51 protein-coding genes, 1 tRNA gene and 5 pseudogenes (2 of these 57 cut by a window edge) are annotated in these 54,282 nt (G+C 71.6%); 33 read left to right on the top strand and 24 right to left on the bottom strand.

Annotated features, from left to right (window positions below):
• The 4 genes from ACIQ7D_RS20845 to ACIQ7D_RS20830 form a co-directional block, all read left to right on the top strand.
• Nucleotides 1-463, top strand: the final stretch of a protein-coding gene (locus tag ACIQ7D_RS20845; protein WP_403939558.1) for a class I adenylate-forming enzyme family protein. The gene continues 1,193 nt to the left of window position 1, outside the view; only the last 463 of its 1,656 coding nucleotides appear in the window; its start codon lies off the left edge, out of view; it ends in the stop codon at nucleotides 461-463.
• An 86-nt stretch (nucleotides 464-549) separates the two neighbouring features.
• Nucleotides 550-1,143 carry a TetR/AcrR family transcriptional regulator gene (locus tag ACIQ7D_RS20840; protein WP_403939556.1) on the top strand — a complete coding sequence of 198 codons (594 nt, stop codon included), beginning with the start codon at nucleotides 550-552 and terminating at the stop codon, nucleotides 1,141-1,143.
• Nucleotides 1,144-1,291: 148 nt separating this feature from the next.
• Nucleotides 1,292-1,861: a hypothetical protein gene (locus tag ACIQ7D_RS20835; RefSeq protein WP_403939553.1), complete on the top strand. Its 570-nt coding sequence runs from the start codon at nucleotides 1,292-1,294 to the stop codon at nucleotides 1,859-1,861.
• 115 nt (nucleotides 1,862-1,976) lie between these two features.
• Entirely contained in the window at nucleotides 1,977-2,930 is a 954-nt protein-coding gene (locus tag ACIQ7D_RS20830) for a response regulator transcription factor (RefSeq protein WP_403939551.1), read from the top strand.
• A gap of 8 nt (nucleotides 2,931-2,938) precedes the next feature.
• Here ACIQ7D_RS20830 and ACIQ7D_RS20825 read toward each other — a convergent pair whose 3' ends face one another.
• From ACIQ7D_RS20825 to ACIQ7D_RS20815, 3 genes are all read right to left on the bottom strand, one after another.
• A complete protein-coding gene (locus ACIQ7D_RS20825) occupies nucleotides 2,939-4,153 on the bottom strand; it encodes an acyl-CoA dehydrogenase family protein (RefSeq protein ID WP_403939549.1) in 1,215 nt (404 codons plus the stop codon).
• A gap of 9 nt (nucleotides 4,154-4,162) precedes the next feature.
• A complete protein-coding gene (locus ACIQ7D_RS20820; protein ID WP_403939547.1) occupies nucleotides 4,163-5,185 on the bottom strand; it encodes a phosphotransferase family protein in 1,023 nt (340 codons plus the stop codon).
• Between the two features lie 127 nt (nucleotides 5,186-5,312).
• Nucleotides 5,313-6,224: an MBL fold metallo-hydrolase gene (locus ACIQ7D_RS20815; protein WP_403939546.1), complete on the bottom strand. Its 912-nt coding sequence runs from the start codon at nucleotides 6,222-6,224 to the stop codon at nucleotides 5,313-5,315.
• 448 nt (nucleotides 6,225-6,672) lie between these two features.
• On the opposite strand from ACIQ7D_RS20815, the gene ACIQ7D_RS20810 reads away from it, so the two are divergent.
• A complete protein-coding gene (locus tag ACIQ7D_RS20810) occupies nucleotides 6,673-7,599 on the top strand; it encodes an NADP-dependent oxidoreductase (protein WP_403939544.1) in 927 nt (308 codons plus the stop codon).
• A gap of 24 nt (nucleotides 7,600-7,623) precedes the next feature.
• Here the strand turns inward: ACIQ7D_RS20810 and ACIQ7D_RS20805 are convergent, their stop codons facing one another.
• From ACIQ7D_RS20805 to ACIQ7D_RS20795, 3 genes are read right to left on the bottom strand one after another with little or no spacing between them, the layout of a single operon-like run.
• A complete protein-coding gene (locus tag ACIQ7D_RS20805; RefSeq protein ID WP_403939542.1) occupies nucleotides 7,624-7,944 on the bottom strand; it encodes a DUF202 domain-containing protein in 321 nt (106 codons plus the stop codon).
• The gene (locus ACIQ7D_RS20800; protein WP_403939540.1) at nucleotides 7,941-8,333 is read right to left on the bottom strand and encodes a YidH family protein; all 393 of its coding nucleotides are present in this window, start codon (nucleotides 8,331-8,333) and stop codon (nucleotides 7,941-7,943) included. The genes ACIQ7D_RS20805 and ACIQ7D_RS20800 overlap by 4 nt, the downstream gene beginning before the upstream one ends.
• Nucleotides 8,334-8,343: 10 nt before the next feature.
• On the bottom strand, nucleotides 8,344-8,889 hold the full coding sequence (locus ACIQ7D_RS20795) for an NUDIX domain-containing protein (protein WP_403939708.1): 546 nt from the start codon (nucleotides 8,887-8,889) through the stop codon (nucleotides 8,344-8,346).
• Nucleotides 8,890-8,974: 85 nt separating this feature from the next.
• Here ACIQ7D_RS20795 and ACIQ7D_RS20790 point away from each other — a divergent pair, with 85 nt between their 5' ends.
• The 3 genes from ACIQ7D_RS20790 to ACIQ7D_RS20780 all read left to right on the top strand — a co-directional run bounded on the left by ACIQ7D_RS20790 (nucleotide 8,975) and on the right by ACIQ7D_RS20780 (nucleotide 13,609).
• Nucleotides 8,975-10,630: an FAD-binding dehydrogenase gene (locus ACIQ7D_RS20790; protein WP_403939538.1), complete on the top strand. Its 1,656-nt coding sequence runs from the start codon at nucleotides 8,975-8,977 to the stop codon at nucleotides 10,628-10,630.
• 248 nt (nucleotides 10,631-10,878) lie between these two features.
• Nucleotides 10,879-11,952 (top strand): hypothetical protein, encoded by a 1,074-nt coding sequence (locus tag ACIQ7D_RS20785; RefSeq protein ID WP_403939536.1) that lies wholly within the window; start codon nucleotides 10,879-10,881, stop codon nucleotides 11,950-11,952.
• 118 nt (nucleotides 11,953-12,070) lie between these two features.
• Entirely contained in the window at nucleotides 12,071-13,609 is a 1,539-nt protein-coding gene (locus ACIQ7D_RS20780; protein ID WP_403939533.1) for an APC family permease, read from the top strand.
• Between the two features lie 71 nt (nucleotides 13,610-13,680).
• Here ACIQ7D_RS20780 and ACIQ7D_RS20775 read toward each other — a convergent pair whose 3' ends face one another.
• Together ACIQ7D_RS20775 and ACIQ7D_RS20770 are read right to left on the bottom strand one after the other, a co-directional pair.
• Entirely contained in the window at nucleotides 13,681-15,078 is a 1,398-nt protein-coding gene (locus ACIQ7D_RS20775) for a gluconate:H+ symporter (RefSeq protein WP_403939706.1), read from the bottom strand.
• A gap of 20 nt (nucleotides 15,079-15,098) precedes the next feature.
• Nucleotides 15,099-15,608: a gluconokinase gene (locus ACIQ7D_RS20770; RefSeq protein ID WP_403939531.1), complete on the bottom strand. Its 510-nt coding sequence runs from the start codon at nucleotides 15,606-15,608 to the stop codon at nucleotides 15,099-15,101.
• Nucleotides 15,609-15,769: 161 nt separating this feature from the next.
• Between ACIQ7D_RS20770 and ACIQ7D_RS20765 the strand changes: the two genes are divergently transcribed.
• The 3 genes from ACIQ7D_RS20765 to ACIQ7D_RS20755 all read left to right on the top strand — a co-directional run bounded on the left by ACIQ7D_RS20765 (nucleotide 15,770) and on the right by ACIQ7D_RS20755 (nucleotide 18,319).
• Entirely contained in the window at nucleotides 15,770-16,471 is a 702-nt protein-coding gene (locus ACIQ7D_RS20765; protein ID WP_403939529.1) for a FadR/GntR family transcriptional regulator, read from the top strand.
• Between the two features lie 133 nt (nucleotides 16,472-16,604).
• Nucleotides 16,605-17,690 (top strand): S-(hydroxymethyl)mycothiol dehydrogenase, encoded by a 1,086-nt coding sequence (locus ACIQ7D_RS20760; RefSeq protein ID WP_403939527.1) that lies wholly within the window; start codon nucleotides 16,605-16,607, stop codon nucleotides 17,688-17,690.
• Nucleotides 17,690-18,319: an MBL fold metallo-hydrolase gene (locus ACIQ7D_RS20755; protein ID WP_403939525.1), complete on the top strand. Its 630-nt coding sequence runs from the start codon at nucleotides 17,690-17,692 to the stop codon at nucleotides 18,317-18,319. The genes ACIQ7D_RS20760 and ACIQ7D_RS20755 overlap by 1 nt, the downstream gene beginning before the upstream one ends.
• 75 nt (nucleotides 18,320-18,394) lie before the next feature.
• Here ACIQ7D_RS20755 and ACIQ7D_RS20750 read toward each other — a convergent pair whose 3' ends face one another.
• Nucleotides 18,395-19,321 carry a pseudouridine synthase gene (locus ACIQ7D_RS20750; protein ID WP_403939523.1) on the bottom strand — a complete coding sequence of 309 codons (927 nt, stop codon included), beginning with the start codon at nucleotides 19,319-19,321 and terminating at the stop codon, nucleotides 18,395-18,397.
• Nucleotides 19,322-19,435: 114 nt separating this feature from the next.
• Between ACIQ7D_RS20750 and ACIQ7D_RS20745 the strand changes: the two genes are divergently transcribed.
• A complete protein-coding gene (locus tag ACIQ7D_RS20745) occupies nucleotides 19,436-20,305 on the top strand; it encodes a DMT family transporter (RefSeq protein ID WP_403939521.1) in 870 nt (289 codons plus the stop codon).
• 156 nt (nucleotides 20,306-20,461) lie between these two features.
• On the opposite strand, the pseudogene ribA reads toward ACIQ7D_RS20745, so the two are convergent.
• A pseudogene (gene ribA, locus ACIQ7D_RS20740) lies at nucleotides 20,462-21,109 on the bottom strand (GTP cyclohydrolase II); the annotation flags it as partial.
• Between the two features lie 156 nt (nucleotides 21,110-21,265).
• On the opposite strand from ribA, the gene ACIQ7D_RS20735 reads away from it, so the two are divergent.
• Together ACIQ7D_RS20735 and ACIQ7D_RS20730 are read left to right on the top strand one after the other, a co-directional pair.
• On the top strand, nucleotides 21,266-22,015 hold the full coding sequence (locus ACIQ7D_RS20735) for a creatininase family protein (protein ID WP_403939520.1): 750 nt from the start codon (nucleotides 21,266-21,268) through the stop codon (nucleotides 22,013-22,015).
• Nucleotides 22,012-23,052 (top strand): RibD family protein, encoded by a 1,041-nt coding sequence (locus ACIQ7D_RS20730; RefSeq protein WP_403939704.1) that lies wholly within the window; start codon nucleotides 22,012-22,014, stop codon nucleotides 23,050-23,052. The genes ACIQ7D_RS20735 and ACIQ7D_RS20730 overlap by 4 nt, the downstream gene beginning before the upstream one ends.
• Here ACIQ7D_RS20730 and ACIQ7D_RS20725 read toward each other — a convergent pair.
• From ACIQ7D_RS20725 to ACIQ7D_RS20705, 5 genes and pseudogenes are all read right to left on the bottom strand, one after another.
• Nucleotides 22,978-23,796: pseudogene (locus tag ACIQ7D_RS20725) on the bottom strand (lysylphosphatidylglycerol synthase transmembrane domain-containing protein); the annotation flags it as partial. The gene ACIQ7D_RS20730 and the pseudogene ACIQ7D_RS20725 overlap by 75 nt on opposite strands.
• 71 nt (nucleotides 23,797-23,867) lie before the next feature.
• On the bottom strand, nucleotides 23,868-24,740 hold the full coding sequence (locus tag ACIQ7D_RS20720) for a methyltransferase domain-containing protein (protein WP_403939518.1): 873 nt from the start codon (nucleotides 24,738-24,740) through the stop codon (nucleotides 23,868-23,870).
• Nucleotides 24,737-25,807, bottom strand: coding sequence for a glycosyltransferase family 4 protein (locus ACIQ7D_RS20715; RefSeq protein WP_403939702.1), 1,071 nt, complete (start codon nucleotides 25,805-25,807; stop codon nucleotides 24,737-24,739). The genes ACIQ7D_RS20720 and ACIQ7D_RS20715 overlap by 4 nt, the downstream gene beginning before the upstream one ends.
• Nucleotides 25,808-25,881: 74 nt before the next feature.
• Nucleotides 25,882-26,280, bottom strand: coding sequence for a 6-pyruvoyl trahydropterin synthase family protein (locus ACIQ7D_RS20710; protein WP_403939516.1), 399 nt, complete (start codon nucleotides 26,278-26,280; stop codon nucleotides 25,882-25,884).
• A gap of 148 nt (nucleotides 26,281-26,428) precedes the next feature.
• Nucleotides 26,429-27,427, bottom strand: a complete 999-nt coding sequence (locus ACIQ7D_RS20705; protein ID WP_403939514.1) for a zinc-binding alcohol dehydrogenase — start codon at nucleotides 27,425-27,427, stop codon at nucleotides 26,429-26,431.
• A 154-nt stretch (nucleotides 27,428-27,581) separates the two neighbouring features.
• Here ACIQ7D_RS20705 and ACIQ7D_RS20700 point away from each other — a divergent pair, with 154 nt between their 5' ends.
• Entirely contained in the window at nucleotides 27,582-28,418 is an 837-nt protein-coding gene (locus tag ACIQ7D_RS20700; protein WP_403939700.1) for a CDP-alcohol phosphatidyltransferase family protein, read from the top strand.
• Here ACIQ7D_RS20700 and ACIQ7D_RS20695 read toward each other — a convergent pair.
• Nucleotides 28,406-29,425: a DUF5954 family protein gene (locus tag ACIQ7D_RS20695; RefSeq protein WP_403939512.1), complete on the bottom strand. Its 1,020-nt coding sequence runs from the start codon at nucleotides 29,423-29,425 to the stop codon at nucleotides 28,406-28,408. The two genes, ACIQ7D_RS20700 and ACIQ7D_RS20695, sit on opposite strands and share 13 nt — an antisense overlap.
• Before the next feature lie 1,747 nt (nucleotides 29,426-31,172).
• On the opposite strand from ACIQ7D_RS20695, the gene ACIQ7D_RS20690 reads away from it, so the two are divergent.
• Both ACIQ7D_RS20690 and ACIQ7D_RS20685 read left to right on the top strand, forming a co-directional pair.
• The gene (locus tag ACIQ7D_RS20690; RefSeq protein WP_403939510.1) at nucleotides 31,173-32,567 is read left to right on the top strand and encodes an MFS transporter; all 1,395 of its coding nucleotides are present in this window, start codon (nucleotides 31,173-31,175) and stop codon (nucleotides 32,565-32,567) included.
• A gap of 108 nt (nucleotides 32,568-32,675) precedes the next feature.
• Nucleotides 32,676-33,539 carry a fumarylacetoacetate hydrolase family protein gene (locus ACIQ7D_RS20685; RefSeq protein ID WP_403939508.1) on the top strand — a complete coding sequence of 288 codons (864 nt, stop codon included), beginning with the start codon at nucleotides 32,676-32,678 and terminating at the stop codon, nucleotides 33,537-33,539.
• Between the two features lie 91 nt (nucleotides 33,540-33,630).
• Here ACIQ7D_RS20685 and ACIQ7D_RS20680 read toward each other — a convergent pair whose 3' ends face one another.
• Entirely contained in the window at nucleotides 33,631-34,443 is an 813-nt protein-coding gene (locus ACIQ7D_RS20680) for an IclR family transcriptional regulator (RefSeq protein ID WP_403939506.1), read from the bottom strand.
• 190 nt (nucleotides 34,444-34,633) lie between these two features.
• On the opposite strand from ACIQ7D_RS20680, the pseudogene ACIQ7D_RS20675 reads away from it, so the two are divergent.
• The 4 genes and pseudogenes from ACIQ7D_RS20675 (at nucleotide 34,634) to ACIQ7D_RS20660 (ending at nucleotide 38,463) form a co-directional block, all read left to right on the top strand.
• Nucleotides 34,634-35,867, top strand: a pseudogene (locus tag ACIQ7D_RS20675) (enolase C-terminal domain-like protein).
• A 13-nt stretch (nucleotides 35,868-35,880) separates the two neighbouring features.
• The gene (locus ACIQ7D_RS20670) at nucleotides 35,881-36,615 is read left to right on the top strand and encodes a ribonuclease activity regulator RraA (RefSeq protein ID WP_403939504.1); all 735 of its coding nucleotides are present in this window, start codon (nucleotides 35,881-35,883) and stop codon (nucleotides 36,613-36,615) included.
• Entirely contained in the window at nucleotides 36,612-37,115 is a 504-nt protein-coding gene (locus tag ACIQ7D_RS20665) for a nuclear transport factor 2 family protein (protein WP_403939502.1), read from the top strand. The genes ACIQ7D_RS20670 and ACIQ7D_RS20665 overlap by 4 nt, the downstream gene beginning before the upstream one ends.
• A gap of 166 nt (nucleotides 37,116-37,281) precedes the next feature.
• Entirely contained in the window at nucleotides 37,282-38,463 is a 1,182-nt protein-coding gene (locus ACIQ7D_RS20660) for a mandelate racemase/muconate lactonizing enzyme family protein (protein WP_403939500.1), read from the top strand.
• Between the two features lie 223 nt (nucleotides 38,464-38,686).
• On the opposite strand, the pseudogene ACIQ7D_RS20655 reads toward ACIQ7D_RS20660, so the two are convergent.
• Together ACIQ7D_RS20655 and ACIQ7D_RS20650 are read right to left on the bottom strand one after the other, a co-directional pair.
• Nucleotides 38,687-39,284: pseudogene (locus tag ACIQ7D_RS20655) on the bottom strand (enolase C-terminal domain-like protein).
• Between the two features lie 266 nt (nucleotides 39,285-39,550).
• Nucleotides 39,551-40,006, bottom strand: a pseudogene (locus ACIQ7D_RS20650) (SDR family NAD(P)-dependent oxidoreductase); the annotation flags it as partial.
• A 17-nt stretch (nucleotides 40,007-40,023) separates the two neighbouring features.
• Here ACIQ7D_RS20650 and ACIQ7D_RS20645 point away from each other — a divergent pair.
• The 3 genes from ACIQ7D_RS20645 to ACIQ7D_RS20635 all read left to right on the top strand — a co-directional run bounded on the left by ACIQ7D_RS20645 (nucleotide 40,024) and on the right by ACIQ7D_RS20635 (nucleotide 41,529).
• Nucleotides 40,024-40,197 (top strand): hypothetical protein, encoded by a 174-nt coding sequence (locus ACIQ7D_RS20645; RefSeq protein ID WP_403939498.1) that lies wholly within the window; start codon nucleotides 40,024-40,026, stop codon nucleotides 40,195-40,197.
• Nucleotides 40,194-40,424 carry a hypothetical protein gene (locus ACIQ7D_RS20640; protein ID WP_403939496.1) on the top strand — a complete coding sequence of 77 codons (231 nt, stop codon included), beginning with the start codon at nucleotides 40,194-40,196 and terminating at the stop codon, nucleotides 40,422-40,424. The genes ACIQ7D_RS20645 and ACIQ7D_RS20640 overlap by 4 nt, the downstream gene beginning before the upstream one ends.
• A gap of 700 nt (nucleotides 40,425-41,124) precedes the next feature.
• A complete protein-coding gene (locus ACIQ7D_RS20635) occupies nucleotides 41,125-41,529 on the top strand; it encodes a hypothetical protein (protein WP_403939494.1) in 405 nt (134 codons plus the stop codon).
• Between the two features lie 123 nt (nucleotides 41,530-41,652).
• Here ACIQ7D_RS20635 and ACIQ7D_RS20630 read toward each other — a convergent pair.
• Nucleotides 41,653-41,740, bottom strand: a tRNA-Leu gene (locus ACIQ7D_RS20630).
• Nucleotides 41,741-41,952: 212 nt separating this feature from the next.
• Between ACIQ7D_RS20630 and ACIQ7D_RS20625 the strand changes: the two genes are divergently transcribed.
• From ACIQ7D_RS20625 to ACIQ7D_RS20615, 3 genes are all read left to right on the top strand, one after another.
• Entirely contained in the window at nucleotides 41,953-43,278 is a 1,326-nt protein-coding gene (locus tag ACIQ7D_RS20625; protein WP_403939492.1) for a M20/M25/M40 family metallo-hydrolase, read from the top strand.
• A gap of 142 nt (nucleotides 43,279-43,420) precedes the next feature.
• Nucleotides 43,421-43,654, top strand: coding sequence for a chaplin ChpH (gene chpH, locus ACIQ7D_RS20620; RefSeq protein WP_403939490.1), 234 nt, complete (start codon nucleotides 43,421-43,423; stop codon nucleotides 43,652-43,654).
• Nucleotides 43,655-43,792: 138 nt separating this feature from the next.
• Nucleotides 43,793-44,611, top strand: a complete 819-nt coding sequence (locus tag ACIQ7D_RS20615) for a chaplin family protein (RefSeq protein ID WP_403939487.1) — start codon at nucleotides 43,793-43,795, stop codon at nucleotides 44,609-44,611.
• Nucleotides 44,612-44,714: 103 nt separating this feature from the next.
• On the opposite strand, the gene ACIQ7D_RS20610 is transcribed toward ACIQ7D_RS20615, so the two are convergent.
• Nucleotides 44,715-44,903: a DUF5703 family protein gene (locus ACIQ7D_RS20610; protein ID WP_114625034.1), complete on the bottom strand. Its 189-nt coding sequence runs from the start codon at nucleotides 44,901-44,903 to the stop codon at nucleotides 44,715-44,717.
• Nucleotides 44,904-44,950: 47 nt separating this feature from the next.
• Between ACIQ7D_RS20610 and ACIQ7D_RS20605 the strand changes: the two genes are divergently transcribed.
• Nucleotides 44,951-45,601 (top strand): hypothetical protein, encoded by a 651-nt coding sequence (locus ACIQ7D_RS20605; protein WP_403939483.1) that lies wholly within the window; start codon nucleotides 44,951-44,953, stop codon nucleotides 45,599-45,601.
• Nucleotides 45,602-45,672: 71 nt separating this feature from the next.
• Here ACIQ7D_RS20605 and ACIQ7D_RS20600 read toward each other — a convergent pair whose 3' ends face one another.
• The gene (locus ACIQ7D_RS20600; RefSeq protein WP_403939698.1) at nucleotides 45,673-47,886 is read right to left on the bottom strand and encodes a helix-hairpin-helix domain-containing protein; all 2,214 of its coding nucleotides are present in this window, start codon (nucleotides 47,884-47,886) and stop codon (nucleotides 45,673-45,675) included.
• Nucleotides 47,871-48,854 (bottom strand): aldo/keto reductase, encoded by a 984-nt coding sequence (locus tag ACIQ7D_RS20595; RefSeq protein WP_403939481.1) that lies wholly within the window; start codon nucleotides 48,852-48,854, stop codon nucleotides 47,871-47,873. Before ACIQ7D_RS20595 ends, ACIQ7D_RS20600 begins: the two co-directional genes overlap by 16 nt.
• A 204-nt stretch (nucleotides 48,855-49,058) precedes the next feature.
• Here ACIQ7D_RS20595 and ACIQ7D_RS20590 point away from each other — a divergent pair, with 204 nt between their 5' ends.
• Nucleotides 49,059-50,111 carry an LLM class F420-dependent oxidoreductase gene (locus ACIQ7D_RS20590; protein WP_403939479.1) on the top strand — a complete coding sequence of 351 codons (1,053 nt, stop codon included), beginning with the start codon at nucleotides 49,059-49,061 and terminating at the stop codon, nucleotides 50,109-50,111.
• 230 nt (nucleotides 50,112-50,341) lie between these two features.
• Nucleotides 50,342-51,127, top strand: coding sequence for a ferritin-like domain-containing protein (locus ACIQ7D_RS20585; protein ID WP_403939476.1), 786 nt, complete (start codon nucleotides 50,342-50,344; stop codon nucleotides 51,125-51,127).
• Nucleotides 51,128-51,375: 248 nt separating this feature from the next.
• Here ACIQ7D_RS20585 and ACIQ7D_RS20580 read toward each other — a convergent pair whose 3' ends face one another.
• Nucleotides 51,376-52,368 (bottom strand): magnesium and cobalt transport protein CorA, encoded by a 993-nt coding sequence (locus ACIQ7D_RS20580; protein ID WP_403939474.1) that lies wholly within the window; start codon nucleotides 52,366-52,368, stop codon nucleotides 51,376-51,378.
• A gap of 98 nt (nucleotides 52,369-52,466) precedes the next feature.
• On the opposite strand from ACIQ7D_RS20580, the gene ACIQ7D_RS20575 reads away from it, so the two are divergent.
• The 3 genes from ACIQ7D_RS20575 to ACIQ7D_RS20565 form a co-directional block, all read left to right on the top strand.
• Nucleotides 52,467-53,153, top strand: a complete 687-nt coding sequence (locus ACIQ7D_RS20575) for a histidine phosphatase family protein (RefSeq protein ID WP_403939472.1) — start codon at nucleotides 52,467-52,469, stop codon at nucleotides 53,151-53,153.
• A 121-nt stretch (nucleotides 53,154-53,274) separates the two neighbouring features.
• A complete protein-coding gene (locus tag ACIQ7D_RS20570; protein WP_403939470.1) occupies nucleotides 53,275-53,865 on the top strand; it encodes a DUF3090 domain-containing protein in 591 nt (196 codons plus the stop codon).
• Nucleotides 53,829-54,282 carry the 5' end (the start) of an SCO1664 family protein gene (locus ACIQ7D_RS20565; RefSeq protein ID WP_403939468.1) on the top strand. The gene runs 503 nt beyond the window's last position, so 454 of the gene's 957 nt are visible here — the first part of the coding sequence; it begins with the start codon at nucleotides 53,829-53,831; the stop codon falls past the right edge of the window. Before ACIQ7D_RS20570 ends, ACIQ7D_RS20565 begins: the two co-directional genes overlap by 37 nt.

Raw genomic sequence — 54,282 nt, 5'->3', positions numbered from 1 at the left:
GTTCGGGGAGCCGGGGGAGATCGCGGTACGCGGCCCCCAGGTCGTCACCGGCTACTGGAACGCCCCGGCGGCCACCGCCGAGGCGTTCCCGGACGGCGAACTGCGCACCGGCGACATCGGCTTCATGGACCCGGACGGCTGGCTCTACGTCGTCGACCGCAAGAAGGACATGATCAACGCGTCGGGCTTCAAGGTCTGGCCGCGCGAGGTCGAGGACGTGCTCTACACCCATCCGGCGGTGCGCGAGGCCGCGGTGATCGGTGTCCCCGACGCCTATCGGGGCGAGAGCGTCAAGGCGTACGTCAGCACCCGGCCCGGTGCCACGGTGGAGCCCGCCGAACTGACCGCGTACTGCCGGGAGCGGCTCGCCGCGTACAAGTACCCGCGGGAGGTCGAGATACTGCCCGAGCTGCCCAAGACCACGAGTGGGAAGATCCTCAGGCGGGAACTGCGTTTCCGTTGATGAGCGTCCCAGGCGGGGACAGTCCCTCACCGGTCCCGTAGGGGGCCGCCCGGGGGTGACACGGAGCGGAAGGCGGGTGGTGGCAGATGGCCAGGACGACGGACGGACACGGCGAGCCCGTCCCGCGGCGGCTGCTGGCCGCCGCCACCCGGCTCTTCGCCGAGCGCGGCTACGACCGGACGTCCGTCCAGGAGATCGTCGAGGCCGCCGGCGTCACCAAGGGCGCGCTCTACCACTACTTCGGCTCCAAGGAGGACCTTCTCCAGGAGGTCTACGCCCGGGTGCTCCGCCTCCAGCAGGAGCGGCTCGACGGGTTCGCGAACGCGGAGGGGCCGGTGGAGCGGCGACTGCGGGACGCCGCCGCCGATGTCGTCGTGACGACCATCGACAACCTGGACGACGCCGCGATCTTCTTCCGCTCCATGCACCACCTCAGCCCGGAGAAGAACAAGCAGGTACGGACGGAACGGCGCCGCTATCACGAGCGGTTCCGCGCGCTGATCGAGGAGGGTCAGCGCGCCGGGGTCTTCTCCACCGCCACGCCGGCCGACCTCGTCGTCGACTACCACTTCGGCTCGGTCCACCACCTCTCCACCTGGTACCGGCCGGACGGCCCGCTCACCCCGGCCGAGGTCGCGGACCACCTCGCGGACCTGCTGCTGCGCGCGCTGCGCCCCTGACGCACTCTGCATCCCCGGCCACTTCCGCGCCATACGTACTTGTACGCATTGCGACCCGCCGAGCGCGTTCGTCACGATAAGTGGTGTTGGCGCTACGGAATGTCAGAGTTCCGGGCGGGAAGAGCAAGAGGAAGACCCAGGGGGATCGATGAACAGGATCCGTGCGTTCATGCTGAAGGCCGCGGTCGGGGCGGTCGCCGCGGGGGCGCTCGCCGCGAGTGTGATGACGGCGCCGGCGGGGGCGCAGGCTACTCCGGACCAGGCTCCGCAGACCTATGCGGCCCAGACCGACCGGGCCGGCCTGACCCGTGATCAGGCGGCCGACCTCCAGGAACGGGTCGACGGCTATCTGGGCAGACTGGCGGGGAGCAAGCAGGTCTCCGCCAACAGGATCACCATGCCGGGCGGTGATGTCACGGTCGCGGCCCCCGGTCAGCGGTCCGCGCGTGACCTGGCGCTGCCGCCGGTGAGCAATCGTCTGCCCGCCGCCTGCGGATCCGGACACCTCTGTCTGTACCGGGGCGGCAACACGCTCGATTACTACCGGTGCGGCACCTACAGCCTGTCGTGGACCGGCGACGGAACCTTCAACAACAACCAGACCAGGGGCACCAGGGCGCGCTTCCTGAACTCCGACCGCTCGGAGCGCTGGAGCCATGTGGCGCCGGGCACCGGCACGGCGAGCTGGACCCCGGTCTACTACGTGGTGCCCTGCTGACCGCCGACGGCTGAGGGGCCGGATCGGGGCGCGAGTGCGGGTGGGTGTGGGCGCGGAGAGTGATGGAAAGGGTACGTACGGTCAATGACGGTCGTGCGGGCACGGGGGGATATCGATGGGCACCGTCCTGTGGCATGAGTACGCGCAGATGCTCGGCCTGGCCGTCGCCGTGCTGGAGCGAGCCGATCCTGAGCCGCCGTGGCCCCTGGTCCTGGCGGAGCTGACCCGGGGGCTGCACTCCCCGGCGGCCTCCCTCGCCCAGGCCCGGTACGCGGAGCGGACGGGGCGGGTGGAGGCATGGAGGACGGCGTTCCCGGTCTCCCCGGGGCTGCTCGACTCCCTGTTGGCCCGCCAGGTCCGGGCCGGCAACCCGCTGGTGGCGCACTACGCGTCCACACCCGACCGCACTCCGCGTACGGCGAGCGAGCTCATGGGCGAGGGGTCGTGGCTGCGCAGCAGGAGCCACCGGCTGGCGCGGGGGACGCTGGGCGCCCATATGCTCGCCATCCCGCTGCCGGCCCCCGCCGGGGTCGCCCGGGGCTTCGTCCTCCACCACGAGCGCGACGACTTCACCGCCGAGGAACGCGCGTACGCGGGCCGTGTGCAGCCTCTTCTTGTCGGTATCGACTGCCACTACCGCGCGCTGGCACGCTGGCGGGCGGCTCCGGACGGGAGGGCTCCGGACGGGGCTGCTCATGGCCGGGCGGCTACCGGCCAGGCATCGGAGCCGGTTCCGGTCCCGGCCCGGGTCTCCGCCGGTGTCGGAGCCGGGGCGGGTGCGTGCATCGGTACGGGTGCCGCTGCCGGGGCCCGTACCGGTTACGGAGCCGCGTCGGCCGAGCGGGCGGTGGAGGCGGGGCTCACGCCGCGTCAGCACGCCGTACTGACGCTGCTCGCCAAGGCCCTGCCCGCCACGGCGATCGCCCACCGGCTCCACATCTCACCGCGCACCGCCCACAAGCACATCGAGGGCATCTACCGCAGGCTGGGCACCTGCGACCGGCTCTCCACCGTCATGCGCGCCCAGTCCCTGGGCCTGCTGCCCCTTCCGCGAACCGTCGACCACTGAACGGAGGCTCACCGGTACTTCTTCAACTCCCGCCGGGCCAGCGAGCGCTGGTGGACCTCGTCGGGGCCGTCCGCCAGCCGGAGCGTCCGTGCCGAGGCCCACAGCTCCGCCAGCGGGAAGTCCTGGCTGACGCCGCCCGCGCCGTGCAACTGGACGGCCGAGTCGATGATGTCCACGACCGCTCGCGGCGTCGCGATCTTGATGGCCTGGATCTCCGCGTGCGCCCCGCGATTGCCGACGGTGTCCATCAGCCAGGCCGTCTTGAGCACGAGCAGCCGGAGCTGTTCGACCGTCACCCGGGCGTCCGCGATCCAGTTCTGGACGACCCCCTGCTCGGCGATCGGCTTCCCGAACGCCGTCCGGGACAGGGCCCGGCGGCACATCAGCTCGATCGCCCGCTCCGCCATGCCGATCAGCCGCATGCAATGGTGGATACGGCCGGGCCCCAGCCTGGCCTGCGCGATGGCGAATCCGCCACCTTCCTCACCGACCAGATGCGAGGCGGGCACCCGTACGTTCTCGAAGAAGACCTCGGCGTGGCCCCCGTGCGAGTGGTCCTCGTAGCCGTACACCCGCATCCCCCGGCGCACCTCGACACCCGGGGTGTCACGGGGGACAAGGATCATCGACTGCTGGCGGCGCGGGTCGGCGCCGTCCGGATCGGTCTTGCCCATCACGATGAAGACCGCGCAGGCCGGGTTCATCGCCCCGGAGATGTACCACTTGCGGCCGTTGACGACATACTCGTCGCCGTCCCGCCGGACGCTGGTGCGGACATTGGTCGCATCGGACGAGGCGACCTCCGGCTCCGTCATCGCGAACGCCGACCGGATCTCCCCGGCGAGCAGCGGCTCCAGCCACTGCTTGCGCTGCTCCTCCGAGCCGAACTGGGCGAGCACCTCCATGTTTCCGGTGTCGGGGGCCGCGCAGTTCAGCGCGGTGGGGGCCAGTTCGGGGGAGCGGCCGGTGATCTCGGCGAGCGGCGCGTACTGGAGATTGGTCAGCCCGGCCCCGTACTCGCCGTCCGGAAGGAAGAGGTTCCACAGTCCCTGCCCGCGCGCCTCGGCCTTCAGCTCCTCGACCACCGCCGGGGTGCCCCACGGGTCGGCCAGCCGGGACCGCTGCTCCCGCGCGACCTCCTCGGCGGGGTGGATGTGCTCGTCCATGAAGGTGAGCAGCCTGGCCCGCAGCTCTTCGGTGCGGGCGTCGAATGCGAAGTCCATCAGGGGTACTCAGCCTTCCTGGAGGGTGGTGAGACCGTGCTCGATGAAGACGGGGACGAGGGCGCCGATCCGGTCGAAGCCCGGTCCCACGGTCTGGTGGAGGGTGTAGCGGTAGTGGATGCCCTCCAGGATCACGGCGAGCTTGAACCAGGCGAAAGCCGTGTACCAGGAGATGCCGGCCGTGTCCCGCCCCGAGCCCGCCGCGTACCGCTCGATCAGTTCACCCGGGGTGGGATGGCCCGCGGCCCCGGCCGTCGTACTGATCGGGGAGCCCGTCACCTCCAGGGGCGCGCTGTACATCACCAGCAGTCCGAGATCGGTGAGCGGGTCTCCGAGCGTGGACATCTCCCAGTCCAGTACGGCGTTGATCCGGTCGTCCGCGCCGAGCAGGACGTTGTCGAGCCGGTAGTCGCCATGGATCACGGTGGGTGCGGGGGAGAGGGGCAGGGACCGGCCGAGCGCCGCCTGGAGTTCGTCGATGCCGGGCAGTTCGCGGTTGCGGGACGCGTCGAGCTGCTTGCCCCAGCGGCGGAGCTGCCGGTCGAGAAAGCCCTCCGGCCGGCCGAAGTCCCCGAGCCCGACGGCGGCGGGGGCGACGGCGTGCAGCTCGACCAGGGTGTCGACCAGGGCGAGCACGGCGGCGTGGGTGCGCTCGGGACCGAGCGGGGCGAGCTGTTCGGCCGTACGGTACGGCGTGCCTGTCACATGCTCCATGACGTAGAACGGAGCCCCGAGCACCGACTCGTCCTCGCAGAGCAGCAGCGGTTCGGGGACGGGCACGGCGGTCGGGTGCAGCGCCTCGATCACCCGGTGCTCACGCTTCATGTCGTGCGCGGTGGCCAGCACATGGCCCAGCGGGGGCCTGCGGACCACCCAGCGGCCGGTCCCGTCCGTGACGGCGTACGTCAGGTTCGACCGGCCGCCCTCGATCAGCCGCGCGTCGAGCGGGCCGCCCACCAGGCCGGGTAGCACTCGGTCGAGATGGCCGCGGAGCCGCTCGGGATCGAGTCCTGGCGTGGGGGCTGGGCTCATCGGGCGTACCTCCGTGGACGGGCGGACAGGCGGGCGGGCGGACGCTCCCATGATGCCGACCAGTCGGTATGTCGTCCAGTGCCTGTCGCCCCCGGGGCCGCCCAGGCGCCCCGGGGGTGGGGGCGGATCAGGCGTGGCAGGCCATGGGCACGCCGTCGTTCATCGTCGTCATGTCCGTGATGACGGTGATCAGATCCAGCGGTGATCCTTCGGGTTCCCCGGCCAGCTCGGCATAGGCGCGGTGCAGATTGGCCACCAGCCGCTCGCTCTCGCGCAGCTTCCCGAACTCCCCGGGGTCGGCCCGGCGCGCGGCCTCCAGCGGGGTGAGCCCCTGGGCGTAGCTCGCCTCGGCCAGCTCGGTGACATACCGGAGATAGCGCTCGGTCGTGTCGTACGCGGAGGGGTCGGTGAGCGGGCCATGGCCCGGTACGACCACGGACGCGTCCAGCGAACGCAGCAGGTCCAGCGCCCGCAGGGAGCCGCGCAGCGAACCCATCGGGACGAACGGCGTGCCGCCCTGGAAGACCAGGTCGCCGGTGAAGACGATGCCGTGCTCCGGCAGATGCACGACCGAGTCCCCGAGCGTGTGTGCCACGCCCGGATGGATCACCCGTACCTCGGTCTCCCCTATGTGAAGGGTGAGCCGGTCGCTGTAGGTCACACTCGGGGCGATGATGCCGATGTCCCCGAAGTCCGTCTGGGGCCAGATCAGATGGAGCTGATGGCCCGCCGCGAGCTGCTCGCTCCGGCACGCCTCATGACCGACGACGGTGGCCTCCGGCAGGAACACACCGTTGCCGTAGGTGTGATCGCCGTGGTGGTGCGTGGTGACGATGGTACGAGGCAGTTCGACCCCGGCCAGCAGGATCGCCTCGCGCAGCAGCCGGGCCCGCCGTTCGGTGGCCGTGGTGTCGACGAGCAGCGTCGCGCCGCCGTCACTGATGAAACCGGCGTTGTTCAGACACCAGCCGCCGTCGGGCTGGACATAGGCGTGCACTCCGGGAGCGAGACGGACGGTGTACGGATCGGTGGCAGGCATCGGAACTCCTGTGGGGGTGGAAAGCTCCCCCTGAGCTTGCCAGTTGACGGACACCCCAGGACAACCGCCCCCGGCCCGGAAGGGCGCCGCCACGTACCGGACCGGGCTCGGGCTGATCACCTTCGGGCGACTTCCTGAACTCCCGGGTCGGGCCCTTGACGTGAGTCCGGCTTGAACCAGGACTTCAGCGGGTTGCGGCAACTGTGTCAGGTGTCAGGTGCCAGGAGCCAGGAGCTGGATGTCCTCGGCTCCGTCCCCTTCGACCGGTCGACGGTGACGACGGACACCCCTTGTTCCTCGGGACGGCACGATCTCCGAAAGGAGCCGGGACGGAACCTCCGCGCGGCGGAATCGTCGGTGGTGGCCGGTGCCGCCGCCCTTCGCCGCCGTGGCGGGAACAGATCGTTCCGGCTTGCGCGAGGCGTGCGGGCGGCAGAGGCTGCGGGGTATGAAGGCCATCAGCTACCGCCGTTACGGCGGCCCCGAGGTCCTGGAGTACGGCGACCATCCCGAGCCGAAGGTCGGCCCCGACTCCGTGCTGGTCGAGGTGCGGGCCGCGGCCGTGAACCCCGTCGACTGGAAGTGCCGCGAGGGCTATCTCGACGGGATCCTCGACACCGTCTTCCCGGTGATCCCCGGGTGGGACGTTGCCGGGGTCGTCGTCCGGCCCGGCGCGGCGGTCACCGGGTTCGCCGCCGGGGACGAGGTCATCGGGTACGTCCGCGAGGACTTCCTCTCCCGGGGCACCTTCGCGCAGTACGTGGCCGCCCCGGTCCGGACCCTCGCGCACAAGCCCAGCTCGCTCGCGTTCGCGGAGGCGGCCGGGCTGCCGCTGGTCGGACTCACCGCCCATCAGGTGCTCCACCGGGTGCTGCGGGTGCGGCCCGGCGAGACCGTGCTCGTCCACGCGGCGGCCGGCGCGGTCGGCTCGGTCGCCGTCCAGCTCGCCCGTCACCTCGGCGCCCGGGTCATCGGCGCCGCACGCGCCTGCGGCCAGGACCACATCCGGGCGCTCGGCGGCGAGGCCGTCACGTACGGGGACGATCTGGCCGCCCAGGTACGGGCCCTGGCCCCGGACGGTGTGGACGCGGCGTTCGACATCATCGGCGGTGACCTCCTCCGCGCCACGCCCGGGATGCTCGCGCCCGGCGGCCGGCTGGCCTCCATCGCGGACGCCGGCGTCGCCGACCTGGGCGGCGGCTACGCCTTCGTCCGTCCCGACGCCGCCGATCTGACGGAGCTGGCGGGCCTCGCGGAACAGGGCGTGCTGTCGGTGGGGGTGGCGCGGACGTTCCCTCTGGAGCAGGCCGTGGACGCGTTCCGTTTCGCGGAGGCGGGCGGCGCCGGCGGCAAGGTGATCGTCACCACGGACTGACCCGGCCGGGCGGCGCCACCGCCGTCAGACCAGCACCGTCACCGCGAACGCCGCCAGCAGCAGGGTGCAGGCCGCCGCCGTGAGCGCGCCCCGCTCCGAGAGACGCGGCGGCCTCGCCGCCTCCAGCGCCCTCAGCCGCCGGTGCGCCACACCCAGGAAGCCGAGCCAGACCAGGGCGCTCAGGGCCGCGCCCGTCAGCCCCGCCGCGTCCGCGCCGCCGTGGACGGCCTGGCGGGCCCCCAGGATCGCCACCACCGTGCAGGAGAGCGTCGTACGGCGCCACGCCAGCCGGGTGCGTTCCGGCTGGAGCCCCGGATCGCGCTCCGGGGCCGCCGGGGCCGTCACCCGGCCCGGCCCAGGACGACGATCACCAGCATCGCCACCGCGACCACCCCCACCGCCAGGCTCAGCAGCGTGGGAAAGGCGGAGACCGGCAGGTCCTCACCGCGCCGCATCGCCCGCTCGCACCGCACCCAGTGGTTGACCGCGCGCAGCGCGCACAGCGCCCCCGCCGCGAGCAGGGCCACCGAGAGCCCGGCCCGTACGCCCCAGCGCAGGTCGGGCAGGAACTGGTCGACCGCGAACCCGCCGCCGACCAGCGCGAGCGCCGTTCGGATCCAGGCCAGAAACGTCCGCTCGTTGGCCAGCGAGAAGCGGTAGTCGGGGGTCGTGCCCTCCTCGCCGATCCGCCGGGGCGAGAACCACAGCCGGAGGCTCCGTGCAAAGTCGATCACCCGCCGCACCCTACGCGCGTGGCGTGGGCCCCGCGCGCAGCGCCTTGAGCCGTTCGTACGCCTCGACGCCGTCCGGCACCCACGCCCACCCGCCGGGCCCGCCGGCCAGCCGGCGCTCCAGCTCCTCCTCCGGGACGAAGGCGTGCCAGGCGATCTCCTCCACCTGGGGCCGCACCGGCAGCGCGCAGACCACCTCGTACACCCGCGACCACCAGCGGCACCCGCCGGGCTCGGCGGACGTGTAGAGGAACGAGAACAGCGGTACGGGGCGGTCGAGCCCCGACACCCCCAGCTCCTCCTCCGCCTCGCGCAGCGCCGCCTCGTCGTACCCCTCGCCCGTGCCGACGACCCCGCCCACGAACATGTCGTACATCGAGGGGAAGGCCAGCTTGACCGGCGTTCTGCGGTGGACGAAGACCCGGCCCTCCGGGTCGCGTACGAACACGAAGACACAGCGGTGGATCAGGCCCTTCGCATAGGCCTCCCCGCGCGGCGCCTGCCCGATGACGTGATCGTTCTCGTCGACTATGTCCAGGATCTCGTCCGCGGCACTCATGGCGTCCATCCAACCAGTTGACTCGTTACTCGCCCGTACGGAAGATCGGACCACTCACCCGCCCGGCCCGTGAAGGATGGAAACCATGGCGTACGACGCCGATGTGATCGTGATCGGGGCCGGCCTCGCGGGCCTGGTCGCCACCGCCGAACTGGTCGACGCGGGCCGCTCCGTCATCGTCCTCGACCAGGAGCCCGAGGGGTCGATCGGCGGGCAGGCGCACTGGTCCTTCGGCGGGCTCTTCTTCGTCGACTCGCCCGAACAGCGCAGACTCCGCGTCAAGGACAGCCGCGACCTCGCCCTCCAGGACTGGCTCGGTACGGCCGGGTTCGACCGTCCCGAGGACCACTGGCCGCGCAAGTGGGCCGAGGCGTACGTCGACTTCGCGGCGGGCGAGAAGCGCTCCTGGCTGCACGGCCAGGGCATGCGGTTCTTCCCGGTGGTGGGCTGGGCTGAGCGCGGCGGGTACGACGCGACCGGCCACGGCAACTCCGTACCGCGCTTCCACATCACCTGGGGCACCGGACCCGGCGTCGTCGCACCCTTCGAGCGGCGGGTGCGCGCGGGCGTCGCCCGGGGCCTGGTGACCTTCCGCTTCCGCCACCGCGTCACCGGCCTCGGCTCGACGGCGGGCGCCGTGGACACCGTGACCGGCGAGACCCTGGAACCCAGCGACGTCCCTCGTGGCACCGCGAGCAGCCGTACGGTCACCGGCGCCTTCTCGCTGCGCGCCCAGGCCGTGATCGTCACCTCGGGCGGCATCGGCGGCAACCACGACCTGGTGCGCGCCCAGTGGCCCGAGCGGCTCGGCACCCCGCCCAGGAAGCTGCTCTCCGGGGTCCCCGCGCATGTCGACGGGCTGATGCTCGGCATCGCGGAGGCGGCGGGCGCGCACCACATCAACGGCGACCGGATGTGGCACTACACCGAGGGCATCGAGAACTGGAACCCGATCTGGGCCCGGCACGGCATCCGCATCCTGCCGGGGCCCTCCTCGCTCTGGCTGGACGCGCGCGGCAAGCGGCTGCCCGTGCCGCTCTTCCCCGGCTTCGACACGCTCGGCACACTGGAGCACATCATGCGCTCCGGCCACGAACACACCTGGTTCGTGCTCGACCGGCGCATCATCGGCAAGGAGTTCGCGCTCTCGGGCTCCGAGCAGAACCCGGACCTCACCGGCAGGTCCGTCCGCGATGTGCTCGGGCGGGCACGCGCCGATGTCCCGGGACCCGTACGGGCGTTCATGGACAAGGGCGCCGACTTCGTCGTCGAGCGGGACCTCGGCGCCCTGGTGCGCGGCATGAACGCGCTCACCGAGGAGCCGCTGATCGACGAGGCCGCGCTGCGCCGTGAGATCACCGCGCGCGACCGCGAGATCGCCAACCCCTTCACCAAGGACCTTCAGGTCACGGCGATCCGGGGCGCCCGGAAGTTCCTCGGCGACAAGCTGATCCGTACCGCGCCCCCGCACCGCATCCTCGACCCGAAGGCGGGCCCGCTCGTCGCCGTACGGCTGAACATCCTGACCCGCAAGTCCCTCGGCGGCCTGGAGACCGATCTGTCCTCGCGGGTGCTCACCGCGGCGGGCGACCCGCTGCCCGGGGTCTACGCGGCGGGCGAGGCGGCCGGGTTCGGCGGCGGCGGGGTGCACGGCTACCGCTCGCTGGAGGGCACATTTCTGGGCGGCTGCATCTTCTCGGGGCGTACGGCGGGACGGGCCGCGGCCCGCGACATCGGCTGACCCAACCTCCGTGCGCAGGCGGCCAGTTGACCGGCGTACTCGCAGGTCACGGCTGGCCCGCCCGGCCGTCCGCGCCTCGGACGCGGTCCGGGCGGGCCCCGGACGGGTCATGCCCGAGGTGTCAACGCCGTTGCCCTGTAGGCCAGTTGGCGGGGCTACGTAACAAATAGGCTCTTGACGCGGAGCGTTACCTCCGGTTGGCTGTGCGCGATCATCGCTCGAACATGTGCCCTGGAGGATTACGCGGAATGCCCCCGCCTCCGCCACCCCTGGGCCGTTCCCGAAGACGGGCCCAACGGAACTTACGCTCCGCCCAGTTCTTCGATCCGGCCCTCGACGACGCCGAACTGGGCGCCGTGAGAGATCAGTTGGCCCAAGGCCGCTGGTCCCGAGCGCGCACTCTGCTCGCCGCCACCGGCGACGACTGGGACCGGCGCGGTCATCGCGTCATCGTGCTCGCCCAGGCCGCCGGCGCCGCCACCTGGGCCGGTGACTGGCTCCTCGCCGAACCCGACAGCGCCGACGCGGCCACCCTGCTCGCCTGCGCCGACGTCCTCGCCGTACTCCACGGCAAGGACGGCGGGAAGGACGGCGGGAAGGACGGTGGCCGTACCGGCGGGAAGGACGGCGGCCGTACCGGCGGCAGGGACGGCGGCGCCACCCGGGACAGCAAGGACCGGGCGCGGGAACAGCGCGCCAGGGACGCCTGCCGTGAAGCGATCCGGCGGTCCCCCGCCGACCCCACCCCCTGGCTCGGCCTGCTGCTCCTCGCTCGCACCCTCGGCACCGAGGAAGAGACCTCCCGCTTCTTCGACGAGGTCAGGACCCGCCACCCCGACCACCACCACGCGCACCACCTGATGGCGGCCCGGCTCGCCGAACGCCCCACCGAACCCGGCCGCGAGGCCTTCCACGAGGTCTACGACTTCGCGTCCTGGGCCGCAGAACAGGCCCCCGCGGACTCGCCGCTCTCCGTGCTCCCCGTCGTCGCCCACGCCGAGCGCTACCGCGTGCTCGCCGCCACCGGACACGAGCCCGCCGACCCCGCGGCCTCCGGGCACTGGACCGGACGGCGCTCCCGCCAGGTCCTCAAGGGCGCGTTCGACTGGTGGCTGGAGTGGGAGGGCGAGGAGCATCCACGCAACCGCGTGGACCTGAACTTCCTGGCCCACGCCCTGTTCCACGACGGACGGCTCGCCGAGTCCGCCGCGCTCTTCCACCGCATCGGCCGCCACATCACCCCGGCGCCCTGGGCCTACCCGGACCACGACCCGCACACCGCGTTCCTCGCCGCGCGCGACACCGCGCTCGGCTCCGCCTGAACGGCCGTCCCGTACGACCGGCTCCGTACGACCGGCTCCGTACGACCCGCTCCGAACGACCCCCGCTGTTCCGCATGTTCCGATCCGCGCTACCGAACTCCGAGAGGACACCCCTGTCATGTCGACGGGCAGACCGAGCACCGCTGAGATCAACACGTACAAAGGGCAGGACCGCGCGCTGCGCGCCAACCGGCTCGGCACGGTGGGCCTGCTGCTCTCCGTGCTCGCCGCGAGCGCGCCGATGCTGGTGGTCGCCGGCGTCATGCCCACCGTCTTCGGCGTCATGGGCATCGTCGGCCAGCCGCTGCTCTACGTGATCCTCGGCATCGTCCTCGTGCTCTTCAGCTTCGGGTACGCGGAGATGAGCCGGCACGTCCACAACGCCGGCGCCTTCTACGCGTACATCGCCCGCGGCCTCGGCCCGACGGCGGGCGCCGGAGCCTCCCTCCTCGCGCTCGTCGCGTACAGCGCCATGCAGTTCGCCGTCTACGGTCTGCTCGGCTTCGAGGTCTCCGGGCTCCTCGCCACCTATCTGGACGTCTCCGTGCCCTGGTGGGTCCCGGCCCTCGGCGCCGCCGCGGTCGTCGGGTACCTCGGCTGGCTGAAGATCGACCTCAACGCCAAGGTCCTCGGGGTGCTGCTGGCCGTCGAGTGCGTCCTCGTGGTCATCTTCGACGTCGCCACCCTCTCCTCCCCGGGCCCCGAGGGCCTGTCCTTCACGGCCTTCGATCCCGGCACCGTCACGGGCGCCGGCTTCGGCACCGCGCTCTGCTTCTGCGTCGCCGCCTTCGTCGGCTGTGAACAGGCCCCCGTGTACGCGGAGGAGACCAACCGCCCCCAGATCGTCGTCTCCCGTGTGATGTTCCTGGCCGTCGGCTACGCCTCGCTGTTCCTGGCCTTCAGCGCCTGGGCCCTGACCGTCGCCGCCGGACCCGGCTCGATCGTGAAGGCCTCGGCGGAACAGGGCCCCGGCCTGCTCTTCGGACTCACCGAGGCGCGGCTCGGCGCCACCTTCGCCGATGTGCTGCACGTCCTGTTCGTGACGGGCATGTTCGCCGCGCTGCTCAGTTTCCACAACGTCGTCGCCCGCTACGCCTTCGCCATGGGCCGCGAGGGGCTGCTGCCCGCCACCTTCGGCCGTACCACCCGGGCCAGCGGGGCGCCCGCCTCCGGCTCCGTCCTCCAGTCCCTGATCTCCGTGGCCGCCATCGCCGCCTTCGCCCTCACCGACGACAAGCCGGCCGGTGACCCGACGGCGCCGGTGCTGCGCCTGTTCACCTGGATGGGCAGTGTCGGCGCGCTCGGCATCATCACCCTGATGGCGCTCGCCTCCTGCGCCGTCATCGCCTTCTTCGTCAAGCGCGGCGCCGGACGCGCCCACGCCCCGCGGCTGGTCTCCTCCGGGCTGGCCATCGTCGCGCTCCTGGCGATCGCCTTCTACACCGTAAAGGACTTCGGCGTCCTGATCGACGCGGGCCCCGGCTCCGCGCTGAGCTGGATCCTGCCCGCGATCATCGGCGTCGCCCTGGCCGCGGGTCTCGTGTACGGAGTGGTCCTGCGCTCGGTCAAGCCCGAGGTGCACGCCCGGATCGGGCTCGGGAACGAGGCGTTCCAGTTGGAGAAGGTGGCCGAGTCGGCGCAGACGGCCTCCGTCTGAGGACGACGGACCGAGTACGACAAACGCCCGCGGCCCGGTCTCACGGGCCGCGGGCGTTCCTCGCAGAGGCACTAGACGATCAGCGACAGCAGCAGAACGGACCCGAGGCCGACCACGGAGATGATCGTCTCCATCACCGACCAGGTCTTGAGCGTCTGCCCGACGCTCATCCCGAAGTACTCCTTCACCAGCCAGAACCCGGCGTCGTTCACATGGCTGAAGAAGACCGAGCCCGCGCCGATCGCCAGCACCAGCAGCGCGGCGTGCGTGGTGGACATGTCCGCCGCCAGCGGCGCCACCAGGCCGGCGGCCGAGATGGTCGCCACCGTCGCCGAGCCGGTGGCGAGCCGGATCACGACGGCGATCAGCCAGCCCAGCAGCAGCGCGGGGATCGCCCAGTCCTTGGAGAGGTCCAGGACCATCTGGCCCACCCCGGAGTCGATCAGGGTCTGCTTGAAGCCGCCGCCGGCGCCGACGATCATCAGCACGCCCGCGATCGGGCCGAGCGACTTCTCCACGGTGGTGGAGATCCGGCCCTTGGTGAACCCGGCCGCGCGGCCCAGCGTGAAGATCCCCACCAGTACGGCGGCCAGCAGCGCGATCAGCGGGGAGCCGACCACGTCCGCGATCCGCTGGACGGTGTGCTCCGGGTCGTCCACGACGATGTCGACAAGCGCCTTGGCCAGCATCATCACCACGGGCAGCAGCACGGTGGCGACGGTCGCGCCGAAGCTGGGGCGCTTCGCCAGATCGTCCGAGGTGCGCTGCGGAATCATCGACTCGGGCGCCGGAAGGTCCACCCAGCGGGCCGCGTACCGTGAGAACAGCGGTCCCGCGATGATCACGGTCGGGATGGCGACGACCACACCCAGCGCCAGCGTGACCCCGAGGTCGGCGCCGATCGCGTCGATCGCGACCAGCGGCCCCGGGTGCGGGGGGATCAGCCCGTGCATCACGGAGAGCCCGGCCAGCGCCGGGATGCCGATCCGCATCAGCGAGTAGTTGCCGCGCTTGGCGACGAGCAGCACCACCGGGATCAGCAGCACGATGCCGACCTCGAAGAAGAGCGGCAGCCCGATCACCGAGGCGATCAGGACCATCGCCCAGGGCATCGCCCGCCCGCTCGTCCTGGCGAGGATCGTATCGACGATCTGGTCGGCGCCGCCGGAGTCCGCGAGCAGCTTTCCGAGGATGGCGCCGAGCGCGATCAGCACGCCCACCCCGGCGACCGTGGAGCCCAGCCCGGTGGAGAAGCTGGTGATGACCTTGTCCAGCGGGGCGCCCGCGAAGGCGCCGAGCGCCAGCGAGCCGAGCGTGAGGGCCAGGAAGGCGTGGAGTTTGAAGACGGTGATGAGCAGGACGATGACGGCGATGCCGCCGAGGACGGCGAGGCCCAGCTGGGCGTTGCCCGCCGAGGTGATGGGCTCTGCGGCATCCGCTGCCAGTGTCTCGACACTGAGACCGGTCACGGGTATCACGGGAACTTCCTTCAGCTTTCGAGCCGGCGCAGCGCGGCGACGGCTCGTTCGGTGATTTCCCCGGGGGTGCCCGACACGTCGACGGCGACACCCGTCTCGTCGGCCCCCAGGTTCTCCAGCGCCGCGTACTGCGAGTCGAGCAGCGCGGTGGGCATGAAATGCCCCTTGCGTTCGGACATCCGCTGTTCGACGAGCGAGCGCTCGCCGACGAGGTGGAGGAAGACGGCGCCGGGCGCGGCGGCCCGCAGCCGGTCGCGGTAGGCGCGCTTGAGCGCGGAGCTGCTGACCACCCCGCCGAGTCCGGCCCGGTCATGGGCCCAGGCGCCTATGGCGTCCAGCCAGGGCCACCGGTCGGCGTCCTCCAGCGGGGTGCCGGCGGACATCTTGGCGATGTTCTCCGGCGGATGGAAGTCGTCGCCCTCGGCGTACGGGACGCCCAGCGCGGCGGCGAGCAGGGGGCCGACCGTGGTCTTGCCGGTCCCTGCCACGCCCATCACCACGACGACGTGGGGGGTGTTCATGTCATGCCTCGCTGTCTTCTTCGACATCGGTCCCGCGCGGACGCGGACGCGGACATCGGTCCGTCGCGCCACTGAAACCTATTAGGTACGACATATTCAAGAGGTTGTGATCTAAACGTCGTACTTTTTACTCTTGGGTCGCGCCCCGTAGGCTTTGCCGCATGACCACAGAAGGCCGGGGCTTGCATACCCGTGTGCTGGACACCCTCGGTCTCGCGATCACGTCGGGCGAGTACCCCCCGGGCGACGTCGTCCGTACGGACGACGTCGCCCAGCGCTTCGACGTCTCCCGGACCGTGGTCCGGGAAGTGGTCCGCGTCCTCGAATCCATGCACCTGGTGGAGTCCCGGCGCCGGGTCGGTGTGACCGTACGGCCCACCGAGGAGTGGAACGTCTACGATCCGCGCGTCATCCGCTGGCGCCTCGCCGGGCCCGACCGCCCCCGCCAGCTCCGCTCGCTGACCACACTGCGCTCGGCGGTCGAACCGGTCGCCGCCGGTCTCGCCGCCCGGCACGCCACACCTGAGCAGTGCGCCGCCCTCACCGAGCAGGCGCTCGGCATGGTCGCCACCTCGCGCGGGGGCCGGCTGGGGGAGTACCTGGTCCATGACATCGCCTTCCACCGGGTGGTCCTCAACGCCTCGGGCAACGAGATGTTCGCCCGGCTCGGTGATGTGGTCGCCGAGGTCCTCACGGGCCGCACACGGCATCAGGTGATGTTCGACGACCCCGACCCCGCCGCCGTCACCCTGCACGTCCAGCTCGCGGAGGCGGTACGGGAGGGCGACTTCGTCCGCGCCGAGGAGCTGACCAGGGAGATCGCCGTCGGCGCCCTCGAAGAACTGGACGTTCTGGCGCCCTGACGAGCCACCACGGGACCTTCCGTCACTCCGGAGCCCCGGCACACGGGATAGTGGGGGAGGGAAACGGAGAACGCTCCGGGGCGCCTCCGGTCCCCCGGTATGTCATCAGGTATGACGAAAGGCAGGTCCTGGCATGGCGCAGCAGGTGCAAGGGGTCATCGCCCCCGGCAAGAACGAGCCGGTACGGGTCGAGACGATCGTCGTACCCGACCCCGGCCCCGGCGAGGCCGTGGTGAAGGTGCAGGCGTGCGGTGTGTGCCACACCGATCTGCACTACAAGCAGGGCGGGATCAACGACGAGTTCCCCTTCCTCCTCGGCCATGAGGCCGCCGGTGTGGTCGAGTCGGTCGGCGAGGGCGTCACGGAGGTCGCCCCCGGCGACTTCGTGATCCTCAACTGGCGTGCGGTGTGCGGCACCTGCCGGGCATGCAGGCGCGGCCGCCCCCAGTACTGCTTCGACACGCACAACGCCCGGCAGAAGATGACGCTGACCGACGGCACGGAGCTGTCCCCGGCGCTCGGCATCGGCGCCTTCGCCGAGAAGACGCTGGTCGCGGCCGGCCAGTGCACCAAGGTCGACCCCACGGTCTCCCCGTCCGTCGCCGGTCTCCTCGGCTGCGGTGTGATGGCGGGCATCGGCGCCGCGATCAACACCGGACAGGTCGGACGCGGCGACTCCGTCGCTGTCATCGGCTGCGGCGGCGTCGGTGACGCGGCGATCGTCGGCGCGCGGCTCGCGGGCGCGGCCCGGATCATCGCCGTCGACATCGACGACCGCAAGCTGGCGACGGCGCTCACGATGGGCGCCACCCACACCGTCAACTCCCGCTCCCACGACGCCGTCGAGGCGATCCGCGAGCTGACCGGCGGCAACGGCGCGGACGTCGTCATCGAGGCGGTCGGCCGTCCGGAGACGTACCGGCAGGCGTTCTACGCCCGCGATCTGGCCGGCACCGTCGTCCTGGTCGGCGTCCCCACCCCGGAGATGAAGCTCGAACTGCCGCTGCTCGACGTGTTCGGCCGCGGCGGCGCCCTCAAGTCCTCCTGGTACGGGGACTGCCTGCCCTCCCGCGACTTCCCGATGCTCGTCGACCTCCACCAGCAGGGCCGGATCGACCTCGCCGCGTTCGTCACCGAGACCATCGGCCTCGACGACATCGAGAAGGCGTTCGAGCGGATGCACGAGGGTGACGTCCTGCGCTCGGTGGTGGTCCTCTGATGTCCGTACGCATCGACCATCTCGTCACCTCCGGCACCTTCGCGCTCGACGGCGGCACCTGGGACGTCGACAACAACGTCTGGATCGTCGGTGACGACTCCGAGGCGATCGTCATCGACGCCGCCCACGACGCCATCGCCATCGAGGCCGCGCTGAACGGCCGGACGCTGCGCGCGATCGTCTGCACCCATGCGCACAACGACCACATCGACGCGGCCCCCGCGCTCGCCGCCGCCACCGGCGCGCCGGTCCTGCTGCACCCCGACGACCTGCCGCTGTGGAAGCTGACCCACCCCGACCGGCTGCCGGACGGCGAACTGACCGACGGCGCCACGATCGCCGTCGCCGGCACCGCCCTGACCGTGCTCCACACACCGGGGCACGCGCCGGGCGCGGTCTGCCTGTACGCCCCCGAGGCGGCGACGGTCTTCACCGGCGACACCCTCTTCCAGGGCGGTCCGGGCGCCACCGGACGGTCGTTCTCGCACTTCCCGACCATCATCGACTCGATCCGCGACCGGCTTCTCACCCTGCCACCGGAGACGGTGGTACGGACGGGCCACGGCGACCCGACGACCATCGGTGACGAGGCGCCCCACCTGTCGGAGTGGATCCGGCGCGGCCACTGAGGGCGCGGCGACCGGGAGCACGGCGACCGGGAGCACGGCCACCGAGGGCGCGGCCACTGGGACCGACGGCGCCGCTCAGAGCGGGCGCAGCCGCAGCCGGCTCTCGAACCGGTGCTCCTCTCCGGTCAGCGGATCGGTGAACTCCAGCAACCTGGCGAGGAGTTGCAGCGGGCGCCCGTAGTCGTCGCGGGCGCTCTCCTGGACGACCGGATAGACCGGGTCGTCCAGGAGCGGCAGCCCGAGACCGTCCATATGGACCCGGAGCTGATGGGTACGGCCGGTCACCGGCACCAACCGGTAGCGGCCGTGCCCGCCCCGGTGCTCCAGCAGCTCGATCCGGCTCTCCGCGTTGGGCTCACCCGCCACCACCCGCGCGGCGATCACCCCGCGCTCCTTCTCGATCCGGCCGCGCACGGTCACGGGCAGCGCCACCGCCGGGTCGTACGGCGCCACCCCCTCGTACTCCTTGCGCACCAGCCGGTCCCGGAACATCGTCTGGTACGCGCCCCGGTCCCTGGCCCGTACGACGAAGAGCACCAGCCCCGCCGTCAGCCGGTCGAGCCGGTGCGCGGGCTGGAGCGCCGGCAGCGCCAGCTCACGCCGCAGCCGCGCCTGCGCGGTCTCGGTGACATGCCGGCCGCGCGGGGTGGTGGCCAGGAAGTGCGGCTTGTCCGCGACGACGATCCGCTCGTCCCGGTACACCACCCCGACCTCGAACGGCACCCGCTCCTCGGGGGCGAAGTCCCGGTGGAACCAGATGTACCGCCCGGCGGCGTACGGCTCCTGCGCGCCGACCGGCCCGCCCTCCCCGACGAACCGGCCCTCCCGCACCATCGTCTCCACGCGCCCTGCGCCGACCGCGTCCCCGAACCGGGCCACCAGATGGTCCCGTACGGTCGCCCACCGCCCGTCCGGATCCGGGGGCAGCCGCAGCCGTACGGGATCGACGCCGTCCCGCTGGGGGAGGGGCGCGGGCGGCGGGGCGGGATGTCTGCGGGGCACGCGCCGCAGCGTACCGGGGAGGCGGCGGGCCCGTGTCCCCCGTTCGGCCCCGGACCTGCGGCGCAGCACCGGGATGAGAACGGATCCGGTCGGCGGCGCCCGCATGATGGGCCGGTGATCAGTGTCCTGTTCGCCATTCTGACCGCGGTCAGCAACGGCTCCGCCGCGGTGCTCCAGCGCCGCGCCGCGGCCACCGTCCCCGACTCCCAGGCGATGCGTCTCTCGCTGATCGGCAAGCTGCTGCGCCAACCGGTCTGGCTGGCGGGGATCGGTCTGGTGCTGGTGGCCGCCGTCTGCCAGGCGGTGGCGCTCGCGACCGGGCCGATCGCCGTGGTCCAGCCGATCTTCGTCATCGAACTGCCCGCCACCCTGCTGCTCGCCGGGCGGCTCTTCAAGGTCCGGCTGCCCCGCTCCATCTGGTACGGGGCAGCCGCCGTCACCTGCGGTCTGGCCCTCGGGCTCGCCTCCGCGGCCCCCGGCGGCGGCTCCGAGAGCGTCCACGGGACCGCCTGGATCATGGCGCTGCTGCTCACCGGGGTCTTCGAGGCCCTGGTGATCTTCTGGGCGCTGCGGCTGCGCGGCAATCCGCGCGCCGCGCTCCTCGGCCTCGCCGCCGCCTGCGGATACGCGCTGACCGCCGCCCTGATGAAGGACGCCGTGGCCCGTCTCGACCACGGCGGGCCCGGCGCGCTCTTCGCCTCCTGGCAGCTCTACGCCATGGCGGTGGCCGGGGTGGGCGCGCTCTTCCTGCCCCAGAACGCCCTCCAGGCGGGCTCGCTGGCCGCCTCCCAGCCGATGCTCACCCTCGGCGACGCGCTGATCAGCATCGCGTACGGCGTGACCCTCTACGGCGAGACCGTACGCACCGGCTGGTGGCTGCTGCCCGAACTCACCGCGATCGGCCTGATCGCGGCCGGCTGTGTCGAACTGGCCCGCTCCCCGCTGGCCGGGGGAGGACCGCCGCCGCCGCGCCGCGTCCGCTGACCGGGACGGCGCGGAGGCGGCACAGGGGCGGTGACGGAGACGGTGCGCGGACGGTGCCGCTCAGCCGGACAGATCGGCCGCGGCGTTCACGGCGTTCACGGCCTTCACCGCGGTCACGGCGTCCGCCGCGTTCGAGGATTCAACGGGAACGCCCTCGTACACGAGGCCGTCCAGATGCGGCAGATGATGGTCCATCCGCTCCCGCTTGGTCCGCAGATACGAGAGGTTCTCCTCGCGCGGCGGTATCAGCAGCGGAACCTGCTCGGCGACCTTGATGCCGTACCGCAGCAACGCCTCGCTCTTGCGCGGGTTGTTCGACAGCAGCCGTACCGAGCGCACCCCCAGATCGTGCAGCATCTCCGCCGCCACCCGGTAGTCCCGGGCATCGGCCGGCAGCCCGAGGGCGAGGTTGGCCTCGACCGTGTCCAGGCCCTCCGACTGGAGCTGCATCGCCCGCAACTTTGCCAACAGGCCGATCCCGCGCCCTTCATGGCCCTGGAGATAGAGGAGTACGCCGCGCCCCTCGCGCACGATGGCGTCCAGCGCCGCACCGAGCTGTTCCCCGCACTCGCAGTGCTTGGAGCCGAAGGCGTCCCCGGTCAGACACTCCGAATGCACACGGGTGAGGGCTCCGTCCCCCGCGACATCGCCGTATACCAGGGCTATTTGTTCATCCCCGCGATTACGGTCCAGGTAGCCGACTGCGAGAAAGTCTCCGTGCACGGTGGACAGCCGTACTTTCGCCGCTCGTTCGACACCTGATGAACGAGTACTTTCGAGGCACACGCCATCACTGTCTGTCATGCCCCAATCATATCCGCTGAACGGCTCCCCGGGTACGGGAAGAAAGGTAAAAGGGCATCAACCGACGGTCGCCTTCATCACGTTCGGGCGATCACCACGCCATTGCCGCGTAGTCTGCTCCCGTCGATACCCACACGGAAAGAGAGGCCGGAAAACATGAACGGTTCGGGAACGCCACCGGTGACGGCCGGTCTGCTGCCCCGGGAGACGACGGAGGACGTACGGGCCGCGCGGCCCCGGGCCGCCATCCTCCCCGTCGGCAGCTTCGAGCAACACGGCGCGTACCTCCCGCTGGTGACGGATACGGTCGTGGCCTGCACCATCGCCCGTGAGATAGCCGCCGCCCACCCGGTCCACGCGCTCCCGCCGATCACCGTCTCCTGCTCGCACGAACACGCCGACTGGCCGGGGACCGTGAGCATTTCCGCCGCCACGCTCCACGCCGTCGTCCGCGACATCGCGGGATCCCTCCGCCGGTCCGGAATAAACTCCCTGATTCTGGTGAACGCACACGGTGGAAATTACGTACTGCGCAACGTGGTTCAGGAATCCGCCGGCAGCGGAACGCACATGGCGCTTTTCCCGGGATCGGCCGACTGGGACACGGCAAGGACCCGAGCGGGCGTGGAGACCTCTTCGCACAGCGATATGCACGCGGGTGAAGTCGAGACATCCATCCTGCTGCACGCCCATCCCGAACTTGTACGGCCCGGTTATGAGACCTCCGATTGCGTCGCCGACGACCGGAAGCATCTCCTCACACTCGGCATGGCCGCCTATACCCGGTCCGGTGTCATAGGCCGGCCCTCGCGGGCGTCCGCCGCGAAGGGAAAGGAACTGCTGGCCGCACTGGTCGACTCCTTCGGCGACTATCTCTCCCTCCTCACCCGCCAGGAGTCCCGATGACCGGCCACCGTCGCGCCGAGCCGTCCGCATCGGCGAAGTTCCCGACGGAGCTGGACACCGACACGGCATGGGAGCTGCTCCGTACCGTCAGGACCGAGGCGGACGCCGACGCCGCCGGCCTTGTCACGGACACCGGCGGCGGACGGCGCTGGAACCGGGACGCCTCGCCCGGCGCGCGGGAGCTGGCCGACCGCTATCTGCCGCTCTGCCTGGCCGGACCGCGTCTCACCTTCGCCCAGCTCGGCCAGAGCCTCGACGGCTTCATCGCGACCCGTACCGGAGACGCCGACTACGTCACCGGCGAGGAGGACCGCCGTCACCTCCACCGCCTGCGCGCCCTCGCCGACGCCGTGGTCGTCGGAGCCGGGACGGCCGTCGCCGACGACCCCCAGCTCACGGTGCGCGCCTGCGCCGGGCCCCACCCTGTACGGGTCGTCCTCGACCCGCACCGCCGGGTACCGCCGCATCGCAAGGTGTTCACCGACGGGTCAGCCCCCACCCTGTGGGTGGTGGCCGCCGGCCGCGAGCGCGGGCACACCCCCGGGGACGCCGTCCCCGGCGTGGAGGTGCTGACCCTGCCGGACAGTGCCGCGTTCGCCCCCGGCAACCTGGTGCGCGTACTCGCGCGGCGCGGCCTGGGCCGGGTGCTGGTCGAGGGCGGCGGTGTCACCGTCTCCCGCTTCCTCCACGAACAGGCCCTGCACCGGCTGTACGTCACCGTCGCGCCGGTCCTGCTCGGCGACGGTGTCCCCGGGCTCCGCTTCGCCGGTACGCCGGTGATGCGCGACGCCCTGCGCCCCCCGGCCCGGCGCACCGCCCTCGGCGAGGACACCCTCTTCGAACTCGACCTGGCCACGCCGCACCCCGGCCCACCACTGGACGGCGAGCACCCCGAGCCCCGGCAGGCTCGCGGCGAGCGAGAGCACCCCGTACACCACGGCGACGGTCAGCCCCTGGGCGGCGCCCAGACCCGCGGCCCCGAAAGCCCAGGCGGTGGCGCCCTCCCGGGGCCCCCAGCCGCCGACGTTCAGCGGTAGCGCCATCGCGAGCAGCGCCAGCACCATCAGGGGCAGCAGCTCGGCCGCGGGCGCCGTCACCCCCGCGGCCCGGGCGGCGAGCAGAAACGTGGCGAGGAACCCGGCCAGCACCACCACCGACGCGCCCGCCACCCCCGGCCAGCTCCGCCGGGCGAGCAGCCCGAGCCGTACCTCGGCGAGCGCCGTCCGCATCGCACGGCGCCGCCGCGAGAGGGCGGGCGCCGTGCGCCGCCGCCCGGCGGCCACGGCCACCAGGGCGGCGAGCACGGCGAGCACGGCGAGCACCATCAGCGCGCCCGGCGTCCCGAGCGTCTCCAGCACCGCCCGGCGCGCCGCCGCCGGAGCCGCGGACGGCCACCAGGCCAGCAGCGTCACCCCGACCGCCACCAGCACGACCTGGCCCGCGACCCGTTCGAGGACGACCGCGCGGACACCCCGGCCGACATCACCGGCGCTCCGCCCGTGCCGTACCGCACGGTGCACATCACCGAGGACCCCGCCGGGCAGCGCCGCGTTCAGGAACAGCGCCCGGTAGTAGTCCGCGACGGCGTCGCGCAGCGGCAGCCGGATACCCAGACCACGCGCGACCAGACACCAGCGCCAGGCGCTGCACACGGTGGTGACCAGACCGAGTCCGACCGCGGCGAGCAGCGTGGGACCGTCGATCCCGCGCACCCCGTCCACCAGCGGACCGGTGCCGAGCTGCCACACCAGCACCCCGAGGATGACCGCCCCGGCGACCATCCCGAGCCGCCCCCGCAGCGCCCCGCGGACTCCGTACCTCGGCGTACGCGGGGTCCCGGCACCCCGCGCCGTCACCTGACGCCGCCCGTCCGGGGGAGCGCCAGCAGATCGCTGTGGTGCACGACCACCCGCAACACGCCCGCCTCGCACTGCTCCAGACGGCGTCGCAGATACTCCTCGGCGGGCGCCGCGAGATCCGGCCGCTGCTCACAGGCCGCGCCGACCCAGCCGCGCAGCCACTCGGCCGTGAGCGCCGACTCGGCGGCGCCCAGCCGCCACGGGCTCGCCTGCACCCGTACGGTCGCCCCGCACCGCGCGAAGGCGGCGGCGGCCACCGCGACGGCGTCGGGCCCCAGCATGCTCCGGCCGTGCTCGGCCCGCCGCTGGTGCGCGTTGAACGCCTCGGCCAGCTCCGCGTCGAGCGGATCGGCCGGGCTCAGCTCGACCCGGCCCACCACGGAGAGCGCCAGCAGCGCCGGGCAGCCCGCCCCCGCGCAGGCGGCGGCGAGCGCGTCCACCTCCTCGCGGGTGAGCACGTCCAGCAGCGCGGAGGCCGTCACCAGCGAGGCGCCGGCCAGCCCGTCCGCCGTCAGCTCCGCGAGGTCGCGGCGCTCGGTGGCGACCGTGACCCGGCTGCCGTCGGCGGCCGTACGGGGCGTCCGCGCCGCGGCCAGCTCCAGCAGCTCGGGGTCGTGGTCGTGCAGGACCCAGCGCTGCGGTCCGGCCAGCTTCGGGGCGAGCCAGCGCCCCATGGAGCCGGTGCCGCACCCCAGATCGTGGATCACCAGGGCCCGTTCGCCGTTACCGGCGGGCCCGGCCAGTCTGCCGCGCAGCGTGTCGAGGAGTTCCGTCGCGCGCGCGGCCCCGTCCGCGCCCTCGCGCAGCTCCAGCCACGCGGGGGCATAACGGGTCGCTTCCGAACGCGGAGCTTCTGAAGTGGTCACGCGGCCCTCCCGGTTTCCTGACGGAGCTGTTCCAGCGCACCGGCCAGACTCCGTGATGTCGTCCCCCACCCGTCCAGCGCGGTGCGCCGCCCGCGCGCCGCGGCCGTCAGCGCCCGCCGGGTGTCCGGCTCTTCGAGCCAGCCGCGCAGCGCCGCCGTGAGCGCCGCCGGGTCCTGGGGCGGTACCAGCACCCCCGGTACGGCGCCGTCGGGGGCCTGCCCGACGGCCTCGGGGAGCCCGCCCACGTCCGTCGTCAGTACGGGCACACCGCGCGCCAGTGCCTCGGTCACCGCCATGCCGTACGTCTCGGCGTCCGACGCGAGCACCAGCAGATCGGCGGCGGCGTACCGCCCGGCCAGCTCCTCGCCGGCCAGCGGTCCCGCCAGCCGCACCCGGTCGCCCAGACCGTGCCGCCCGATCAGCTCCCGCACCCCGGCGACATAGCCGGGATCCTGGTCGAGCCCGCCCGCGCAGACACAGCTCCATGGCAGGTCGGCGAGGGCCGCCAGGGCCTCCACCAGCCGGTGCTGACCCTTGCGCGGGGTGACGGTGGCCACGCAGAGCAGCCGCGAACCGTCCCCCGGCCCCGTCGCCAGAGGCGCGATGTCGGCGCCGGGCGCGGCCACATGGACCCGCTCAGGGGCGAGCCCGTGGTGGTGTACGAGCCGCCGCGCCGCCCACGCGCTGGTGGCCACGACCGCGGGCACGGCGCGCAGCGTCCGGCGCTCACGGTCGTCCAGCTCCGCCGCGTCGGCGGGGGCGAGCCCCGTCTCGTCGGCCAGCGGCAGATGCACCAGCACCGCCAGCCGCAGCCGCGCGGCCTCGGGGGCGACGACACCGGGGACGCCGCAGGCGACGAGCCCGTCGAGCAGCACGACCGCGCCGTCCGCGAACCCGGCCAGCAGACCGGCCAGTTCGGTACGGGCCGCCGCCCCGGGCCGGGGCCAGCCGCCCGCCACCGTGTGTTCATGGACCCGCCAGCCCGCGCCGGGCAGCTCCCGGCAGACCCGGCGGTCGTACGTGTTGCCGCCGCTGGGCGCGGCCGGGTCGTCGACGCCACCGGGCATGACGAGATGCACCGCCCGCGCGGGCGGCGCCGTACGCGGGGGTGCGACCGGCGCGGTGGTGGCGTCGGCACCGCTCACAGGGCGCGCTCGTAACTCGCCCACGCGACATGCGACTCGTGCAGGGTGACCTGGACGGCCGCCAGCCCGCGGGCGCCCTCGCCGAGCGCCCCGGCGTGCACCCGGTCGGCCAGCCGGTCCGCGATGATCTTCGCCAGGACCTCGGTGGAGGTGTTGACCCCGGCCAGATCCGGTTCCTCGTCGAGGTTGCGGTACGTCAGTTCGCCGACCACAGCGCCCAGTTCCCGGGTGGCCAGGCCGATGTCGACCACGATGCTGTCGGCGTCCAGCTCGGCCCGGCGGAAGGTGGCGTCCACGAGGAACGTCGCACCGTGCAGCCGCTGCGCGGGCCCGAAGACCTCCCCGCGCAGGCTGTGGGCGATCATGATGTGGTCGCGGACGGTGATGCTGAACAACGGATGACCCTCCAGTGCGGCATGTCCCGGCCCCGGCACGCGAGGCCGGGGCATGGTCTGTAGTACGGCCGGACCGCCCGTCCTGTTCAGACGGGTTCAAGCCACCGCCATCACACACCAGCCATCCCGGCCGCGCGGGGGCCGCCCGTCAGCCGCCCGGCAGGCCCGCGTCCGGCTCGTACACCACCCGGTGGCAGAGCCCCGGCAGCTCCCCGGCGGCGATCCCGGGCAGCACTCGCGGCAGCTCCTCGAAGCCGCACTCGCCGGTGACCAGCGCGTCGAACACGGGCTCCGCCAGCAGCTCCAGGGAGAGCGCGAGCCGGTCGGCGAAGCTCCGGCGGGCGCCGCGCGCCGGGGAGACCGTGCCGACCTGGCTGCCACGCAGGGTCAGCCGCCGCGAGTGGAACGCCTCGCCCAGCGGCAGCGCGACCCGCCGGTCGCCGTACCAGCTCAGCTCCACGACGGTGCCCTCCGGGGCGAGCAGTTCCAGCGAGCGCGCGAGCCCCGCCTCGGTGGCGCTCGCGTGGACGACCAGATCACAGTCGCCCAGCGCGTCCCCGGGGAGCGCGAAGCCGGCCCCGAGCGCCTCGGCGATCCCGGCCCGCGCGGGCTCCGCGTCCACCAACTGGACCCGGACGCCCGGGTAGCGGGCGAGCAGCGCGGCGACGGAGCAGCCGATCATGCCGCCGCCGACCACGGCGACCCGGTCCCCGATCAGCGGCGCCGCGTCCCACAGGGCGTTCACCGCGGTCTCCACCGTCCCGGCCAGAATGGCCCGCCCGGCGGGCACACCGTCCGGAACGGGGGTCACCGCGCTCGCCGGGACCACGTACCGCGTCTGGTGCGGGTAGAGGCAGAAGACCGTACGTCCCAGCAGCTCGGACGGGCCCTCCTCGACCAGACCCACGTTGAGATAGCCGTACTTGACGGGCCCGGGGAACTCGCCCTCCTGGAACGGCGCCCGCATCACGGTGTGCTGACTGCGCGGCACTCCGCCGCGGAAGACCAGGGTCTCCGTACCGCGGCTCACCCCGGAGCAGAGGGTGCGCACCAGGACGTCCCCCTCGCCGGGTTCCGGCAGGGCGACCTCCCGTATCTCGCCGTGGCCGGGTGAGCGGAGCCAGAAGGCGCGTGCGGCGCGCTTCATCGGTGTCCTCCTGAACGCTGGGGTGACGGTGCACGTTCTTAGTTCACGAGGCCGCGCACGGTACGCGGCGCCAATCGACTCTGTCACACGGCCGGAGGGTGCAACGGTGGCCCTGAACGACTCGTACCACCTGAACAAGTACCACCTGAACCACATGTACGACCTGAACGAGACCTACCCCACCCGGCTGTTGCGCCGCGCGGGGCTGCTCCGCCAGGAGACGGCCGTGGGCGCGGGCGCCCAGCTCCTCCTGCTGGCCCTCGTCGGCGCGATGACGGGACTGGGGCCCGCGGGCTGGCTGGCGGGCCTGGTGTTCACGGCGGGCACCTGGGCCGTGCTCACCCGCGCGCTCTCCCGGGCCTGGCCCGGCCCCTTCGGCCCGGCCAACGGTGTCACGCTCGCCCGGGCCACGCTCGTCGGCGCGGTGACCGCGCTGGTCGCGGACTCCTTCACACACCGGGCCCCCGTCGCGCTCCTGGTCGCGCTCACCACGGTGGCGCTGATCCTGGACGCGGTCGACGGCCAGGTGGCCCGGCGCACCGGCTCGGTCTCCTCCCTCGGGGCGCGCTTCGACATGGAGGTCGACGCCTTCCTGATCCTGGTGCTCAGCGCCTACGTCGCGTTGTCGCTGGGCCCGTGGGTGCTGCTGATCGGCGCGATGCGGTACGTCTTCGTCGTCGCCGCCCGGGTCCTCCCCTGGCTGAACGGCGCGCTCCCGCCGAGCATGGCCCGCAAGACGGTGGCCGCGCTCCAGGGCATCGCCCTGCTGGTGGCGAGCGCCGGATTCCTCCCGCACCTGCCCGCGCTCGCCGTGGTCCTGACGGCGCTGGCGTTGCTCACCTGGTCCTTCGCCCGTGACATCGCCTGGCTGTGGCGGTCGGGCCGCGACCGGCGGACGGCGGCGGCCACCCCGCCCGCCGCCGTACCGCGCGCCCTGGCCGGCACCCGCGACGCGGGGCCCGCGGGGTGCGCCGTTCGTCAGTCGTCGTAGTGCAGGATCCCGTCCTCGTCCATGGTCGGGTGCATCTTCGAGGGCCCGTCGACATCCCGATCGGACGGGCGGGGCGGCTCCGGTCCGTCCGGGCCGGTGCGCAGCAACCGTTCGATGCGGCAGACACGGAACACCACATCGCCCACGCGCGCCTCGTCGGCCCGGCCGGCGGCCCGGAACCGCTCGGCGGCCCGCGCGTACGCGGCCTTCGTCCCCTCGTCGAACTGGTGGAGACGCGGCCAGGTGGAGGCCATCCCGTGGTACAGCAGCCGCCGCGCGTCGTGCGGCGTGGGCATGAAGGCGCCCCGGGGCCGCCATCCGTTCTCGTTCTGTTCGGTCACACCGAAGCACACGGGCAGCATCACGATCTCGGGATGCGTGGTGACCGCCCGCCGCGAGTCCCCGCGTACGTCGTCGGGGAAGCGCGCGCCGGAGTACGCGAACTCCCGCAGCCCCAGCCGCAGGGCCGCCGCCGAGGGGCCGGTGTCGCCGTACCCGGGATCGAGGACGAAGCCGGGGTCCGGTGACGGGGTGGTGTCCGCGCCGGTCCAGGACAGATCGGCCGGCTCCCGGTCCGTCGGCCGGGGCGGCTCAAGACCGTCCTTCCCGCTCCGGGCGAACTCGTCGCCCCGTACGACCCGGTAGCGCACCCCGAGGACCTCCAGCTCGTCGACCGGCTCCCGTTCGAGAACCGCGACCGCGGCCAGCAACGCGCGGCGCACCGCCCGGTCGTCGGTGTCGTCCCTGGCCCGGAACCAGAGAGACGAGTGGAGCGCGTCCCGCGCCTGCTGGGGCGTCGCATCGGTCGCTTCTTCGATCAGCCGCCAGCGCCCGTCGGTCCGGGGATCCTGCGCGGCCACACCGAAGACCGGCCCGCGCGGCGCGAGATACGGATAACGCTGCGCCGCGTCGACGGCATCGGCCTCGGCCACCCACGCGGCGGGATCGTCCCGCTCCACCAGCCCCGCGTGGAGCCGTTCCAACTGTCGCTTCCAGTCATCAGCCATACACACATTGTTGTCGTTCGGGCGCCCGGATCCGGCCCGAACGCCTCACATCACCCGAACCGTGCGCGCGACGAGCCCGACCGGTACCCAGAAACGCAGAAAACCCCAGATCAACTGGGGTTCTCCTTGGTGGTCAACCGACACAATCCCTTGAACAGCCAGTTCCGTGTTTGGTCGGCGTGGTCGTTCCCTCGGACATGAAGATCACTTCCCGTCGCGCAGGTCAACCCTGGTGGAAGGTAACTCAGGCGATGTCTCCAACGGCGGGGTGGGCTCGGCCTACATGAAGGAAAGGGCCTCGGTCGCCGCGGTCCGCTTGCCGGGGCCGGGGCATTGCAGTTGAAGGGTGAAGGCGGTATCCATTCCGCGGTCGAGTCCTTCCTGATGGCGGTGGTGTCCCGAGGCCCGGAGTTTCTCTACTGGTTTACAGCCGACTCGCTCGGACGACCCGGTGCCCGATCCCCCTGGTCTAGCTGCCGACCGGTCGGAGACAGCCGGGGTGGGGCGACCAAGTGCTGGAGGGCGGCCGCAGTTCGGTGACCTTTGTGTCCTCCTGCGGCACGGAAATTGCCGGGGCGCTGGGCACTGGACAGACGTGGATCCGGGCCCGAGCGGAGGCTCCTCCGCAGCCGGCCTGGGGAGGCCGGCTGGGCACGAGGCCCTGTGTCAGCCGTCGCAGCTGACGCCGAGTGGTCCCGAACAGGCCGGTGAACAGGACCGCGCGGGCCAGGTTGGGCTTCTGGAGGACTTCCACGGGGCGAGGGTCCGGGTCTGGCCGGGGCCGCTCTTGTTTCTTGCTGATCCTGCCGGGGTGCGGTCATCCGCGTACCCCGGGCTCGGCTCCAGTTCCTTCGTGACGTCCGGATCCGTGCGGCAGGGTCAGTGTGCGGAGTCCAGGAAGAGGCGTCCCCAAGCGTAGGCATTCCGTTCGAACTCCTCACGGCGGCAGGAATGAAGGAGTCGCTGTCCCGCTTCACACCCGGATGCGCTCGGGAGCGGCCTCAGCCCGAACCGAGCCGAAGGGCGGTTTCGGGTCGCATTCGATGGAGAGCTGGATGACCTGGACGTGTCGGGGCCGGCCAGCTCGGCCAGCAGGGTGAGACCGCAGTCGATGTCCGCGCCGGTGCCGCCGCCGGACAGCGGGGGGACCGGGTGCACACCGTGGTGGCGCAGTGGGCTCCCCGCACCAGGCGCCGGATCGGCCAGGAACACCTCGCCCTGAACGGGTTCGGTGGCGTTACGGCCGCCAGGAACCAGTACCACGTCGCAGGTGTCGATTTCGGCGAGGTCAGTCAGGGCAGTGAACGTCAGCCCTGCGGTGTACCGGTCGGCTGACCACAGAAGCGGGGACCAGGACTCCGGGCCACAGCTACAGCATTTGATAAGGGCCGGTGAAGCCCAAAGCTGGGGTCATGCCCGTCGAACAGCGGGAGACCACGGTGAAAGGCCGCCCCGCACCGTCTTCGCCGTGGTCGTACTGCTCCAGAGCGCGATGTCACGGCCTGTCTGTGCCGGTGGGGTCCGGCGCTCGCGGCACCGGCCCGACTCCACCCTGCGGGCCCGCTCCTTCGCCGAGGTCAGTTCGTGTGGGTGGCCGGGGAAGTCACAGCCGCGCAAGGGCCTTGACACGGCTGAAACGCGCAACTTACGTTACCGCGTACCGATGAACGGTACAGCGTCCCAACCATTGAGACATGGGCGCTTGGCCGGTCGGCTCCTGTCAGCGTCGACGGAAGAAGTGCCGCGCATGAGCTCGCACGTCAGCAGCCCGGAGTCTTCGGGGCCGCAGCACCTTGAGGGTGCCACCAGTAAGATTCTCCGGCGCGTCGTCCCGCTGTTCGCGGTCATGATGATGTGCAATCAGCTCGACCGGTCCAATATCGGATTCGCCCAGGACCGGCTGGAGATCGATCTGGGAATCGGGGCGGCGGCCTATGGGCTTGGCGCCGGTCTTTTCTTCGTCGCCTATACCCTGTTCGAACTGCCGAGCAATGCCCTGATGGAGAAGTTCGGGGCGAAATTGTGGCTGTCCCGGATCTGTGTCAGCTGGGGCATTGTCTCGGCCTGCATGCTCTTCGTTCAGGGAGAGGCCAGCTTCTACGCCCTGCGGTTCCTGCTGGGTGTGGCCGAAGCAGGATTCGTGCCGTCCGTCCTGTACTACCTGACCAAGTGGCTGCCCAATTCCCACCGTGGCCGCGCCAACGCGCGTTACGCGGTCGGCGCTCTCGTCGCCTTCTCCATTGCCGGGCCGCTGTCCGGACCACTGCTCGCGATGGACGGGATCTGGGGGCTGACCGGCTGGCAGTGGATGTTCCTGATCGAGGGTCTGGCCACCGTCGTCGTCGGTGTCTTTGCCTACTTCTGGCTGGACTCCAGGATCGAGGATGCCCGCTGGCTGACCCGTGAGGAGAAAAGCGCTCTCGTCGAGGCGATAAAGGCGGACGAGTTCGAGTCCTCGCAGCACGACGGGGGGCGGGCGAACATATGGGCCGTGCTGCGGAGCCCGAAAGTAGGTCTCCTTATCTTCATCTACTTCTCCGTCCAGATGTCGATTTATGCCAACACCTTCTGGCTGCCGTCAATTGTCCGGGGAATCAAGGGAACCAACGATTTCACGGTCGGTTTCCTCTCCTCCGTGCCGTGGATCTGCGCGATCTTCGCCATGTTCACCCTCGCCCGGATCGGCGACCGCACCGGCCGGCGCAAGCCGCTTTTGATCGGTGCGCTGCTCGCCGCGTCGGTAGGGTCGTTCGCGGCGGCGGTCACCTCACCCGTCATCGCCCTGGTGATGCTCTCCTTGGCCGCGATGGGCTTCAAGAGCATCAGCCCCATCTTCTGGCCGATCGTCCAGCGGACGGTGCATCCGATGGCTGTCGGCATGGCCATCGCGCTCATCAATTCCCTCGCCAACCTGGGCGGGTTCGTCGCCCCTTACGGATTCGGGCTGGTGAAGGAGCAGACCGGCAGTACCGCCTGGGGCTTGATCGCCCTGGCCGTGGTCTCGCTGATCGCGGCCGTCGTCACCTGCTTCATCTCCGACGGACGCGACACCGACAGGGAAGAACCGGCGCCCGTCACGCGGGGCGAGGGCGCTCCCGAAGGCCCGGCAAAACCGGCCGTGCCCGGTATCGCCTCCCAGTGAGCCCTCACATGGCCACCCTTCACGGACAACTCCCTACGGAATGGCAAACGCCCCGTGTTCCCCGGCGGGGGACGTGGGCACTCGATCTCCCAGGAAAGACACCCCTCAATGCATCTCGCCACCCTCACTCACGAAGGCCGGCCGCGGCTCGTCACCAGGACCGCCGCCGGGCACCACTGGCGTACGGCGCCCCAGGGCGTCTGCCTGGAGGACGTCATCACCGGCAGGGCCCTGCCGCCCGCGGGGGACGAACTGTCCGCCGAGGACACGGAACTGCTGCTGCCGTACCAGCCTGGCACCCTGTACGGGATCGGCCTCAACTACCGCGACACCATCGCGGAGATGGGCTGGGAGCAGCCCACCGAGCCGTATTTGTTCCCCAAGCTCTCCTCCAGCGTCATCGGCACGGGTGATGCCATCGTCTTCGATCCCGAGCTGACCCGGCGCGTCGACTGGGAGAGTGAGCTGGCCGTCATCATCGGGAAGGAGACCCGGCACGTACGCGAACGGGATGCTCTGAAGCGGGCCTTCGGCTACACGGTCGCCAACGACATATCCGCCCGTGACCTCCAGGCGAACGATGGGCAGTGGCTCCGGGGAAAGGGCCTGGACACCTTCTGCCCGCTGGGTCCGGTTGTCGTCACGGCCGACGAGATCCCCGATCCTCAGAATCTGCGTGTCCGTACCTGGGTCAATGGCGAGAAAGTGCAGGACGGTACGACCGCCGACATGGTGTTCACCATCCCGGCGCTCATCTCCTATCTGAGCCGCTATTTCACGCTCCGGCCCGGGGACGTCATTTTGACCGGCACTCCGGCGGGCTGCGGGGATTTCATGGACCCGCCGCGCTCCCTGCGTCCCGGTGACGTCGTGGAGTCGGAGGTCGAGGGGATCGGCCGACTGGTCAATCCCGTGCGTGCCATCGGCGGCGACAAGGCGCGAACTCGTAGAGTGTCGCCTCCAGGAGCGTGACAGTGCGTGGGTCGCGCGGGCTGCCCACCCGCCCGCGCGGCCTCAGTCTCGGCGCGTACCGCCAGAGGGGAGGCGGGCGATGGTGTCTCGCTCAGGTCGTGGGCGGCAGATAACCGAGATCCGCGGACAGTTCCCGGCATACCTGCGCCACTACCGGCCCATACGTCGGTACGAGCGGCTCCATGCGCTCGGCCACGCCCGCAACGCTGATGCACGCCACCGGCAGTCCGGTGTGGTCGTACACAGCGGCGCCGCAGCAGCAGCTCGAATCGTCGAATTCCCGCAGGTCCTGTGACCAGCCGCGCTCACGGGTGCGTTCGATCTCGGCGTGCAGTTCGGAGACCGTCGCCGCTGTCACGGGCGAGAGCGGCGAGCGGACCAGCTCGATGAGTGCCTCGTCCAGCCTCGGCTGCGGCAGCGCGGCCAGGTAGGCGCGTCCCAGGGACGTCGAGTGCAGCGGCCGGGAGGCACCCAGCTCCGCGGTGACGGCGGCGGGGCGCGTCCCGCGCTCCCGGTGCACGAACACCATGGTCTGGCCGTTCGGCACGCCCAGGCTGACGGTTTCCTGCGTGAGGTCGGCCAGCTTGCGCAGCGCGGGCGCGGCGGCGTCGCGCAGATTTGTCGAGGCGACCGCCGCCGATGCCAGCCGTACCGCGGCCGAGCCCAACTGCCACTGGCCGGTCACCGGGTCATGGGTCAGCCAGCCCTGTTCCTGCAGCCGGTCCACCAGACGGTACGCCGTGCTGCGCGTCAGCCCCAGCGTATGGGCGATCTCCGTCGTCTTCGCGCCCCGCGCCTGCGCGACATGGGTGAGGATCGCGAGCCCCCGGTCCAGGGCTCCCGCCGCGCGCTCGCCGTTACCGCCGGCGCCCTGGCCGGGCTCCGGTGTGACTGTCTCGCTCATCGTCCTCTTCAGCCTTCCCGTTCCGCGCGTCCGCCGAGACTACCGACCCGTGCTTCGTCCAGACATGGGGACTTGTGCGGTACGCGCCACCATTGCTACGTTCCATACACCCAACTAGCGAGATGATATCCCATTCATTGGGATTGCGTTTCTCGTTTCGTAGAGAGGAGCTCGTATGCGAAGGAGGAAGATGGCCCGCTCCCCCGGCATCACCGAGGTGCGGCTCACGCCGATCCTGATAACCGACGCTCCCCTTCTGCATGTCGCGGGCGTCCACCAGCCCTACGCCCCTCGCCTGATCGTCGAAATCGAGATGGAGACCGGGACCGTCGGCCTGGGTGAGACCTACGGAGACGGGGACTACCTGCGACTGGCCGCCGGTCTGGCGCCCCGACTGAAGGGCCTGCCGGTCGGCGAGATCAACACGATTCGCACCGTGGGGAGCGAGACGGGCAACCGCGTGGTCAGTCCGCACCCGGACGCCAGCGGTTACCGCTGGCTGCTCACCGCCGAGAAGATGCGACTCAGCATTGTTTCCGCCTTCGAGACCGCCGCCTTGGACGCGTACGGCAAGGAGTTGGGCGTCCCGTCCATGCGCTGCTCGGCGGCAGGGTCCGCGACCGCGTCGACTACGCCGGTTACCTCTTCTGCAAATGGGGTCGGCACCCGGGCTCGGACGATCCCACGGGCGACTGGGGCGAGGCCAGCGACCCCGACGGTGTGGTCGCCCTCGCCCGTAAGTTCCATGAGCGGTGCGGCTCACGCTCCTTCAAGCTCAAGGGCGGTGTCTTTCCTCCCGAGGAGGAAGTGGCCGCGATCAAGGCCCTGGCCGCCGCGTTCCCCGAGCACCCGCAGCGCTTGGACCCCAACGGCGCCTGATCCCTGGAGACCGCGACCAAGGCTGCCGAGGAACTCACCGGCGTCGTTCAGTACCTGGAGGACCCCACGGCCCGGCTGGAGGACATGGCCGAGGTCCACCGCCGTACGGGCATGCCGCTGGCCACCAACATGGTGGTCGCGGTGCTCTCCGATCACCACTTCTGGGGCGGGCTGCTGGCGACCAGAGACCTGGCCGCCGTCTGCCGGGCCTACGGCAAGGGCATCTCCATGCACTCCAACACCCGCCTCGGCATCAGCCTTGCCGCCATGACGCAGGTCGCGGCGACGATCCCCGGTCTTGACTACGCCTGCGACACCCACTACCCGAGGCAGTCCGAGGAGGTACTCACCGAGCGCCTCGCCTTCCAGGACGGTGCCGTCGCCGTCACGGACAACCCGGTCTCGGCGTCGAACTGGACCGGGACGCGCTCGCCCGGCTGCACGAACGCTGGAACCGGCGTCCCGATATGCGTGAGCGGGACGACATCGCCGCGATGCGCGCCGTACACCCTGGCCACGAACGCCCCGCCCTCCCGAAGCTCTGAGGAGAAGACCTGTATGTCACCCGCCCATGAGCCCGAGCCCCTGGACCCGAAGGTCCTGGACACACTGCGCCGGGTCAGCACCGCGACGCTGGCCACCCGACTGTTCGCTGTCGGCCTGCGCCAGCAGTTCCTCGTGGGGCTCTCGCCGCTCAACCCCGATCTGGACGGGTTCGTCGGCGAGGCGTTCACCATGCGCTTCATCCCGGCCCGTGAGGACCTCGACACCCTCGAAAGCCTGCCCGGCGAGGACAACCTGCAGTGGCTCGGAGTGGAGAGCCTCGGCAAGGGCCAGGCCCTCGTCATCGACAGCCGGAGCGACATCTCCGCCGCCTCGGCGGGTGACATGCTCGTCACCCGCGCCCTGCACCGCGGCGCCACCGCCTTCATCACCGACGGCGCGTTCCGTGACGGCCATGTCCTGAAGGACCTGCCGATCGCGACGTACGCTCGGGCCACCACGGCCACCACCCGGCTGACCAGCTTCCACGTCGCCGACCTCCAAGTCCCCATCGGCTGCGCCGGCGTGGCCGTGTACCCGGGCGACGTCCTGGTCGGCGACCGTGACGGCGTGATCGTCGTACCCCGTTACCTGGCGCCCCGAATCGCGGACCAGGCGCTGGAGCAGGAGGAGCTGGAGGCATATCTCCACACCCGGGTGCATGAGGGCGAACCCCTGCTGGGCGGGCTCTACCCGCCGAGCGAAGAAACCAAGGAACAGTACCGCCAGTGGAAGAAGGCACGCGCATGACGGCGTTCAAGGACCTGGACGAGGCCACGCGCCGGGCCGGGATGGAAGCCACCATCCGTACGTACTTCGACGGCTGCAACGAAGCCGACGTGGAGAAGATGGCCGCCACGTTCCACCCGGCCGCTGTCCACTACTTCCCGCCAGGCATCGGGGGCCCCTGGAAGGGGGCCCGCACCATAGCGGAGAACTGGCGGCACCTGACGCTGACCATTGGCTCCGCCTGGACCATCGACCGGCTGGTCACCGATGCCCAGTCGCTCCAGGCTGTCATTGAGTGGACCCACTACAAGACGAAACTGAACGGGTTCCTGCGAGGCGACGAGTGGTACGTCTTCGACGAGGAAAGCGGCCTCATCACCGAGATCCGGGCCTACTACGCGTCCCGCTCCGACGGCCGCGACCAGGTCGAACTCGAGGGTTTTGACTACACGGACCGCGGCTACCACCTCACATGCCCGGTCAGCCGACCACACCCGGACGCCCGCTATTCCGTGAAGTGAGGCGCACCCTCACCCTGCCCGGATCGCGGCTCCACAGCCGCGCGCCCCCCGCCGTCCCCCGCAGCCATTCACAGCGGCACAGGAACCAGCCCCTCCCGCCCGCCGTCCTGACCACTCTTACCTTCTTCACCGCTTCGCGCACGTATCCGAAGGAGCCGTACGTACCATGACCTCCGCCACCCAGCCCTCCCCGGCCAAGCCGTTCGCCACCGCACCGGGGGAGGCGACGCTCGACCACATCTCCTCCGTACGGCTCTCCTACGTCAGCCTGCCGCTGCATGCCCCGATCAGTGACGCCAAGGTCCTCACAGGCCGTCAGAAGCCGCTGACAGAGATCGCCTTCCTGTTCGCCGAGATCACCACCGAGGGCGGCCACGAGGGCATCGGCTTCGGCTACTCCAAGCGCGCGGGCGGCCCCGGCATGTACGCCCACGCCAAGGAGATAGCCCCCGAACTCATCGGTGAGGACCCCAGCGACGCCGGCCGGCTCTGGCAGAAACTGGTCTGGGCCGGCGCCTCCATGGGCCGCAGCGGTCTGACCACCCAGGCCATCGCCGCCTTCGACATCGCGCTCTGGGATCTCAAGGCCCGCCGGGCCGGGCTGCCGCTCGCCAAGCTGCTGGGTGCACACCGCGACTCCGTGCGCTGCTACAACACCTCCGGCGGCTATCTGTCGATGCCGATCGAGCAGGTACTGGAGAACACCAGCCTCACCCTGGCGCGAGGTATCGGCGGTATCAAGATCAAGGTCGGGCAGCCGGACACCAAGACCGACCTGCGGCGCGTCGAGGCCGTACGCGAGCACGTCGGCAAGGACGTCCCGTTGATGGTCGACGCCAACCAGCAGTGGGACCGCACCACCGCCGCCCGCATGGGCCGGGCCCTGGAGAGCTTCGACCTCACCTGGATCGAGGAGCCGCTGGACTGCTACGACGCGGAGGGCCACGCGGCCCTGGCCGCGAGCCTGGACACCCCGGTGGCCACCGGTGAGATGCTCACCAGCGTCGCCGAGCACACCGACCTGATCCTGAAGAACTCCGCGGACTTCATCCAGCCCGACGCCCCCCGTGTCGGCGGCATCACACCCTTCCTCCAGATCATGGCGCTCGCCGACCACAAGAGCCTGAGCATGGCCCCCCACTTCGCCATGGAGATCCACCTGCACCTCGCCGCCGCCTACCCCCGTAACACCTGGGTCGAGCACTTCGAGTGGCTGGAACCGATGTTCAACGAGCGGCTCGAACTGCGCGAGGGCCGCATGATCGTCCCGAGCCGCCCCGGCCTCGGCCTCTCCCTCAGCGACCAGGCCCACGCCTGGACAGTGGAGGAGACGACGATCACCAGCTGAACCTGACGGCCGGCGGCGGGTCGTGACCATGGACCACGACCCGCCGCCTCCGTCTCCTTACGCGGGCCCACGCATGGCGGCCGACAACCTCACGCGTGGTCGCCGGAACACCGCGCCGGAGAACGGTGCCCGTTGGTAGGACATCTCAGATCATGGACGAGCCTGTCCATTGGCGCACACCGCGGTTCGCTCCCGAACCTGGAGCCGCGCTCCACCCGGAGCGTTACGACCAGTCGGCCAGCTCGGGCATTGCCCTCGCGTTGACGCGCAGCCCGATGCCCGGCTCCGTGGGCAGCTCGGGGCGGCCGTCCTTGACCTCGGGTCCGCCGAGGAACAGCGGCTCGACGCGCTGGTCGTGTCCCCAGTAGGACGGGTTGGTGAGGTGCTCGATCCAGGTGCAGCCGGGTTGTGAGAGCACGACGTGCAGGGTGGCCGCGGAGTACACGTGCGGGATCACATCGACCGGGTGCCCGGAGACCATCTGGCACACGCGCCGCAGTTCGGTGATGCCGCCGACCCGGTGCACATCCGGTTGCAGCACGTCCGCCGCTCCCGCGTCGAGCAGGTTCTGGAGCCGTACCGGTGAACTCGTGCTCGCCGGTTGCGATCGGCACCAGGCGCATGTCCCGGAGCAGGGCGTGGCCCGCCACGTCGTCCGGGACGAGCGGTTCTTCCACCCAGCGCAGCCCGAGACCGGCGAGGCCGCGGAGCATCTGGACCGCGCATGCGCGGTCCCAGCTCATGTACGCGTCGCTCATGAGGTCGATGTCGTCGTCCAACTCGTCGCGGACCAGCTCCGCGTGACGGAGGTTCGCGAGCACCCCCGGCGTCCGTCGGCAGGTCCGTAGGGCCAGTTCAGCTTGACCCCCGCGTAGCCGCGGTCCGCGTAGTCCCGTGCCATCCGCCGGACTTCGGCCGGGTCGTCCTCGGGCAGCGGCGAGCGTCCCGTACAGCTCGAAGTACCGGCGCGCAGCGCACGTCCCGCCCGGTCAGTTCATGGAACCGGCTGAAGCGCTGCTGCACCGTGTTGCGGTTCCTCGGGAGGCGGTCATCGATGGCCGGGCGATCGGGCAGGTGCAGTAGCCGTTCATGCCGTTCCGTGACGGCGCTCCTGAACTCGGGATGGGTGAAGTCGTACGGCTCGTCGGCGATGACCGCTTCCACCACGCGTCGGCCCACCTCGTAGGGGTCCATTCCGTCGGGGTTCGCCGACTGGCCGCTCACGTCCGACCGCGGGGTGTCGGTGTCCGGCAGTCCTCGTACGGGACGCGAGGTGCGCCAGAGCCGTGAACGGACACCGCCGGGGCACAGGACGCTGACCCCGGTCCAGGCGAACCCGTTTCCCCGGGGCCAAAAGAGGCCGTCCTAAGACACCCGATTCTGCGAGTTCGGCACGCAGGGCCTCCGAAAGCCCCACGACGGCGAACTTGCCGGCGCAATAGGGCAACAGCTCCGGCATGCCGATGAGGCCGCCCATCGACGACGTGGTGACGATATGCCCGCCACCCGCTGTGCGCATGCCGTCGAGGAAGGCGTGCCCCCCGCGTACCGCGCCTGGTCATGGGCCGCTGCCGTGCCACCTGGCTGGTCGAGCGCATGAACGTCCCCATCCCCCTGCCCGTCCTGCTCGCCGCAGCCGGCCCCGACTCGCTCCACGCCCTCTCCCGCCTCCTGCCCTACCTCAAAGGCACCAGCGCAGAGCAGGCCCGCACCACCCTCAGGGAGATGCCGTGACCACCGCCCGCACACCCCGCCCCGGCCCGCACGACCGGGCCGGCGCACCACCCTGGCTCAAGCAGCTGCGCGAGCGCCGCCAGAGCGTCAGAGCCGCCGACTTCACCCGCGCCCGCCAGTTCGTCGACCGCTCCGGCGTCATCCCCCTGCTCCACCACGCTCAGCAGCGTGCCCGCAAGTCCAACGCGGGGCGCACCCGCACCGTCGCCTCCACGCCCTGTTCGTAGCCATGACCCTTGATTCCTGGCGTAACCAGGGACGCGTCGTCCTCGCCGAGGTCGCCGACATCCTCGCCCATCAGCTCACCCCCGCCTCGCGTACCCAACTCGCCCTGCCCGCATGGCCCGACGACGCCGACGGCTTCGAATCCGCCTACCTCGCCGTGCGGCGCACCTTCCACGCCGCCGTGGCGGTCATGAACCCCTCCCCGTTGCCCAAGCACCGCCTCCCGCGCGCCGACGCCCTGCGCCTGGAGCAGGAAGCCCACCCAGAACAGCTCGCCGCACGCCGCCGGCTGCTCGTCGAGGTCACCAACCGCCTCGTCGAAGCTTCCCTCGCCCCGGCCAGGGCCGTCATCGAGGAGTTCTGGGACGGTTCGGCCGCCGTCGACGCCACCCCCATCCGGACGTTCTCACGCGGCGTCAGCGCCAACGGTCCGGACACCGCGACCGACCCCGACGCCGCCTGGTACGTCCGCGACGGCAACCACCGCGACCCCGCAACCGACGGCCAGGAAAGCGGCTCCCACAACGGCAAGAAGCCCAGGAAGTCCAAGCGCCACCTCTTCGGCTTCGAAGCCACCCTCGTCGTCAGCGGCGAGACCTCCACCACCCCACGGTCGCCTGCCCCGTCAAGCGCCGCAGCCTCAGCCACGGCCACCGTCTGCCCCTCATCGACGTCACCCCCACCCCGGCAGGACCTCCCGAGGTGTGCCGCCGCGAGTCACTCACCTTCAACCGGGACATCGGCATCCGGCACTGGCAGGAACTCGACCACGGCCTCGCCCTCTGGGTCCACCACTACTTCCGCCTGCGCAACCGTGTGGAGCACTTCAACGGCTACGCCAAAGACCATGAAGCCATCGAACGCAGCCGCACCCGCCGCATCCGCGGAATCGCCTGCCAGTCCCTCCTCCTCTCCTTCCAGATCGCCCACGCCAACCACCGTAAACTCGCCGGCTGGCTCGACACCCTCCAGACCAATGGCCTCCCCGCCCGCCGCCGCCCCTCCAACCGCCACAAACTCAAAACCCCCGCGACTGGACCCCCAACGGCTACCTCCCCGACACCACCCCAGAAAACTGATCCACCCCACCACACGCACCCCACCTGAACAGCACAAACAGCTCTGGCCCTCTGCGAACCCGCAGAGGGCCAGACCGTGTCCAAAACAACAACAGAGCCGATCAAAGCGATAAAGTGTCGCTTTGACCGGCTCTATTTGGTCGGTTGACCTTGGTGTCCGAGGGGGGACTTGAACCCCCACGCCCGATAAAGGGCACTAGCACCTCAAGCTAGCGCGTCTGCCATTCCGCCACCCGGACAAGGTGTCTGCCGGGAGGCCCTGGGCCGTTCCGACGTGGAAAACCATAGCAAACATTCGACGGTGCCCGATCACACCCCGATCACGCCCCGATCCGTGTGTTTACGGGCGTGTGACGGGGGCGGGCCCGCCCTTGGGCGAGGGGGCCGGGCGCGGGAGGATGAGGAGGACCATCAGCGAGGACCACCAGCAACGACCGTGGGAGTGAGCAGCGTGAGCGAGCCGAACGCGGGCAGGACCGTATCGGGCGAGGACGAGGTCGTCGACCTCTGCCGGGATCTGATCCGGATCGACACCAGCAACTACGGGGACCACTCGGGCCCCGGGGAGCGGGCCGCCGCGGAGTACGTCGCGGAGAAGCTCGCCGAGGTCGGGCTCGAACCGAAGATCTTCGAGTCCCACCAGGGCCGCGCCTCCACCGTGGCCAGGATCGAGGGCGAGGATCCGTCGCGGCCCGCCCTGCTCATCCACGGCCACACCGATGTCGTGCCGGCCAACGCCGAGGACTGGACGTACGACCCGTTCGGGGGCGAGATCGCGGACGGCTGCGTGTGGGGCCGGGGCGCCGTCGACATGAAGGACATGGACGCGATGACCCTCGCGGTCGTCCGCGACCGGATGCGCGGCGGGCGCAAGCCCCCGCGCGACATCGTGCTGGCCTTCCTCGCCGACGAGGAAGCGGGCGGCACGTACGGCGCGCGCTACCTCGTCGACCACCACCCCGGCCTCTTCGAGGGCGTCACGGAGGCGATCAGCGAGGTCGGCGGGTTCTCCTTCACCGTCAACGAGAACCTGCGCCTCTACCTCGTCGAGACGGCCCAGAAGGGCATGCACTGGATGCGGCTGACCGTGGACGGCACCGCGGGCCACGGTTCGATGACCAACAACGACAACGCGATCACCGAGCTGTGCGAGGCCGTGGGCCGGCTCGGCCGCCATCAGTGGCCGGTACGGGTGACCAAGACCGTACGGTCCTTCCTGGACGAGCTGTCCGACGCGCTGGGCACCCCGCTGGACCCGGAGGACATGGAGGCCACGCTCGCCAAGCTCGGCGGCATCGCGAAGATGATCGGCGCCACCCTGCGCAACTCCGCGGCCCCCACCATGCTCGGCGCGGGCTACAAGGTGAACGTCATCCCCGGCCAGGCGACCGCCCACGTCGACGGACGGTTCCTGCCCGGGTACGAGGAGGAGTTCCTCGCGGACATCGACCGGATCCTCGGCCCGCGCGTGCGGCGCGAGGACGTGCACGGCGACAAGGCGCTGGAGACCAGCTTCGACGGGAGCCTGGTCGACGCCATGCAGAGCGCGCTCTCGGCGGAGGATCCGATCGCGCGGGCCGTTCCGTACATGCTCTCCGGCGGCACCGACGCCAAGTCCTTCGACGACCTGGGGATCCGCGGCTTCGGCTTCGCGCCGCTCAAGCTGCCGCCGGAGCTGGACTTCGCCGGGATGTTCCACGGGGTGGACGAGCGGGTACCGGTGGACGGTCTGAAATTCGGTGTACGGGTCCTCGACCGGTTCATCGACCAGAGCTGACTGGCCGAACGGGAAATCGTCCGCGTGTGCGTCTTTGACTGAGAAGAGTGAATGCGCTCATAGGCTCGTAGCCTCATTACTTCCCCTTCGTTACAGGTGTGCGGTCCGCGGCTGGGACCGCGTTTGCCAACAAGGAGGAATAATGATCAAGAAGGTCGTCGCTGCTGCGGCAGTCACTGGTGGTCTGGTGCTCGCGGGTGCGGGCATGGCCGTCGCCGACGCGGGCGCGCAGGGTGCCGCCATCGGTTCCCCCGGTGTCCTCTCGGGCAACGTGGTGCAGGTTCCGCTCCACGTTCCGGTGAACGTGTGCGGCAACACCATCGACGTGATCGGGCTGCTGAACCCCGCCTTCGGCAACGTCTGCGTCAACAAGTGACGTCGTAACTCTCACCCGTGAGGGTCTGAGCCCGAGCGGCCCCGGAGCGCGTGCCATGCGCTCCGGGGCCGCTGGGCATCCTGCCCCGGCACCGATGCCCAGGGCAGTCCCGCAAGGCAGAAGGCAGGGATCGAAGCTATGAGACAGGTCACGCGCAAGGGCCTGATCACCGTGGCGGCCGCGGGCGGAGTGCTCGCGCTCGGCGGTGGGCACGCGCAGGCGGACGCGGGAGCGGGCGGCGCGGCCGTCGGCTCCCCGGGCGTGCTGTCGGGGAACAACGTGCAGGTTCCGGTGCATGTACCGGTGAACGTGTGCGGCAACACCGTGGATGTCGTCGGGGTGCTCAATCCGGCGTTCGGCAACAAGTGCGGCAACTTCTCGGGCAAGCCGTCCGGTGGCCACGGGAACGACGACGGCGGCTACGGCGGGGGCTCGCACGCGGGCGGGGGGGCGCACCCCGGCGGATCGCACCCCGGAGCCGGCCACACCGAGCCGTCCGGCGGCTCCCACGCGGGAGGCGGCGCGATCGACTCACCCGGAGTCGGCTCAGGCAACTCCGTCGAGGTACCGATCGATGTCCCGGTGAACGTGTGCGGGAACAGCGTCGACCTCGTCGGACTGCTCAACCCGACCTTCGGCAACACCTGCGGCAACGGCCCGGGCCCCACCCGTCCCGGCCCGGAGCGCCCCGAGGCGCCGGGCACGCCGAACACCCCGGTCAAGCCCGCCGAGCCGGGCACGCCCGGCACACCGGGCGGTCCCACCGAGGAGCGGGCGATCCCGCCGGCCCCGGGCAGCCCCGAGACGCAGCCGGTCTCCCGGACCGCCGAGCAGACCGAGGGCACCGACGTCCTCGCCTCGACCGGTGCCGGCGGGCTCGGGATCGCGATTCCGGCGGGCGCCGGGCTGCTGCTCGCGGGCACGATCCTGTACCGCCGCGCCCGGTCCGCCGCGTAGGCAGGCGGCGGCCCGTTCCCGCCCGTACCCACGTGTACGGGCGGGAACGGGCCACGGGCAGGCCGGGGCGGGCCTCGCAGCAGCGGGGCCCGCTCCGTCACGTTCACCAGGTGGCGCGTACCTGACGGATGATGCGCCGGCGCAGCCGCACCCTGCGGCTGCCGTCCCGGTGCAGGCTCAGGCGGTCCAGTTCCCAGTGCCCGTACTCGGCGTGATCGGTGAGCAGACGGGCCGCATCCTTGCGGGAGACCCCGCGCGGCACGTACACGTCGACAAATTCGTATTCCGGCATCGCATCTATTGTGCGGGCAGAGGCCCGGTACGGATAGCGTCTGCACTATGTCTGATGCTGCGCAGCCCACCGCTGCCGAGGTACGCGCCGCCGCCGAGGCGGTGAAGGTAGCCCTGGACCGCCACCTCGCGGCGGTCGAACATCGCACGGGTGAGGACGACCCGGCCGTCTCCGAAGCGTTCAACGCCCTGGCCGTCGCGGCCGAGATCTACGACGAGCGGCTCTACAACCGGTACGACGAGGTCACGCCCTTCGAGATCCCGGACCCGGACGATTCCCTGCCCCCGTACAACGGCCCCGAGGAACCCAACGCCCTCAGCGTGCTGATCCGGCGCGACTACGCGGTGGTGGAGCCGCAGCGGCTGCTCGCACAGGCACAGCGCATCGCCGACATCGAGGGCGACACCGACACCGGAGGCGTCGTGGGCGGCAGTGTGCACGCGGCCCTCGGTGTGCTCTTCGGCGAGTACGAACCGGACGAGATCGCCTCCCGGCACAAGGAGTTCGGCCTGGAGGAGGGCGACTCCACCCTGTGGATCTCGGCCGCGGACGACCTCCCGGAACCGGGGGAGTGGCTCTCCGCCCCCTTCGACCAGGCCGACCCCCAGCAGGTGGTCTGCCGCTTCGACGTGAGCGCCGTCTTCGACGAGGACGACCTGGACGCGGACTTGGACGACCTGGAGGAACAGGACGCCTGACCCGTCGGTCCCGCCGCCGTCCTGAGAAGGACGGCGGCTGGGCCGGTGGGCGGCGGCCGGACCGGTGGACGTCAGCCCGGCTGTGCCGCCGGGGCCAGCAGCGCCTCCAACTGGCCCCGCAGCCGGGTGGTGCGCTCCTGGGAAGGGATGTCCGACACCGCCTTCGGCAGGGCCTGGTCGACGCCGTGGACCACGGAGAGATGACGGTCCCCGCGGCTGAAGGCCGTGTAGACCCAGGGGCGGCTCAGCCCCTGCGCGGCGTCGCCGGGGAGCACCACGACCGCCGCGGGCCAGCGCATCCCCGCCGTCTGGTGGGCGGTGAGTGCCCAGCCGTGGCGTACGGCCTGCTCCACCCGGTCCTTGGGCACGGTGACCGCCGCGCCCCCGCACTCCAGCCGCAGCCCCTCGGCGTCGGCGGAGACCACCGTGCCCTGGAGCGTCCTGCCGGGGGAGGGGACGTACGCGACCCGGTCCCCCGGGTCGAAGCCGCCGAACCGGCCGGGGCCGGGGTTGAGCCGCTGCTTGAGCGCCGCGTTCAGCGCCCGGGTACCGGCCGAGCCGCCGTGGCCCACCGTGATCACCTGGGTCTGCCCGGCCTCCGTACCGAAGGCGCGCGGTACGGACTCCGCGACGAGCTGGACCGTACGGTGCACCGCCTCGCCCGCGTCCCGCACGGGCACGATCACGACCTCCTTGCCGGGCGCCGCCACCTGGTTCAGCTCACCGATGCCGATCCCCGAGACCAGCTCGCCGATCGGTCCGGGGTCGGGCGTACGGGAACTGATCCGCGGGCACACCCCGGCCGCCAGCAGATCGGCGAAGACCCGGCCCGCCCCCGCCGACCAGAGCACCACCGGATCGCCGCTGAGCACCAGCCGGCCGCCGTCCGCCAGCGACTCCACCAGCATGGCGGCCGTCTCCACATCGAGCTGCGGCGCGTCCAGGACCACCAGGAGATCGAGCGCGAACAGACCGTCCGCGTCCCGCCCCGGGCCTTCCGTACCGGCCAGCAGCCCGGCCACCGTGACCGCGCCCAGGTCGGCCGCCAGCCGGTCGCGGCCGTTCTCGCTGTGGACCGCGACGACCGCCCGCACCCCGAGCGCGCGGGCCGCCGAGGCCAGCGCGACCGGCTCTGCGCGCGCCGCCTCCCCGCCCGAGTGCAGGACGAGCCCGTGTCCCGCCACCGCGCGGATCAGCTCGGCCGCCGAAGGCGACGGGGCGCCGGCCGCGGCCTCCTCCCAGGCGGCGTCCTGCCCGGTCCTCGCCAGCCGCGCGAGCCCGTCGGCGAGAGCGTCCTCCGCCAGCGCGTACCGGTCGAGCCCCAGCAGCACCGGGACCGGCTCGGCGGCCTCCCCGGCTCCACTCCCCGCCGGATCCGCGCGCTCCGCGGACTCGCTCGCGTCCTCGTCGTGCTCGTCGTCCCCTTCGCTCTCCCCGTGGTCGTCGTGCTCCTCGTCGTCCTCCGGGAACCTCAGGACCACGGACTCCTCCACCGCGTGCCGTACCGCCCCGTCCGGGTCGGGCACGGAGTGGCCGGCCAGCGCGCTCCGTACCGCCGACGCCTCCAGCGCGGTGTGCCCCTGGAGGGCGGCGCGTTCCAGCAGCCAGCTCACCAGCGCGGTCGCCCTGCGCTCGTCACCGGGGCCGCACGCGGCCCCCAGCAGCGCCCGTGCGAACCCGTCGGCCTGCTCGGGCCGTACCCCGGGCACGGCGAGCAACTGCCAGGGGTTCTCCCGCAGTACCTCCGGGGCCCGCTCCCCGAGCGCGTCGGTGACCTGGCCCGCCAGCGTCTCCGGCGCGCCGCCCTCCCCGAGCACCGCCCGCACGGCGGACACGGTCCCGGGAGCAGCGGCCCGCGGCTCCACGGTCCGCTGCTCCGCCTCCGGCCGGGGCCGCGGCGGTGCGGTCGCACGGGGACGGTCAGGCGCGGCGGCGGGCGCCGCCGTACGGAGCAGGGCCGGATCGACCGGCTCGCCGCTCTCCACGGCCCGTACGGCCGCGAGCAGGTCGGCGGCCTGACCGCTCAGCTTCGCCCCGGCGGCGATGGGCCCGGCCTTCTCCGTCTTCCGCTGCTCGATCCGCTCCCGCAGCTCGCGCTGGGCGGCCAGCTCGGCCTGCGCCTCGGAGACGGCGGCCGCGGCCTCGGCGGCCTGCGCCTGTGTCGCGGCGGCCTCGCCGTCCGTTTCCGTGCCGCCTTCCTCGGCAGCGGCGTCGGCGGCAGCGGCGTCGGCCAGGGGCCCGGCCTCCTCGGCGGGGTCGCGGTCCGTACTCACAGCGTGCTCCAGTCCTGGTCGGGATAGCGGTGCACGGGCGCCGACACGTCGTCGAGCGCCTGGCAGATCTCGTCAGGAAGACTAAGGCTCTCCACTGACAGAGCGGCCGTGAGCTGCTGCGCGTTGCGCGCGCCGATGATCGGCGCCACCACGCCGGGCCGGTCCCTGACCCACGCCAGCGCCACCTCCAGTGTCGTCGTCGCGAGCCCCTCGGCGGCCGTCGCGACCGCGTCCACGATCCGGCCGGCCGCCTCGTCGAGATAGGGCTCGACGAACGGCGCCATCTGCTCGGACGCGCCCCGCGAATCGCTCGGCGTGCTGTGCCGGTACTTGCCCGTGAGCACCCCGCGGCCGAGCGGCGACGACGGCAGCAGCCCCACCCCGAGATCGAGCGCCGCGGGCAGCACCTCGCGCTCCACCCCGCGCTGGAGCAGCGAGTACTCCATCTGGGTGCTGGCCAGCCGGGTCCGTATCCCGGGCGAGGCGAGCTGCCAGGTGGCCGCCTTGGCGAGCTGCCAGCCGCAGAAGTTCGACACCCCCGCGTACCGCGCGCGGCCCGTGCTGACCGCGATGTCCAGCGCGTGCAGGGTCTCCTCCAGCGGGGTGCCGCTGTCGAAGGCGTGGATCTGCCAGAGGTCCACGTAGTCCGTGCCCAGCCGCTCCAGCGACTCGTCCAGTGCGGAGAGCAGATGTCCGCGTGAGCCGTCGAAGCGGCGGTACGGATCGGGCACGCTGCCGGCCTTCGTCGCGATGATCAGGTCCCGGCGCGGCACCAGCCGCTCGACGAGCTGGCCCAGCAGATATTCGGCCTCCCCGCCGCCGTACACGTCCGCCGTGTCGACCAGCGTGCCGCCCGCCTCCCAGAAGACCTTCAACTGATCGGCGGCGTCATGCTCGTCGGTGTCCCGGCCCCAGGTCAGGGTGCCGAGCCCGATCCGGGACACACGCAGGCCGGTACGGCCGAGATGCCTCTGCTCCATGCGGCTTGAGATTACTGGCCATGGCCCCACGCGGAGAGAGCCTGTGGACAACCGGCCCCCTGACGGATGCCCGTGTCGCGCGCTAGAGTCCCCGGCACAGGGACGTTACTCATCGGTAATCGCTGACCGTCCGCCGGCCGCCGAACCGCGCGCGGACGGCCGGTCCTCGGCCACCGGTGATCGCAATCGGCAAAGGAGTTGGTTATGCGGCTCGGCATCAACCTCGGGTACTGGGGCGCGGGGATGGACAGCGACAACCTCGCGGTCGCGCAGGAGGCCGACCGGCTCGGCTACGACGTCTGCTGGGCCGCCGAGGCGTACGGCTCCGACGCCCCGACCGTGCTGAGCTGGGTCGCCGCGCAGACGGAGTCCATCGACGTGGGCTCCGCCATCCTCCAGATCCCCGCGCGGCAGCCCGCGATGACCGCCATGACGGCGGCCACCCTCGACTCCCTCTCCGGCGGCCGGTTCCGGCTCGGTCTCGGCGTCTCGGGACCGCAGGTCTCCGAGGGCTGGTACGGGGTCACGTTCGACAAGCCCCTCGCCCGCACCCGCGAGTACGTCGAGATCGTCCGCAGGGCCATGAGCCGCGAACGGCTGACGTACGAGGGCGAGCACTGGACGCTGCCGCTGCCCGGCGGCCCCGGCAAGCCCCTCAAGCTGACCGTGCACCCGGAGCGCGAGCACATCCCGCTCTACATCGCCGCGATCGGCCCCAGGAACCTGGAGCAGACCGGTGAGATCGCCGACGGCGCGCTGCTGATCTTCCCCTCCGCCGAGCATCTGGAGGAGACCGCGATCCGGCCGCTCCGGGCGGGCCGCGAGAAGGCGGGCCTCACCATGGACGGCTTCGACGTCTGCCCCACCGTGCCCCTCGCGGTCGGCGACGACATCAACGCCCTCGCCGACACCTTCCGCCCGTACACGGCCCTCTACGTGGGCGGAATGGGCAGCCGCAAGCAGAACTTCTACAACCAGCTCGCCCGGCGCATGGGGTACGAGAAGGAAGCCACCGCGATCCAGGACGCCTACCTCTCCGGCGACAAGGACGGCGCGGCGGCGGCCGTACCGCACGAGCTGATCGACTCGACCACACTGCTCGGCCCCGTCGAGCGGATCGCCGACCGGATGAGCGCCTACGCCGCCGCCGGCGTCACCACGCTGACCCTCTCCCCGGCCGGCTTCACCCTCGACGAACGGATCACGGCGCTGCGCGTCGGCACCGAGGCCCTGGAGCGCGCCGGTCTCGTCTCGTAGCCGGAGACGAGACCATGGGGCCGCGGGCGGAGTCCGCGGCCGTGATGGGGGCTCGGAGGTCTTCCCCGCCACGGCCGTCGCCTACTACAACGCCGCGACACGCGCCCGGTTACGCGCCGAGCGCGCCGTCGCGCTCCTCCTTTCGGCTCAGCGGGGCGCCGCTGCTGTTGCCGCGCGCCGCGCACGCCCGTTGACTCGTTTGGGCGGACGCCTGCAAGGAGGTGGCAGTGATGCTCTCGGCCCGAAGCCTGTTCCAGGAGATCCTGGACGACGACCGTTCCTTCCGGCTGTTCTGTTCCATCGCTGCCAGCGGCGAGGCGCAGGGCGGCTGGGAGAACGGCCGGATCGCCGCCCTGGTGCCCGACTCCCTGCGGTACCTCGCCCCGAAGATCACCCGACACGGCGCCGACGAGGACAAGCACAGCCGGATCTTCCACGCCCTCCTGAAGAAGCGCGGCCTCGAACCGTCCGAGGTCCCGCCCGAGGCCGACTACACCATGCTGCTGGAGCGGCGCGGCATCGGACTCACCCATACGAAGCTGCGCCGGGACCAGACGCTGACGGAGAAGGACATCCTCGTGTACCTCGTCCACAGCCGGATCACCGAACAGCGGGCCGCCGACCAGATGGAGATGCTGGTCGGGTACTTCGGCGACAACCCCGAGGTCGGCAAGGCGATCAGGATCATCCGCGCCGACGAGGACAACCATCTCGCCTATTGCCACGAGGAACTGCTCTGGATGGCCCGGCACGGCCACGGCCGCGCCATCCAGCGCGCGCTGCGCCAGTGCGCCCTGGCCGAGATCGAGGTCTACCGCGAGGTGAGCCTCGCCGTGATGGACCGGATGGGCCGGCTGCTCGGCTGGCCCGCGCCGAAGGCCCGCCTGCTCGCCGCCGGCATCCATGCCCTGTACGGGTACGAACGCCTCATCGGCTGGCGCCGGATGGTCGGCCTCACGATGCCGGAGCGCCGCGACCCGCTGGGCGGCCCCGCGACGCCCGCACCGGCCTTCTAGACGAGTCATTCCGAAGTTCCGTCTGCGGGGAGGTGTCATGCACGCACATCCGCGGCGTTGACGGCGATCGGCATCCGAAGGACCGTTCAATGCGCCGAGACGGAGCGAGCGCGGCGAGTGCGGTGCACCTGGCACCTCCGCGCCCGCCCCAAGGGGCGGACGACGCTACTTCGGAATGACTCGTCCAGCGGCCCGCGGGGCCGTCAGCGGGCCCGGGGGCGCCAAGGGCGCGGGCGCCCCGCGTACGGTCAGAGCCAGCCACGCCGTTTGAACTGCCGGTGCAGCCCGACGACCGCCACCGCCATGAGGGCGATCACCGCCGGGTACGCCCACACGTACTTCAGCTCCGGCATGTGCCTGAAGTTCATGCCGTAGATGCCCGCGACCATCGTCGGTACGGCGGCCATGGCCGCCCACGCCGAGATCTTCCGCATGTCGTCGTTCTGCCGAACGCCCATCTGCGCCAGATGCGCGGACAGGATGTCGGTGAGCAGCCGGTCCAACCCCTCCACCTGCTCGTTCACATGCAGCAGATGGTCGTTGACGTCCCGGAAGAAGGGCTGCGCGTGCTCATGGACGAACGGCACGCCCGCGCCCGCCAGCCGGGCCACCGGGGCCGCCAGGGGACCGGTGGCCCGGCGGAACTCCAGCACCTGCCGCTTGAAGGTGTAGATCCGCGCCGCGGTCGGCGCCGACGAGGCCGAGTCCGGGGCGAAGACCTCCGTCTCCAGCTCCTCCAGGTCCAACTGGAGTTCGTCGGCGACCTCGACGTAGTGGTCGACGACCGCGTCGCTCACCGCGTACAGCACGGCGGTGGGGCCGTGCTTGAGGACATCGGGTTCGGCTTCCAGCCGCGTGCGGACGGCCGCCAGCGGGGCGCCCTCGCCGTGCCGGACGGTCACCACGAAGGAGTCGCCTATGAAGACCATCAGCTCGCCGGTCGTGACGGTGTCGCCCCGCGGCTCGTACACGACCGGCTTGAGCACCACGAAGAGCGAGTCGTCGTAGACCTCCAGCTTGGGGCGCTGATGCGCGTGGAGCGCGTCCTCCACCGCCAGGGGGTGCAGCCCGAACTCGCTGCTCACCATGGAGAACTCCTTCTCCGTGGCCTCGTGCAGCCCGAGCCAGAGGAACGCGTCCCCTTCGGCGCGCGCCTCGGCGAGGGCGTCGGAGAAGTCGGCGGGCCCGTCGGTGCGGCGTCCGCCGCGGTAGATGGCGCAGTCCACGATCACGGCGGGCATTCTTCCCTTTTCTGGCGACGGCCGCATCCCCCCGGCGCCATCGACGAGCGGGCCGGGCGCCCCGAGGCGCTGTCGTACCGAGCGCCTACCCTTGCGGCATGGCCACGTTGATCCTCGTACGTCATGGACGGTCCACCGCCAACACCGCGGGGCTGCTCGCCGGCTGGACGCCCGGCATCGCCCTGGACGAGCGGGGCGCCGCACAGGCCGCCGCGCTGCCCGGGCGGCTCGGGGACATCCCGCTCGCCGCCGTCGTCAGCAGCCCGCTGCAACGGTGCAGGGAGACCCTTCAGCCGCTGCTGGACGCCCGCCCCGGACTCGGGATACGGACCGACGACCGGATCGGCGAGTGCCACTACGGCGACTGGTCCGGGCGCAAGCTGGCCGAACTGTCCGGCGAGCCCCTGATGGAGGTCGTGCAGCGCCACCCCTCCGCCGCCGTGTTCCCCGGCGGCGAGTCGATGGCCGCGATGCAGGCCCGCGCCGTCGAGGCGGTCCGGGAGTGGAACGCGCGGATCGACGAGGAGCACGGGGAGGACGCCGTCTTTCTGATGTGCTCCCACGGGGACATCATCAAGGCGCTCGTGGCGGACGCCCTCGGGATGCATCTCGACCTTTTTCAGCGGATCCATGTGGATCCGTGCTCCCTGACCGCCGTCCGCTACACCCGGTTGCGCCCGTTTGTGCTGCGCCTCGGTGACACCGGCGATCTCGCCGGACTGGCGCCGCGCGCGAGCGCGGGCGGCGGCGACGGCGTGGTGGGAGGCGGCGCGGGAGCACCGTGATCGCTCCGCGCAGTAGGGTGGACGGGCCGTCCGAGCGATCCGGGCGGCCCTCCCGGGCCCCGGGTCCGCCCGGTGCTCTTTCCCCAGTGCCTTTTCCGACGATTTCCGAGGGAGACAGAACGTGTCCCGTCAGGTGTTCCTCTACGATCCACCGGACCGTTTCGTGGCCGGTACGGTCGGGCTGCCTGGGCGCCGTACGTTCTTCCTCCAGGCGTCCGGCGCGGGGCGCGTGACCAGCGTCGCCCTGGAGAAGACGCAGGTGGCCGCGCTCGCCGAGCGGATCGACGAACTACTGGACGAGGTGGTCCGCCGTACCGGCGGCAACGCCCCCGTACCGGTCATGGCGCCCTCGGAGATCACCGATTCCGCCCCGCTCGACGCCCCTGTCGAGGAGGAGTTCCGGGTCGGCACGATGGCGCTGGCCTGGGACGGTGACGAACAGCGCATGATCGTCGAGGCGCAGGCCCTTGTGGAGCTGGACGCCGACACCGACGAGGACCTGGCCGAGGCCGAGGAACGGCTGCTCCAGGACGAGGAGAACGGTCCGCCGATGCTCCGCGTCCGGCTCTCCGGCGCCCAGGCCAGGGCCTTCGCCAAGCGCGCCCTGGACGTGGTCAACGCGGGCCGCCCGCCCTGCCCGCTGTGCAGCCTGCCGCTCGACCCGGAAGGACACGTATGCCCGCGCCAGAACGGATACCGGCGGGACGCGTGACCGCGCCCGCGGCCGGTCCTGCCGCCCCCGGACCGGTCGGTGACGGTCCGGACGGACCGGGCCCGTCCGACCGGGAGCTGATCGCCCACGGGGAGCTGACCGTACGCGGCCGGATCCGTGAGGCGTCCAACGCCGTGCTCTACTGCTCCGTCTCCTACCGGGGCCGGACGGCCCACTGTGTCTACAAGCCCGTCGCGGGCGAGCGGCCCCTGTGGGACTTCCCCGACGGGACGCTCGCGCAGCGCGAGGTGGCGGCGTACGAGGTCTCCGAGGCGACCGGCTGGGGGCTCGTCCCGCCGACGGTCCTGCGCGAAGGACCGTACGGCGAGGGCATGTGCCAGCTCTGGATCGAGCCCGAGGACGAGCCCGGGACCGACGGCACGGACGGCGGTACGGACGGCGGTACGGACGTCGGCG

Source organism: Streptomyces sp. NPDC096310 (assembly GCF_044763125.1).
Taxonomy (GTDB): domain Bacteria; phylum Actinomycetota; class Actinomycetes; order Streptomycetales; family Streptomycetaceae; genus Streptomyces.
This window is presented reverse-complemented; position numbering and strand designations above follow the sequence as displayed.

What these genes read in the sequence shown, in the direction of transcription:
- ACIQ7D_RS20715 (WP_403939702.1), bottom strand. Translation starts at nt 25,807, where the DNA reads ATGCCCGGTGGCGTCGACGACCCGGCCGCGCCCAGCGGCGGCAACACG.
- ACIQ7D_RS20790 (WP_403939538.1), top strand. Translation starts at nt 8,975, where the DNA reads ATGGCGTACGACGCCGATGTGATCGTGATCGGGGCCGGCCTCGCGGGC.
- ACIQ7D_RS20665 (WP_403939502.1), top strand. Translation starts at nt 36,612, where the DNA reads ATGACGGCGTTCAAGGACCTGGACGAGGCCACGCGCCGGGCCGGGATG.
- ACIQ7D_RS20820 (WP_403939547.1), bottom strand. Translation starts at nt 5,185, where the DNA reads ATGAGCCCAGCCCCCACGCCAGGACTCGATCCCGAGCGGCTCCGCGGC.
- ACIQ7D_RS20840 (WP_403939556.1), top strand. Translation starts at nt 550, where the DNA reads ATGGCCAGGACGACGGACGGACACGGCGAGCCCGTCCCGCGGCGGCTG.
- ACIQ7D_RS20680 (WP_403939506.1), bottom strand. Translation starts at nt 34,443, where the DNA reads ATGAGCGAGACAGTCACACCGGAGCCCGGCCAGGGCGCCGGCGGTAAC.
- ACIQ7D_RS20690 (WP_403939510.1), top strand. Translation starts at nt 31,173, where the DNA reads ATGAGCTCGCACGTCAGCAGCCCGGAGTCTTCGGGGCCGCAGCACCTT.
- ACIQ7D_RS20780 (WP_403939533.1), top strand. Translation starts at nt 12,071, where the DNA reads ATGTCGACGGGCAGACCGAGCACCGCTGAGATCAACACGTACAAAGGG.
- ACIQ7D_RS20580 (WP_403939474.1), bottom strand. Translation starts at nt 52,368, where the DNA reads ATGCCCGCCGTGATCGTGGACTGCGCCATCTACCGCGGCGGACGCCGC.
- ACIQ7D_RS20590 (WP_403939479.1), top strand. Translation starts at nt 49,059, where the DNA reads ATGCGGCTCGGCATCAACCTCGGGTACTGGGGCGCGGGGATGGACAGC.
- ACIQ7D_RS20705 (WP_403939514.1), bottom strand. Translation starts at nt 27,427, where the DNA reads ATGAAGCGCGCCGCACGCGCCTTCTGGCTCCGCTCACCCGGCCACGGC.
- ACIQ7D_RS20825 (WP_403939549.1), bottom strand. Translation starts at nt 4,153, where the DNA reads ATGGACTTCGCATTCGACGCCCGCACCGAAGAGCTGCGGGCCAGGCTG.
- ACIQ7D_RS20615 (WP_403939487.1), top strand. Translation starts at nt 43,793, where the DNA reads ATGAGACAGGTCACGCGCAAGGGCCTGATCACCGTGGCGGCCGCGGGC.
- ACIQ7D_RS20760 (WP_403939527.1), top strand. Translation starts at nt 16,605, where the DNA reads ATGGCGCAGCAGGTGCAAGGGGTCATCGCCCCCGGCAAGAACGAGCCG.
- ACIQ7D_RS20605 (WP_403939483.1), top strand. Translation starts at nt 44,951, where the DNA reads ATGTCTGATGCTGCGCAGCCCACCGCTGCCGAGGTACGCGCCGCCGCC.
- ACIQ7D_RS20735 (WP_403939520.1), top strand. Translation starts at nt 21,266, where the DNA reads ATGAACGGTTCGGGAACGCCACCGGTGACGGCCGGTCTGCTGCCCCGG.
- ACIQ7D_RS20730 (WP_403939704.1), top strand. Translation starts at nt 22,012, where the DNA reads ATGACCGGCCACCGTCGCGCCGAGCCGTCCGCATCGGCGAAGTTCCCG.
- ACIQ7D_RS20685 (WP_403939508.1), top strand. Translation starts at nt 32,676, where the DNA reads ATGCATCTCGCCACCCTCACTCACGAAGGCCGGCCGCGGCTCGTCACC.
- ACIQ7D_RS20770 (WP_403939531.1), bottom strand. Translation starts at nt 15,608, where the DNA reads ATGAACACCCCCCACGTCGTCGTGGTGATGGGCGTGGCAGGGACCGGC.
- ACIQ7D_RS20585 (WP_403939476.1), top strand. Translation starts at nt 50,342, where the DNA reads ATGCTCTCGGCCCGAAGCCTGTTCCAGGAGATCCTGGACGACGACCGT.
- ACIQ7D_RS20835 (WP_403939553.1), top strand. Translation starts at nt 1,292, where the DNA reads ATGAACAGGATCCGTGCGTTCATGCTGAAGGCCGCGGTCGGGGCGGTC.
- ACIQ7D_RS20810 (WP_403939544.1), top strand. Translation starts at nt 6,673, where the DNA reads ATGAAGGCCATCAGCTACCGCCGTTACGGCGGCCCCGAGGTCCTGGAG.
- ACIQ7D_RS20830 (WP_403939551.1), top strand. Translation starts at nt 1,977, where the DNA reads ATGGGCACCGTCCTGTGGCATGAGTACGCGCAGATGCTCGGCCTGGCC.
- ACIQ7D_RS20795 (WP_403939708.1), bottom strand. Translation starts at nt 8,889, where the DNA reads ATGAGTGCCGCGGACGAGATCCTGGACATAGTCGACGAGAACGATCAC.
- ACIQ7D_RS20785 (WP_403939536.1), top strand. Translation starts at nt 10,879, where the DNA reads ATGCCCCCGCCTCCGCCACCCCTGGGCCGTTCCCGAAGACGGGCCCAA.
- ACIQ7D_RS20645 (WP_403939498.1), top strand. Translation starts at nt 40,024, where the DNA reads ATGGGCCGCTGCCGTGCCACCTGGCTGGTCGAGCGCATGAACGTCCCC.
- ACIQ7D_RS20595 (WP_403939481.1), bottom strand. Translation starts at nt 48,854, where the DNA reads ATGGAGCAGAGGCATCTCGGCCGTACCGGCCTGCGTGTGTCCCGGATC.
- ACIQ7D_RS20815 (WP_403939546.1), bottom strand. Translation starts at nt 6,224, where the DNA reads ATGCCTGCCACCGATCCGTACACCGTCCGTCTCGCTCCCGGAGTGCAC.
- ACIQ7D_RS20575 (WP_403939472.1), top strand. Translation starts at nt 52,467, where the DNA reads ATGGCCACGTTGATCCTCGTACGTCATGGACGGTCCACCGCCAACACC.
- ACIQ7D_RS20700 (WP_403939700.1), top strand. Translation starts at nt 27,582, where the DNA reads ATGTACGACCTGAACGAGACCTACCCCACCCGGCTGTTGCGCCGCGCG.
- ACIQ7D_RS20765 (WP_403939529.1), top strand. Translation starts at nt 15,770, where the DNA reads ATGACCACAGAAGGCCGGGGCTTGCATACCCGTGTGCTGGACACCCTC.
- ACIQ7D_RS20660 (WP_403939500.1), top strand. Translation starts at nt 37,282, where the DNA reads ATGACCTCCGCCACCCAGCCCTCCCCGGCCAAGCCGTTCGCCACCGCA.
- ACIQ7D_RS20695 (WP_403939512.1), bottom strand. Translation starts at nt 29,425, where the DNA reads ATGGCTGATGACTGGAAGCGACAGTTGGAACGGCTCCACGCGGGGCTG.
- ACIQ7D_RS20755 (WP_403939525.1), top strand. Translation starts at nt 17,690, where the DNA reads ATGTCCGTACGCATCGACCATCTCGTCACCTCCGGCACCTTCGCGCTC.
- ACIQ7D_RS20610 (WP_114625034.1), bottom strand. Translation starts at nt 44,903, where the DNA reads ATGCCGGAATACGAATTTGTCGACGTGTACGTGCCGCGCGGGGTCTCC.
- chpH (WP_403939490.1), top strand. Translation starts at nt 43,421, where the DNA reads ATGATCAAGAAGGTCGTCGCTGCTGCGGCAGTCACTGGTGGTCTGGTG.
- ACIQ7D_RS20670 (WP_403939504.1), top strand. Translation starts at nt 35,881, where the DNA reads ATGTCACCCGCCCATGAGCCCGAGCCCCTGGACCCGAAGGTCCTGGAC.